This window comes from Mesorhizobium sp. WSM4842 (genome assembly GCF_055901575.1).
Genome location: NZ_CM148372.1, coordinates 4878099 through 4934897, shown reverse-complemented (window position 1 = coordinate 4934897; position 56799 = coordinate 4878099). Strand labels below are relative to the sequence as shown.

Genomic DNA, 56799 nt, shown 5'->3' with positions numbered 1-56799 from the left:
GCGCCGGGAGGAATTCATTCGACTTGCGGGACGCATCCCGCCGCGTGGTGTGCTCGGGTCGATGTATACGATAAGCCTTCAGGCGCTGAGCGCCCAGGGTGTCGTGCTTCTTGGGCGTCTCACCGGCATCGAGGATGGCGGCAGCCTCTCGTTTGCCGACGATCTCGAAGCGAATGCCCGCTTTGCGGATGAAGCCTCCGAAAATGTCAAACGCCATGTCGACGACTATATCAGCCGCATGGGGATCGATGCACCCGTTGCGGAGCCCGACCCGGCGGAGACGGTCGCGATGCGTCAGCCGAACCCGACGATCGGTTCGCTCGATCTCTCCCGCTCCGGCGTAACGAGCGTGGTGTGGTGCACGGGCTTTAAGGGCGATTTCAGTTGGATGAGGCTTCCCGGTGCGCTCGACAGCGCGGGACAGCCTGTTCACGCGGATGGCGTGGCCGCCCTGCCGGGCCTTTACTTCGCAGGGCTGGACTTCGCCTCCACACGCAAGTCAGGCATCATCTTGGTGATCGCCGAGGAAGCACCTCGCCTTGTCGAACATATCGCAGGGCATTCGTGACCGCCTTTGGCATAGTCAAGAAACTCCTGACAGTCAGGGCCGTGATCAGTGTCAGAGGCCGGCAGATCGTCAGCCACCGCCTTGCGCCGCGGGCAAAGGCCTCCAACGATCAGCCAATAACTTCGCTCCCGCACGACCGAATGCTTCAGGTGAAGCCGCCGCCGATCAGCCGGCTCCACTGCTCGCCCGCAAGCCCGTTCAGGAAGGCTTGAGAGTTCTTCATGGCATCCAGAAGCTCTGGATCGCGGGAATGCACCACGGTCGAGGCAACGGTCAGGAAAGCGATGCGTCGCCCAAGCATTGCCTCCAGAAGTGCGGGTTGAATGCGCCCGCGCAGGCCGCTGACGCCGCGTACGGCGGCATGATCGATCAGGCAGTCGATCACCGAACCCGCCTGACCGGGAAGGGCGAGGATCTGCAGCACGCGACCGATTTCACCCGCCCGTGCGTAATAGGCGAATGCGCCGACATTGCTGCCGACCGGCGATGTCACGGAAACGTAGATAAGCTCGCCGAGCTCCGGCTTTTGTGCCGCATCGATCAGGATATGAGCAAGTTGGCTTTCCGCCCACGCCGGGCGCAGGGCGAACTGGGCGGTCAACGGTTCGACGAGCTTGGCAAATGTGTCGCTGTCGATTTCGGATGTCCGAAAGGCGCCATGGCCTGCCCCGTCCGCCGCCACACCGGACCAGCGTCGTTCGCTGGACTTCATTCGCCTGCAATAAAATCGGTCGAGGGCATGCGCAAACGGATTAAGCATTCTGGCAAGCTTCATGCGACTGGCGGAAAGGCCGAGCACAAAGCTTGACGGCCGCATCACGCGTACCCAATCGAGACTGTATTGCGGCAGGACCACGCCGCGCAGCCGTGTCCACAACCTTGCAGAGATGTCGTTGGCCGTCTCGCTGAAGGAGATGTCTTGCGGACCATCCAGGTAAGCTTTCAACAAGCGGGCTCCGGCCATCGGGTCGCGCTCATGATCCTCGACCATGAGCGAGCTGCAGATGGCGGCTCGTAATTGCCGGCCGTTGAACTGCATCGGCAATGCGTGAACGCCGACAAATCCGGAGACGCGGCCGGCTGCGTTGACGTGGACAAGCGACCGCAGATCGCCTCCGCAACCCGGCGCCTCCAGATAAAACCGTCTCATATAGTCGATGAGCGCTGGCGTCGCTTCGGTCCGCTCTTTGCGCAGCACGCGTTGAAACATGCCTGCGACTGCCGGAAGATCGGCACCTTCCAAGGCGCGAATGACGCTCAAGCCCGGCTCCCGGCACCGGAGTCCCCGCGTTTCCAGACCATGGCAAGGCAAGGCTTCCCATCGGCCATCGCGGCGACCGTCGGGTGTTCGTAGCGGTGCAATCTCGACCAGTTGCAATCGCTCCGGTGGCCGAAAGCAGAGCTGTAATGCTGCGGCAAGGTAGGCCCTTTGCTTGATCATGAAAACGAGCGTCGTTGCTGTTACCAACTTCGGGTAAACCGATGTTGAAGTATTGGTAGCGAATCGAGTTTTATCGGACGCAGCCTTGTTTCGTCGGTGCCGCCGCACGTCCGGCGAAGGCTCAGCCTGCAACTTCCGGTGCGAAGCCAAGTCGCTTGGCTACTATCCTTGCCCGCGTCGCCGGTCTTGAGACGAACCATGGCAAGTGCTGCCATGATCTGCCGCTGTTGCCTGGTGCAGGAAAAAAACCGGCGCCAAAATCGACGATCATGGCGGAAGCAGCCGGAAATCCTTGCCTTCGGGCAGCAGCTGCCCGCCGTCGACGATGATGGTCGTGCCGGTGATGTAGCTGGCGTCGTCCGAGGCCAGGAACAGGAAAGCATTGGCCACGTCGCGCGGGCTGCCGAGGCGGCCGAGCGGTATGGAGTCCTCCATGTTCTTTATATAGGCGGCGCCGCGATGCAGCTGGATTGCTTCGGTGAGGATATTGCCGGGTTCGACGCCGTTGACGGTGATGCCATAGGCAGAGAATTCGAGAGCGGCCGAACGGATCAGGCCGTTGATGCCGGCCTTGGTCGCCGAATAGTGGCCGTGACCAGGGCTGGTGACGTGCGGGCCGGTGATGGAGGAGGTGAACAGCATGCGGCCAAAGTGCTGCGCCTTCATCGGAACGAGCGCGACCCGGGCTGCATTGAAGCTGCCGCGCAAATTGACCGCCATGACACGGTCCCAGTCCTCCGGACTGGTGTTTTCCAGCAACTGCCACGGATAGATGCCGGCATTCTGGACCATGATTTCGAGACGGCCGTGATGGTCGAGCGCCAGTGCAACGGCGGCCTCCGCATCGGCCATCTGCGAGATGTCGGTGCGAATGAAGGCAGCGCCGAGCTCATCCGCGGCCGCTTGCCCGGCCTCGACCTCGGTATCGGCCAGGACCAGTTTCGCGCCCTCTTCGGCAAAGCGCTGTGCGATGCCCTTGCCGATGCCGCGCGCACTGCCGACGATCAGCGCGATCTTGTCTTTGAGCCGCCCGGTCATGCCAGCCTCTGGCGAATGGTTTGCTTGAAAGCGTCGAGCAGCACGGCGGCAAGCACCAGCAGGCCATGGATCACCTCGGTGAAGTTGGCCGGAAGGCCCATGAGGTTGATCGCGGTGTTGATGGCCGACAGCAAAAGCACGCCGGCATAGACGCCGGGCAGTGTGCCGACGCCGCCCTTCAGGCTGACACCGCCGATGACGACGGCGGCGAACGCGTTGAACAGCAGGCCGACGCCGAGATTGGCGGTGGCGCCGGAGGTGCGGATCACCAGCAGCCAGCCGGCAAGGCCGGCGATGGCGCCAGCGAGAACGAAGGCGATGACGAGGTTGCGGTTGACGCGGATGCCGGCGCGGAAGGTTGCGGTCTCGTTGCCGCCGATCATGACGAGGTGCCTGCCGAAGGGGGTCTTGGCCATGATCAGCGAGAAGATCACGAAACACGAAATGGTAATCCAGGCGGTGAGCGGCAGGCCAAGGAGGCGCTGAATGCCGAACCAGCGGATTGCCGGCGCAAGATCCTGCGCGGAGCGGCCGCCAGAAATAACCAGCACGAGGCCGCGCACCCAGATGTAGGACGCCAGCGTGATGATGAAAGCACTCATCTTCACCTTCACAACCAGGTAGCCGTTGATGGCGCCGATGATGCCGCCGACAACGAGGGCAATAAGCAGCGAAACCGGAACCATCAGCCATTCCGGATGCAATTGGACGCCAAGGCCGATACCCGCCGAGCAAAACAGGATGCCGACCGCCATGGCGCCGAGCGCCGCCACGGATTCGACGGACAGGTCCATGTGGCCGGTGATGATGACCAGCGCCAGGCCGATCGACATGACGCCAAGCACGCTCGACGCCTCTATGATGTTGGCGAAGATGCCGAGCTGGAAATAGTTTGGAATGAAGATGGAGAAGACCACCAGCACGAAGACCAGCATGAACCAGACGAGGTTGTCGAGGGTGAACTCGAGGGCGTGGCGCGTGCGGGGATTCATGTGCTGATCCGACTGGCGCATGACCCCGAAAGCCGATTCGATTTTCGGGATTATGCGCGGATTGAAAATTGCTGCAGCGTGCCTGCGCGTTCGTTCTGACGTGCCGGGCTGCAGAGGTTGGGCTCCGGGCCGGCGTGGCCCGAAGCCCTAGGCGACTTTGCTATTCGACCGGCTTCACGGTGTCCGTGGGCGGCTTCATATTGCCCCAGAAGGCCGGGTTGTCGACGTTTTCCTTGGTGATCGCAGCGCCGGGGATCTTGATATTTGGCCCCCAGGCTTCCTTGGTCACGGTCGACTTGAGGCCGAGCACGTCGTACTCGCCCGGCTTGATCTCCTGCTTGTTGACGACCTTGTCCATGAACATGGCGGCGGCGGCGGCCTGAGCGTAGAGCGGCTGCTCGACTTCGACGTTGAGCCAACCCTTGCGGATCAGGTCGAGGCCGACCGGCGCACCGTTCGAGCTCATCAGCATGACGTCGCCCGGCTTCTTGCCGGCGGCCTCGAGCGAGGCGACGGCGGCGACCGAGAGGTGCGCCGCATGGCTGAAGATCAGGTCGATATCCGGGTTGGCAAGCATCTGGTCGGCAACGATAGTGCCGGCATTGCTGGCTTCCCATTGCATGGCAGGCACCGAGATGATCTTAACGTCCGGGAACGCCTTCATCTTCTCCTCGAAACCCTTCTGGATGTCGAGCGTGTAGGGGTCGCCAGGATCGCCGAGCACCTGGAGGATCTTGCCTTTCACCGATCCGTGCTTCGCCTTCAAGAGCTTCTCGGCCTGATCGGCGGCAATCTGGCCGATCTCGACCGTTCCCGCCACCGAAGTGAAGTCGGACGGTGTCGAGGTGATCTGGCGATCGAACTCGACCACCGGGATGCCGGCGGCGCGGGCGGCCTCGATAGACGGCTTCAACGCATTGAAATCGACGGCAGCGAGAATGATCGCCGACGGCTTGAGCGCGATGACGTCGTTCATTTGCGATTGCTGAGCGTCGGTCTTGTTATCGGCGTTCAGCGTCTTCATCTCGTAGCCGACCTGCTTCAGGAACATCTCCAGAGCGCTCACCGAGCCGGTCTGGAATTCGTCGAGCAATGTCGGCACCAGGTAGTAGACGGTGCCCTTGGACTGGGCAAATGCCGGCGTGAGCGTGGCAAAGGCCAGTGCCAGGATACCGAAGACAGCAAGAAGTATTTTCTTCATGTCGTTCGCTCCTTTTGCGCCGGACCCCTCATTTGTCCCTCAGCCTGCCGGTCCGGCACCGGCGAGCGTCTCTCCGGTGATCATGTTGACCACCGCGTCGGGACTTGTCTTGTTGCGCGCGACATCGCCCGCCACGACACCTTGCCGGATCACCACGATCCGGTCGGCGACCTGGAAGGCCTGCTGCATGATATGGGTGATGATGACGACGCCGATACCTTGGCTCGCCACCTGGCGGATCATGTCGAGACCGCGCCGCGTCTGCTCGACACCGAGTGCTGCGAACGGCTCGTCGAGAAGCACGAGCTTGCCGCCAAAATGCACGAATCGGTTGAGTTCGATGGCCTGCCGCTGGCCGCCCGAGAGGTGCTCGACATTGGTTCTGAGCGATGGGATACGCGTGCCTGCGCTGGCCAGCGCCTTTTCGACCACCTGCTCCATGGCGGGTTCGTCGAGCACGGGAACGCCAAGAAATTTCCTGGTGATCTCGCGGCCCATGAAGAAATTGGCCACCACGTCGACATTGGTGCAAAGCGAGAGATCCTGGTAGACGGTCTCGATCCCCGCCGCCTTGGCCTCGGCGGGAGATTTGGCGAGGAATTCCTTTCCTTCGAACAGCATGTGACCGGAGGTCGGCTCCAGCCCGCCGGCGATGATCTTGACCAGTGTCGATTTGCCGGCGCCATTGTCGCCCAAAAGCGCCACCACCTCGCCCTTGCCGATCGAGAAGCTGATGCCCTTGAGCGCTTCGATCGCGCCATAGTTCTTGGCGACGTTGTCGAGCACCAGCAGAGGTTCACTCATGCCGCGATCCCCTTGCCTTGCAGGATATCTCGCCCGCGTTCGCGCTCGGCGGTGAATATCTGGCCGAAGCGTGGCGAAAGCACCCCTGAGACGGCAAGCGCTGCGGCCCCGCGCAGCACCGCATGCTGGCCGCCGCGCGCGACGGTGACACGGGGCGCCGTGCGGTCCTTTCGCGCCGAGATCGAGTTGGGAAGGTTCGCAACCGAACCGGCCAGTCGTTCAAGCAAATCGGTGGACGCCAGCCCGCCGAGGATGATGGTTTCGGGATCGAACAGGTTCTCGATGATGGTGATGGCGTTGCGGAAGATCGGCCCGACTTCGCTGACCCACTCGGCGTCGCTGATGTTCCGGCGCCGCAGCGCCTCGAGCGAGAGGTACCGTTCGAGGCAGCCGCGATTGCCGCAGGGGCACGGCTCGCCACCAGGCGCGACAGGGATGTGACCGATTTCGCCGGCATTTCCCCAGGCGCCGCGCAACGCGCTTCCGTCATGCACCATGACGCCGCCAAGACCGACTCCGAAATAGAGATAGTAGTATTCGGAATACCCCGTCCCGAGGCCATACAGGCGCTCGCCCATTGCCGCGGCCGCCATGTCGGTCTCAAAAAACGCGGGCAGCCCGGTCGAGGCCTCCAGCCGTTCCCGAAGCGCCACGTCCTTCCAGCCGGTCATCGTCGTCGGGCCGATAAAGCTCATCGACTCCACCCCGAAAGGGCCGGGCAGCGCCATGCCGATGCCGAGAACGCGACCGCCAGGCCGCAGTCGGGTCAATTCAAGCACCATCGAGCCGATCAGGTCGAAGGCGTGGTCGGGCGTAGCGTTGGGGGCATCGCGGTAGGCGCTCTCGATCACGTCTCCGCTCAAATTGATCAGCGCTGCATTGATACCCAGCGGGGTGACATGGATGCCGACGGCATAGCCGCCCTCCGGGTTGATCCGCAGGGTCGCCGGGGGCAGCCCGCGCCCCCGCGGCTCTTCGCGCATGGACAGAACGTAGCCGTGTTCTTCCAACTCGCGAACGATGGTCGATACCGTTTGCACGGTGAGCCCGACCCGCCGGGCAATTTCGCCGCGGGCGATCGGACCGTGAAGGCGGATGGATTCGAGGACGATGCGCCTGTTGTAAGGCCTCCCGAATTCCTGATTGGTCCCCCGCAGTGCCATGTCTTGCGTCCCTAGGAGACATGAGGTTCGCACCGAATATTTATTCAGTCAAATGGAATTCAAAAAAGAATTTCAAGCGCGATCCCGGCTAAGTCGCATTCCTTCGCGCCCCCCTCTGTCCTGCCGGACATCTCCCCCACAAAGGGGGAGATTGACAGCTTCGACGCGGTGCTCATTCATGAGAGACTGGCGATTGACGAAAGCCGGGATAACGCCGATCTCCGCAATGGGCAGGGCTATCGCAGGTAGAAAGCCGAGGCTTTCGCTCTACGATGTACCCCACCCCTAGCCCCTCCCCACAAGGGGGAGGGAGACTTCCGCTGGCGCTGACCTCGGCAAATTGCCTGCCTTTCGGCGCCAAGGGGAAGTAAGGGCGCGCGGCAGCGTTCCCTCCCCCTTGTGGGGAGGGTTAGGATGGGGGTCCACCTTCGCAAAAATCCAAATACGATTGCCCTGCCGCAATGGGGGAGATGGTCGGCACGACAGGCTGCAACTATGCCAGGGAATTAGATCAGAGGTACTGCGCGACCTTCTTGCCGACCCTGAGGAAGCGCAGCGGGTCGATGGCTTCGCCGTTGTGGCGGATCTCGTAATGCAGATGCGGGCCGGTCGAGCGGCCGCTGCTGCCGGTCTTGCCGATGACGTCGCCGGCGTTGAGCCTCTCGCCGACGGTCACGTCGATTTTGCTGAGGTGCCCATAGCGGGTCGCAAAGCCGTTGCCATGGTCGACCTCGACCATGCGGCCATAGCCGCCGTTCCAGCCGGCCTTGACGACGATGCCGGGCGCCGTGACCTTGGCGGGCATTCCGGTCGGCGCCCTGAAATCCATCCCTGAATGCAGCGCGGCGGTGCCGAGCAGCGGGTCGGTGCGCACGCCGAACGGGCTGGTGACAGAGCGACCGGGGGCGGGATTGGCGAGCGGCAGCCGTCGCGCCTCCGTCTTCAGACGGTCGAGCGCGTCCAGCGCCTCGTCGAGTTCCCTTACCTTGCTGTCGAACGTCATCGAACTGTCGAGCGGTATCAGCGGACCGCCGGCATCGCTCTTGCCGAAATCGCTGTCGACCGGCAGGCCAGCCGCCTCGAGCGCCTGAGAGATCGCGTCGGCGTTTCTGTAGGCGTTGTCGGCAAGCGTGGTGATGCGGGTGAGCTGCTGGCTCTCTATGGCCTTGAGCGACTCGTTGATCGATACGAACAGTCTGTCGGCACGATCGGCCGCCGTGTCGCTCGGCAGCGGATCGGTGCGGGTCGACCACAGGGAGAACGGCCTGGTATCGCCGGCGCTAGGGTTGGCGCCGACGCTGGCAACCGAATAGGCCTGCGGCTGGGCGTCGGTCCCGTCGGCGCGTTTATCAGGCTTCGCGGACGCAGCAGTGCCCGCGGCAGCTGGCGTGCCGGCATCGCTCTCGCTGCGTTCGAGGAGCGGGCCGAGGCGGCCATGGCGCAGGCTGAGCTGGGTCTGTCGTTCCAGCAGTTCGCCAACCTTGGTTTCCATGAGCTGCTGGTCGAGAAGCTGACGGCTGGTGATCCGCTCGACCTGGGCGCGTAGTGCCGAGATGCGGTCCTCATAGGCCTGCTGCATGCGCGCCTGCCGTGCCGTGGTCGCGCCGATCAGGTCGTCGCGCAGCACGAGATAGGAGGTCGCCAGCAGATAGCCTATCGCCATCGCGGCCAGGGCGGAGCCGCAAAATGCGGCTGCCCATGGCCGTATGGTGAAATGCCTTATCTCGTTGCCCCGGGCGATAATGACCGTGTGGGGCTCCTTGCGCCTGCCGAAGACCGTTGACTGACTGGCTACGTTCACGGGACCAAGCTTTCGTTACGACACCAACGACAAGCCTGATTACACATCATTAAGGTTAACGGTCGGTTGCTAACGCCCAGATGCTTGCAGCCCATGGGTTGCAGCCGAATTGGCATCAGGGGCTGACGTGCAGGCTCCGGCGCCTGATGCCTCACATTCGGCTTCAGGCCACAGCCGGTGTTTACGTCAAAGCGCGCGCACCGCCTCCAGCACCGCCTCGGCATGGCCTTTGACGCGAACGTTTCGCCAGATCCGGGCGATCCGCCCGTCGCTGCCAATCAGGAACGTTGCACGCTCGACACCCATATAGCGGCGACCATAAAGCTTCTTCTCGACCCACAGGTGATAGGCTTCGATCACTTTGCGCTCCTCGTCGGCGACAAGGTCGATGGTCAGATCGTATTTTGATTTGAATTTGTCGTGTTTTCGGACGCTGTCCGGCGACAGGCCGATGACGGCGGCGCCGAGCTTTTCGAATTCGGGCTTCAGCTGCGAAAAGCCGATCGCCTCATTGGTACAGCCGGTGGTGTCGTCCTGCGGATAGATGTAAAGCACGACCGGCTTTCCGAGGAAGGCCGCGAGGCTGAGCGATCCGCCGCCGTCGCGGGGAAGATCGAATTGCGGCGCCAGATCGCCGACGTCGAGATCAGCCATATCGATGCCCTTGTTTGTGGTTACGCGCCAAGCCGCATCGATATAATGTGAAACTGGGATTCGTCCACCGGTCGAGTTCGTTCAACGGAAAATTGCGTGGATCAGGAGCAGCCGCAGCACGAGAAGATCAGATTCAGGCGTGATGAGATCACCGACCTGGGTGCCTTCCCGTCCGCGTGCCGCGTACCGCCGCTCGGCCAGGCGTCGATCGGCCGCGGCGTTCGTATTCTTGCGCGGCTGTTTGCCGGCCTTATGGCCCTTGTGCTGCTGGCCGCTGTCGCTGTGTATGCGATCGGCATGTCCGGTTTCGGCGCCGAGCGGCTGCGGGCCGAAGCGGAAACGGCCATCGAGAAATTGGCCGGCGTCGACGTCGATGTTGCGGTTGGGCCGGCCCGTCTGACGCTCGACGGGTCGAGCTTCATCGCGCTGCAGGTCAGCGACGTCAGCCTCAAAGCCGCCGACGGCAAGCCAATGGCCGACGCCGGGCGTGTCCGCTTCGGCATAAGGCTGATACCGCTGCTTTCGGGCGAGGTGCGGCTCACCAGCGCCAGGATTTCCGATGCACGCATCGTGATGGCGGCGCTGCCGTCGGGCGGCGACTGGACGGCGGCGCTGCGCAATGAAGATGGCCTCGTCGACCCGGAAAGACTGTCCGATGCGGTCTTTGCCAACATCAACCACGCGCTCGATGCGGTGCGCGAGGATTCGATGCGCCAGATCGACCTCCGCAATGTCGACCTCGTTCTGCCCGAGGCGGGGTCGGTCAAACTGGTCAGGATCACAGATGCCGCCGTTGCGCAGTCGGGGCCGGGCGGCATGGAGTTTTCATCCGACGCGGATATCGACGGCAGGGCGCTCACCATCGCTGCCTCAGCCACCCGGGATACGACGACACAGCGCGTGACGGCGTTGGATGCCAGCGTCGAGATAGCGCAGACCGGCGAGGCTGCGGCCGCGCCGGGCGGGACGCTGGGTGCGATTGCCTTGAAGCTGGCGGGGTCGGAAGGATCCGGCGAGAACGCGTCGCGGCTGACGGCCTCGTTGTCGTTCGCCGGTTCCGTGCTCGATTTTGGCTCGCGTGGCTCGCTTACAGCAGACGCCGATCTGGATGCGACACTTGTCGCCGGGTCGAACAAGATCCAGGTCGACAAGCTGCTGTTGAAAACCGATCGCTCGATCTTCAATTTCGCTGGTTCGATCGGGCCGAAGCCTGCGACCGGGACAGCGGGCGAGGAGCCATCCTATCGCTACGACCTGACCAGCGACGGCTCGACGCTGGCGCCTTCGGAATCCTCCGAACCTGCGCTCAATTTCATCGCCCGCGTCGCCGGCGTCTACCAGACCAGGAGCCACAAGCTCGTGGCCGAGCAGATCGGGATCAGGTCCGGAACCGCCAGCGAGGCACTGGGCACGGCTTCGGTTGAGTTCGCTAGGGGAAAGGTGCCGGGCATATCTGTTGCCTTCAACGTCCACGACATGCCGGTCTCGCATGTCAAGCAGTTGTGGCCCTGGTTTTCCGCGCGAAAGGTTCGCCTTTGGGTGCTGAAGAACCTGTTCGGCGGCCGCGTCGTCGATGCGAGCCTGCAATTCCAGGTTGCGCCAGGGCGTCTCGGCAACGGGATCCCGCTTTCATCAGATGAAGTGTTCGGCCGTTTCCAGATCGAGGGATCGCGTTTCGATACGGCCGGCCACATCCCGCCGATACGCGATGCCGCGGGCGTCGCCGAATTCCACGGCAACGACGTCGACATCGCCTTGTCCTCGGGCAACGTCTATATGGGCAGCGGCCGCACGGTGGCGGCAAGCAACGGCACGATGACGATCAAGGCGGCGAACCGCCCGCCGGTGATCGGCGCGCTCGATATCGACGTCGCCGGGGAAGCGTCCGCAATCGCCGAACTCGCCTCTTATGATCCGATCAATGCCATGCGCCATGTCGGCCTGCTGCCGGAAGATCTGTCGGGCACGGTGACCGGCCACGTCAAGGCGGACATTCCGCTACAGTCCGGCGTCGACAGGTCGAAACTCGATTGGCTGGTGACGCTCGATTACAAGGACCTGTCGCTGGGCAAGCCGTTCGAAGGCCAGACGGTGACCGACGCCGACGGTTCGATCAGTGTGGAGCCTGAGAAGGCCGTGATCTCCGCCAAGGCGCTGCTCAACGGCATTCCAGCCGAACTCGACCTGATCGAACCGCTCAGGGATGGCGGACCGCCACGCAGCCGGAAAGTGGCGCTGGTGCTCGACGACAAGGTGCGTGCCGCCGCCATGCCTGGCCTGTCGGAGCTGCTTTCGGGAACCGTCAAGGTTGAGATCGACAAGAGCGGCACGGGCAACGAGACTGTTTCGGCGGACCTGACCAATGCCAGGCTGGACATTCCCTGGGCAGGCTGGAGCAAGGGACCCGGCATTCCAGCCGATGTCACCTTCGCCATGGCCAAGTCAGGCGACACCACGACGCTGTCCGACTTCGACCTGAATGGAAAGACTTTTTCGATCGACGGCGGCGTGGTGCTGGTCAACGGCGCCCTGTCCTCGGCGCGGTTCAGCAACGTCAAGTTGAACCGGGGAGACGACGTTGCCGTGTCGGTGAAACGATCGGGCAAGGGCTACGCGATCGACATCAGCGGCAGCGCGCTGGACGCGCGCTCGCTGATCAAGCAATTCACGTCCGATGTCGACACCGCCACCAAGGCCACGGGTTCCGACGCGATTTCGGTGAGCGCCGATGTCAATTCCCTGACCGGCTTCCACAACGAGACACTGTCGAACCTGAAGCTCGACTACAGCGCCGCCGGCTCCAGGGTGAACGGCCTCAAGGTGAGCGCCACGGCAAGTTCGGGTGCTGCCATAAGCATCAGCAATACGACCGGCGCTGGCAGGCGTGCCCTCAATGTAACGTCGGCCGATGCCGGCGCCATACTGCGGTTCCTCAACATCTACGAGCATATGGAGGGCGGTTCGATCACGCTGGCGCTCGCCGGGGCGAGCGATGGGCCGATGAAGGGCCAGGTCGACTCGCATGATTTCTTCGTGGTCAACGAGCCGAAACTCGCCTCGCTCGTATCGACGACGCCGGCCGGTGACAGCCGCAGCCTCAACGAAGCCGTCAAAGCCAATATCGACACGTCGAGAGTGAAGTTCGAGCGCGGCTTTTCCGAGATCGAAAAGGGCGCCGGCTATCTGAAGCTGGCCAATGGCGTGCTGCGCGGCCCGCGGATCGGCACCACCTTCCAGGGCACGCTCTACGACCAGAACAACAACATGGACATGACCGGCACCTTCATGCCGGTCTACGGCATCAACCGCATTTTTGGCGAACTGCCGCTGTTCGGTGCGCTGCTCGGCAATGGCCGCGATCGCGGGCTGATCGGCGTGACCTACCGGCTCAGGGGCGATGCCAACAAGCCGAAACTGGACGTCAATCCGCTGTCGGTGATCGCGCCGGGAATTTTCAGGTCGATCTTCGAGTACCGGTAAGGTCAAAACCCAATCACTTCGAGCGACCGAGTCTTGGCCCTCAGTGGATCGCCCCGGCTGAATTCACGCCCATGACCCCTGGACGAAGCCGCTCGCGCGCCAGTGCCGCGCGAGCGGCTTCGTCCTTGGGTGGGGGGCCGGTCTTTTTTGCCTGTCCCCGATTGGATCTGGTTCGTAGTTACGGGCTGGCTAGGCAATACCGGCTTTCAGCAGTCCTTCGCGGACGTGCTGCACATCAGACTCCTGGGCATAGTGCAGGGTGGCGATAAATGAATCGAGGTCGAATTGGGGATCGAGCGTTCTGATCTTGCCTAGATGCGCCGCGGCCGCGATTTCGTCGCCGAGCCAGCCGTAGCAGGCAGCGGCGAAAGCGTGCTGAACCGAGTCCATGGTTGACAGATGCATGAAAGCTTCGATCGCCTCGCCATACTGGCGCGCGGCGAAATGCGCCTTTCCCAGATGGCTCCAGAACCTCTCCGGGTGGTGCGGGTTCAACTGCATTGCCTTGCGGATCCATTCAATTCCCTCTTCCGGCCTCCCCAGCCACGTCAATAACTCGCCTTGCTGCACCACCACGAGGTCGTAATTGGGATTGAGGGCGAGGGCGCGCTCTTGATGGTAGCGCGCTGTGGTCAGCTCATTGTTGTTCACGTTCACTGCGGCGAGGATGCGGTGGACATCGGCATCGTTGTCGTCCAGCGCCAGCGCCCTGTCCAGCGCTGCCATGATGTCGTTCCAGACGGCATCCCTGTCTTGGCACCAGTTATGGACCCAGGCCTGGCCAAGAATGCAGGCCCGCCAGGCATGGGCATGGGCATAATCGGGGTCGAGCGCGACGGCCCTGCCTATCAAGGTTTGCGCGCGTTCATTATCCGCAATCGTGCTTCGGTGATGCAGCACCTTGGCAGCAAGCACACATTCATACGCGGCCATGTTTGCAGGTTTCGCCCGCGCGAGCTGGTCCCGCTGAGCCGCCTCGACACGACCGGGCAGCGTGGCTGCGATCGCCGCGGTCACCTCATCCTGAATCGCGAATATGTCGTCCAGCTTCCGGTCATATTTGTCTGCCCAAATATGAGCGTCATTCGCCGTGTCGATGAGCTGAACCGTCACGCGCACCCTGTCGCCGATCTTGCGGACGCTTCCCTCCACCAGGTATTGGACGTCGAGTTTCTCGGCCACCTCGCGCACATTCACGGCGCGGTTCTTGTAGACGAAGCTGGAATTGCGCGAGATGACGAACAGCTCATGGTGGCGGGACAGTTCGGTGATGATGTCCTCGGTCAGTCCGTCCGCGAAAAATTCCTGCTCGGGGTCGCCGCTCATGTTGTTGAATGGCAGCACCACTATCGAAGGTTTCGAGATGGATCGCTTTGCCTCGACTTCTGGCAGGACATGACTGTCAAACCCAATGCGATAGAGGCGAACCGGGCGGCTGATGTTCTTTAACGTCTTCTCGCCCAGGTCCTCCATGGCAATTTCGAGACGGTCGGCAATTTGGGTCGCCACCGCTGCGGTCACGCAGATACCGCCGACGTCGGCGAGTTGCTCGATGCGCGAGGCAATATTGACGCCGTCGCCGAAAATGTCCTCATCGTCGAAAATGATGTCGCCGAGATTTATGCCGATCCTGAATTCGATACGCCGTTCTTGCGGCACATCCGAATTGCGCCGTTTCATGCGCTGTTGGATTTCCACGGCGCATTTCACGGCATCGGTCACGCTCTGGAACTCAACGAGCATGCCGTCTCCGGTGGTCTTGATGATCCGGCCCTTGTTCTTCGCGATGGCGGGATCGACCAGTTCTATGCGATGGGTCCGAAGGCGTGCGAGCGTGCCGGATTCGTCGGCCTCCATTAGCCGACTGTAGCCCGCCATATCGGCAGCCAGAATTGCGGCTAGTCTCTGTTCCATCGCTTGAACCAAAAACCAAGCCTATCCTTCCTGGGCTGCCAAATCCAGCAATTTGGGCTTATGGCTGAAACAAGAAGTCTTCCTACCGCAGCAGCAAGAAAGGGCGGATCAGAACCTTCCGCCTTCCGCCAGGTGGCTGCGAACTCGATCGCATCAATGGCGGGAGACGCCCCGATCCGCGCGGCGTCAGACCGGAAACGTCCGATATGAACACGAGTTGGGACCATAGTGGCTGCACTCGCTGACGTCTGCAAATGGCGTGCGCCGTGACAAGGCGGCGCTTTCCAGTGGGTGCAAGTCCCACCCGGCAAGATGCTCCAGCCGGAAGCAACCGGAGCAGGCATGGAGGAGACAAAATGTCTGAAGCCTTCGGATAGTGGTCACGTAGGTGACCGCGCGAGTGTGCAGGCCGCAACGTGAGTGAACGCTGAGCAAGCCTCGAAAAGGACGATGTGCAGGCCGACCCACCAGCCATTGTGGGGAAGGCTGACACGAAATGGGTGAGTGTGAGCGACGATTGAACCCACTTTCGCTGCACCGGGGTACTGGCGGCAGCATGTACACAAGGAAAGCGCACGCAACACGGGAAGCCCCAGGACGTGGTCAGGGATGATCAACCGGACGCCCGCGAGGGACAGGCCGGGCGCGCTGGGGTGGCGGAGAGGCGCGTAGTACCGGGGAAGCCGGGTAATGCCGGTGGAGGGAAGGGGCCTCAGTTCAAGACGAACGCAACAAGTGGAGAGGGACCGGAGATTGGGAAACCTATCAACTCCGAAAAGTGTCCAGAAACTGCAGATGGCGTTACACGCGAAAGCGAAGGCAGAAGCCGGTTATCGCTTCTACGCCCTGTACGACAAGATCAGCCGCGACGATATTCTTGCGCATGCCTTTGCCCAGTGCCGCTCCAACAAGGGCGCGCCGGGTGTGGATGGTCAGGATATCGACGCGTACGGGCTTGAGCGATGGCTCGGCGAACTGGCGCTTGCGCTCAGGCAGGAGACTTACCGACCGGAACCGATCAGACGCGTGTTTATACCGAAGGCCAACGGCAAACTCAGGCCGCTGGGCATCTCGACCGTGCGGGATCGGGTCTGCATGACAGCAGCGATGCTGGTGCTGGAGCCGATCTTTGATGCCGACCTTCCACCGGAAATCTATGCTTATCGTGCCGGGCGCAATGCCCAGCAGGCGGTGATCGAGGTGGAGGAGCTGCTGTTCCGTGGTCATCCGGAAGTGGTGGACGCCGACCTCGCGGACTACTTCGGGAGCATTCCCCATGCCGAACTGATGAAGTCAGTAGCGCGCCGGATCGTTGATCGGCGCGTGCTGCATCTCATCAAGATGTGGCTGGAATGCCCTGTCGAAGAAACCGATGATCGAGGACGGAAGACACGCACGACCGAGGCGCGGGACAACCGGCGCGGCATCCCGCAGGGCTCACCCATCTCACCATTGCTGGCAAATCTGTACATGCGCCGGTTCGTGTTGGGATGGAAGAAGCGCGGCCTTGAGCAAAGCCTCGTCACCTATGCCGACGACCTTGTGATCCTGTGCAGGAGGGGTAACGCCGAAGCGGCGCTGCATCAACTGCGCGCGATCATGGGCAAGCTGAAGCTGACGGTGAACGAGGACAAAACACGAATCTGCAAGGTTCCGGAAGGCGAGTTCGACTTTCTGGGCTACTCGTTTGGACGGATGTACTCTCCGACAACTGGCAAAGCCGTCTGGGCTACCGGCCGTCGAAGAAAAGCATCAGGCGGGCTGTGGAGAATATCCACGCGCTCACCGAACGCCGAACGACATGGCAAGAGACCACAAAGCTGGTGGCTAAGGTGAACCGGGCATTGCGTGGGTGGGCCAACTACTTCTCTGTAGGGACCACCAGCAGAGCATACCGAGCGCTCGACAGCTACACAGCGGTGCGGTTGCGTCGGTGGTTGCGCCTCAAGCACAAGACCAGACGACGCAAGGGCGGGGCTTATCCAGACTCGCACCTTTACGAGCATATTGGGCTCGTACGTCTGACACGGCTTGGGCGCGATGTGCCGTGGGCGAAGGCGTGAGATCTTGTCCGAGAGCCGGATGCGGGAGATCTGCATGTCCGGTTCGATGAGCGGGGTGTGGAAATGGAGCCATGGTCGAACCAGTGAGGCACCGCCAGACGAAAGAGGCGGCAAACAGATATGTTCAACCTACCGCCACCGCGCCACATCTCGACTCTACGCCCTGTGCCGTTTCGGAACCGGGTGGACCTTGGGCAGGATCGCAATCAACCTAGGGTCAAAGTCGCATAAGATTGCAGTGCGGAACTCGTCAGCGATCGTCTACCTTGCAGCCTACCCGAATGTGAAACTATGACCCAACGGCGACATTTGTCTGGACCGTCGGTAGGTCTCGTCAGGGTGGAAACCGGAGTTCGACGCGAACCTAACAGAGCTCGCCGGCTGTTCACGGCTGCTCTACGCGCTCGGTCCTCGGACAAGCCGGCCAGAGAACTATCCTTCCAGAAGCGACGCGGGATCAACGGACGTCGCCTGGCCGGACGTGACGCGCAGGAGAGGGCATCTTTGCAACCGCGACGATCACTCCGGCACGCCGGAGATGCCCAGCGCCTCGACGTAACGCTCGGCGAACACCTTGTCCCGCCACGGGTTGATCTGTCTCTGCAGGGTGAGCGTGTAGGTCGGGAACGCCTCCATCAGCCGCCGCGCCGCCGCCTGCGCCTCGTCCAGCCGGTTGAGTTTGACCAGCGCCATGATCACCACCCGGTGCGAGGAGCCGTAGTTCGGCATCTCGTGCAGCGCGCGTTCTCCCCATGCCAGCGCTTCTTCGTAGCGCTCGAGCATCAGGTAGCTCATCCCGATGCCGGAGAGCGCGATGCCCTTCTCGGGGTCGACCGGGCTCAGCCGCATCGCCCTGTGAAAGTGCTCGATCGCGACGAGCGGGCGGCTGGAATGTGCGTTCACCCAGCCGCTGCCCGTATGGCCCTGCGCCGAATTGGGGTTGAGCAGCAGGGATCGTTCGATCGTGCCCAGCGCCATCTCGTAGTCCTTCGCGCTGTAGGCGATCACCTGCGCGGCGAAGCGTAGGCTGGTGGGGTCGTCGCGCGCTTCCGCCAGTACCTCGCGCGCCATGCGCGCGGCGACTCGGGTATCGTCGGGCTCGTGCCAGCACTGGCTCACGGATAGGCTGCGGATATAGGCGCCGAGTGCCTTCGCCAAGTTGAAGCTAGGGTCGATGCTGAGCGCCTCGTTGGTGAGCCGGCGCACGTCGGCAAAGCCTTCGCGCGTCATGCTGTAGAAGCGCGGCAGCGCGCGAAGGTAGAGGTCGTAGGCGCTGATGTAGTCGGTCGGCTTCATGCGCGCCTGCTTGATCTCCTCCAGCCGGATGCTCGGCTCGACGGCGCCGACGACGCTCTCGGTCACCTTGTCCTGCAGGTCGAAGATGTCGCTCACGTCGCCCTCGAAGCGGTCGGCCCAGACATGGTGTCCGCTGATCGCGTCCACCAACTGCCCGCTGATGCGCACCCGCGATCCTGCTCTGCGGATGCTGCCTTCGAGCACGTAGCGGACGCCCAGCTCGCGCCCGACCTGGCGCAGGTCCACCGCCCGGCCCTTATAGGTGAAGGACGAGTTGCGGGCGATCACGAAGAAGGAGTTCACTCGGCTCAATCCCGTGATGATGTCCTCCACCAGCCCGTCGGCGAAGTATTCCTGGTCGGGATCGCGGCTCATGTTGGTGAAAGGCAGAACCGCGATCGAGGGTTTCTCGGGCAGGGGAGGCAGTGCAGTCACCGAGGCGCTGGCGTCGGTCTCGACGCGGTAGGCGCGCACAGGCCGCTCGATGTTCTTGAGGCGCAGGTCGCCGAGCGGCGTGAAGCCGCAGTCGAGCTTGCCCTGAAGGTGGTCGTAGGCGGTGCCCGAGACGACCACGGTGCCGGGATCAGCGATGCTTTCGAGGCGGGCGGCGATGTTGACCCCGTCGCCGTAGAGGTCGCCGTCCTCCTCGCAGACCACGTCGCCGAGATTGACGCCGATGCGGAAGCGAATCCGCTCTTCCTCGGGCGTCTCCGCCTCGTGTTCTGCCAGGGCCTGCTGGATCGCCATCGCCGAGGTCACCGCGTTAACGACGCTCGCGAACTCGCACAGCATGCCGTCGCCGGTGAGCTTGACGATCCGACCCTGGTGCTCGGAGACCAGTGGTTCGAGGAGGTCCTTGCGGTAGATCTTCAGCCGCTCGAGCGTGCCGCGCTCGTCGCGCTCCGTCAGGCGCGAATAGCCGACCACGTCGCAAGCCAGGATCGCTGCGATGCGGCGCTGCGTGGTCATTGCACCGCTCAGCCAGGCGCCTGCACGCGGGCCGCCCCGCGTCCATGTCCTGCCAACTTCCGGACGCCCTACGTGCATGGTATCCATCTCTCCCAGTCGCCGCCCGTCGCCGATACAGAACGGAGAACGCAGCTTGACCTTGCCTTCACGAGACTTCGCTATCCCGCTTGCGAGCGTTCCAGTCGCCGCGCTAACAGCCAACCCGACGACACGCCCACGCAGCCTCTGGGGACGCTGACCACTCCCAGAAGGCCGGAGATATTTCCTGCTCTGTGTAACCGGTTGACGCCACCGTGGCGGTGCTTTTGTCACCGCGATGTAACAGCGAGATGCCCTACGAACGCCCGCATCGGGCATCACACCAGACGTTCGCGCTTAGAGGTGCTGAGGTCGGCAAGTGGCGCATCCTTCAGCAAACCGTAAAGATTGACCCTTACGGCCACATCGATCAGATCAAGCTCAAGACGCGGGGTTTCAGGTAGGGTGGAGAACCACCGCAGCACTCCCGCTGCTCCGCCGCAATAGCGCCTTGCCGGCTTCACACAACTTTACATTCGCCCGCAACGGCCGAAACATTGCGCTCCTAGTCTGGCCCAGTCGCGGCAGAGATGCCGCATTAGCGAAAGGACCAGCATCATGGAAACGAACTATCAGGAACCGGCCGGCCTCTCCGGCACCCCGCAGAAGAAGAGCTGGGGCAAGCGCATCGCCATAGGCGGCATTGCGATAGCGGCGCTTGCCGGCGTCGGCGTCGCCGGCGCGCTCAGCCAGGATTACGGGCGCATGCAGCGCTTCAGCATGGGCGAGAGCGACGGCGGTCCCGGCATGCACATGCAGGCCAATTTCCGCCACGGCATGGGGTTTGGCGGCCCGGGTTTCGGCGGCCATCACTTTGAGCGCATGCTCGATGAGGTCGACGCCACACCCGAGCAGGAAGACAAGCTGGAGGCGATCATGGACAAGCTCCACGACGATGTCCGCCCGATCATGCGAGGCTTCCGCGACACGCGAGACGATGTCGCCAAGCTGCTCGGCGCCGCAACCATCGACCGCGAGGCAGCGGAGAAGCTGCGAGCCGAGCGCATCGCGGCGGTCGACGAGGCCTCGCGCAAGCTGACGACGGCGCTGCTCGACGCCGCCGAGGTGCTGACGGCCGAGCAACGGGCGGAGCTGGTCGAACATTTCGAGGATCGCGGCTGGCACCGCCGCTGGTAAGCTCTGTACCGGCACAGTTTCGAATCGGAGCAAACAAACGAGCATGGCGGACCAGGTTCTCATCGTCGACGACGACAGGCGCCTGTCCGCCATGCTCGCGGAATATCTGACGGACAACGGCTTTCGTGTGCGAGCGGCGGAGACGGCCGGCGCAGGCATTGCCGAGATCGCGCGGCTGTCGCCCGATGCCGTGATACTCGACGTCATGCTGCCTGACATGGACGGCTTCGAGGCGCTCAAGCGCATCCGCGCGAACTTCGATGTGCCGGTTCTGATGCTGACGGCGCGAGGCGACGAGACCGACCGCATCGTGGGGTTGGAAATAGGCGCCGACGATTATCTGCCGAAGCCGTTCAATCCGCGCGAGTTGCTGGCGCGGCTGAAGGCAATCCTGCGCCGCCGCAACGCCGGCGCGAACGCCTCCCCCCGCATCCTCCGCTTCGGACGGCTGGAGATCGACCCTTCCTCGCGCTCGGCCCGCGTCGACGGGCGCGACTGCCCGATGACCAGCTACCAGTTCGACCTGCTGGTGGCGCTCGCCGAAAATGCCGGGCGCACGCTGTCGCGCGAGCAGCTCATGGACATGGTCAAGGGCGAAGAACTGGAAGCGTTCGACCGGTCGATCGACGTGCATGTCTCGCGCATCCGCGCCGCGATCGAGACCGATCCGAGACATCCTCGCCGCATCCTTACGGTACGCGGCGCGGGCTATGTCTTTGCCCGTTTCCAGGACGGTGACAGATAAGCCATGCGCAGCAGCCTTTTCGTCAAGATCTATCTCACCGTGCTCGTCAGCCTCGCCGTAGTGGCGATCGCCAGCGCGATCTTCGTACGCATGGGCCAGGAACGCGAACATGCCGGCTGGAGTGGCCGGCGCGACGCCTTCATCGAGGCGATGCTGCCGGCAGACTCCGACCCCGCCTTGCTGCAGGCGACGGTCGAGCGGCTTTCGGCGGCCTTCGATGCCGACATCTCCGTCTACGGACCGCAGGGTCGGCTGCTTGCAGCGGCCGGTCGGCCGATCCCCCCGCAAGAGATCGGATCGCGGCGCAAGATGCGTCCCGGCGGGCATCACCTGCTGATCAGCCGGCAGCCGGACGGAAGGGTGATCGCGGCGCGGCTGAGAGTGCCGTTCGGCCCGGCCGGCCGCAGCCCACTTGCCTTTCTCGCGCTGATCGCGGCGGTGATAGGGCTTGCCGCCTTTCCGGTCGTGCGTCATCTTACACGCCGCCTTGAAGCATTGCGCCAGGGCGTGGATCGCTGGGGCAAAGGCGCCCTCGACACGCGCGTCGCAGTGAGGGGCAAAGATGAGGTTGCGGCGGTGGCGGCGAGCTTCAACCGCGCCGCCGAGCAGATCGAGCGGCTGCTTGTCGCGCACCGCTCGCTCCTTGCCAATGCCAGTCACGAGTTGCGCTCGCCGCTTGCGCGCCTGCGCATGGCGATCGACCTCAACGCCGACGGACAGAGCGGCCCGATGCGCGACGAGATCGTGCGTGACCTCGCCGAACTCGATGCGCTGGTGGAGGAAATCCTGCTTGCCAGCAGGCTCGACCATATCGAGAAGCTGGAACGGGTGGAGCCGGTGGATCTGCTGGCGCTTACGGCCGAGGAAGGCGCGCGCTCCGGCGTCGACGTGTCAGGCGAACCCGGCATCGTGTCGGGCGACCCGACACTGCTCACGCGGCTGGTTCGCAATCTCATGCAGAACGCGCAGAGACATGGCAGCCCGCCGGTCAGCGCGCATGTGGGAACCGAAGGCGGCTCTGTGGTGCTCAAGGTGCGCGATCACGGACCGGGCCTGCCGGAAGGTACCAGCGAGCGCGTCTTCGAGCCGTTCTTCCGACCACAGGGCCGCAGCGAGATGGCCGGCGGCTGGGGCCTCGGACTGTCGCTGGTGCGCCAAATCGCCTTGCACCACGGCGCAACTGTGCACCACAAATCGCCGTCCGGCGGCGGCGCCTGCTTCGTCGTCACGTTTCCGGCAATATCCTAATACGGCGGGCGCATACCCTTGTGAAAGCAGCCCCCTCGGCGGGGCGGAAGGAAGGTATGATTAACGCACGAATTCCCGACGGCGAGATCATCGACGGAAGAGCCAGGGTTTCGCGCATCTGAGCGGTAACTCGCGAGGCCCTCCTTATGCGGTCGCTAGAGCGCCGGGTCCTTCGCCTACACAATATACGCGAAGCGTATGCGTCCGCGCACTTGCTCGCGAACATGCAAGTTTCCACCGCGTAAAAAGTTGGGGCCTATGGCCTATCACGTCGGCTCTTGCCCCCCTTCCACGACACCTGACCATCATCACAGGCTCAAAGGCGGCTTTCCACTCGATGGCGGCCGTTCGTGCGCCAACTGAATGTCTTGGAGGGTCAGGGTTTGACGGTGCTCTTGCCTAGGCCGTGATCCCGAACCGAAGGTCAGCGCAGCAAGAAGTGAAACCGGTTTCGGAAAAGGGCTAATGGAGCCCCATCCCGATTCCATCGGGATCGATCAGGCGCTGGTCAGACTGGCCGCACCAGAACGTGTTTTTTCTTGCCGAGCGACAGTTTTACGACTTGTTCCGGGCCGAGATCCTGAAGTGTCACCAACCGGCGATCATCGGAAACGGACTGGTCGTTCAGCCGCACAGCGCCGCCTTGGATGTGTCGCCGCGCCTCGCCGTTGGACGCCGCCAGCCCGGCGGTAACGAACAGCGACAATATGCCGACGCCGCTTTCCAGGTCGGCCTTGCCGACCTCGACGGTCGGCAGCGTTTCGGCCAGCGCGCCTTCTTCGAACGTCTTGCGCGCGGTTTCCTCGGCTTGCTCGGCTGCCGCGCGGCCGTGCACGATGGCCGTCGTTTCTGTGGCCAGGACCTTCTTGGCCTCGTTGATCTCGGAGCCGCCAAGCGCGGCGAGCCGGGCGATCTCGGTGAGCGGCAGGCGGGTGAAAATCTTGAGGAAGCGCGTGACGTCGGCGTCCTCGGTGTTGCGCCAGTACTGCCAGAAATCATAGGGCGAGTAGAGGTCGCCGTTCAGCCAGACCGCGCCCTTCGCCGATTTGCCCATCTTGGCGCCGGACGACGTCGTCAGCAGCGGTGTGGTCAGGGCATAAAGCTGCGGCGTACCCATGCGGTGTCCGAGATCGACGCCGTTGATGATGTTGCCCCACTGGTCCGATCCGCCCATCTGCAGGCGGCAGCCATATCGCCGGCTGAGCTCGACGAAATCATAGCCCTGCAGGATCATGTAGTTGAATTCGAGGAACGACAGCGATTGTTCGCGCTCGAGCCTCAGCTTGACGCTGTCGAAGGTCAGCATGCGGTTGACCGAAAAATGCCGGCCGACATCGCGCAGGAATTCGACATAGTTGAGCTTCATCAGCCAGTCTGCATTGTTGACCATGATCGCGTCGTTCGGACCGTCGCCGAAACGCAGGATGCGGCCAAAGATGCGTTTGATGCCTTCGATGTTGGTGGCGATGGCCTCAGGCGTCAAAAGCTTGCGCTGGTCGTCGCGGAAGGACGGGTCGCCGATCATCGAGGTGCCGCCGCCCATCAGCGCGATCGGCCGGTGGCCGGTCTCCTGCAGCCAGTAGAGCATGGTCGCGGAAATCAGATTGCCGATATGCAGGCTGGTCGCCGTGGCGTCGTAGCCGACATAGGCGGTCACCGTTTCCTTGGCGAAAAGCTGGTCGAGGCCGGCATCATCCGAAATCTGGTGGATGAAACCGCGTTCGCTCATAATGCGCAGGAAATCGGATTTGAAGGCGGACATCTTTTCTTTCCCGAAAGCGCCCAACCGAAGCGGATCGGGCGTGGTATGCGTGAACGCGGGCGTTTAGCATCCAAGCGCGGTCAGCAAAAGGGGAATCCGGTTTTGCGTGCGGTCGCGTTCTACATGACCGGTTCGGTGCGAACGCAATCACGGGGTCGTGAAACGGCGCAAGCTCGCCTTCCGGCTGCATCCTTGCTTCATCGTTTGGGCTGGCGTAATGAGGCGCCGCGCCAGCGGGTTCTCGCCGCACCTGACCCGCTGGAACGGCACCGCCCGGCATCGAATCGAATGCCAATATCCTGTGACAGAGCCCGACGCGAAATGCCGGAGATATCCATCGTCATTCCTTGCCGGAACGAGGCGGCGAACCTGCCGCTTCTGCTTGATGAGATCGGGGCGGCGATGGCCGGGCGCGACTTCGAGGTGATCGTCGTCAATGACGGTTCGACCGATGAGACCACCTCGGTGCTTGCCGCCCAGGCAGTGCTTCGCCCGTTTCCGCTTCGCCACCTCCGGCATGAAAAATCCGCCGGCCAGTCTCTCTCTGTGCGTTCGGGCGCATGGGCGGCCCGCGGCGATATCGTCGCCACGATCGATGGCGACGGCCAGAACGATCCCAAATACATTCCGGTGCTGGTCGATGCGCTGCGGCAGGCCGGTCCCGGTTTCGGCGTTGCGCAAGGGCAGCGCCTGAAACGTCGCGACAGCAAGATCAAGCAACTGGCGTCGCGTTTTGCCAACTGGCTGAGAAAGGCCGTCCTGCATGACGAGACCCGCGACACGGGCTGCGGCCTGAAGGCGATCCATACCGACATCCTCAGGAAATTGCCGTTCTTCGACGGCACGCACCGCTTTGTTCCGGCCCTCGTCATCCAGGAGGGGTATCGCGTCGTGCATTGCGACGTGGTCGACCGCTCTCGCCGCCACGGCAAGTCGAATTACGGAATTTTCGACCGCGGCCTGCAAGGGGTGGTTGATCTCGCCGGTGTCTGGTGGCTGCGCCGCCGGCGCCGCAGGATGCCAAAAACAGAGGAAATCCGGCATGGCTAACGTGCTTCAGGAGCTGGCGACCTGGCTTCACGACGTCTTCGTCAAGCAGTTCGATACGTGGATTCTGCTCGGCTTTGTCGCCCAGTTCTTTTTCAGCATGCGCTTCGTCGTGCAGTGGGTCGCATCGGAAAAAGCCAAGCGCAGCGTCGTGCCGATCGCTTTCTGGTTCTTTTCGCTGTTCGGCGGCAGCCTGCTGCTGATCTACGCCATCCAGCGGCAGGATCCGGTGTTCATCGCCGGCCAGGCCCTGGGCCTGTTCATCTACATCCGCAACCTGTGGTTGATCGCCAACGAGCGCAAGGCGGCGATGACGAAGGTCGATTGAGCGACTGCCTCTCAGCGCGACGTGGCGCAAGCCGGTAAGGTCGACACCGATGCCTTACTGGCCGCAGCAAATCCCTGGGAGTCTCCAGGCTGCGACCTTGCACAAGGTCGGTCCTATCTGTCGTCCAGTCCGCCGTAGGATCGTACAAGCCGGACCATGTCGGGCGAGTTCGGGTCCTCGCTCTCGAGCCCCTCGGCGACACCGCTACGGTCGGCGATGGGCCGGTTCTGGCTGACCTTCCACCTGCCTTGCATATCCGTGATCTCGATTTCCAGCCCGACAATGCCCTTGATCTGCGACTGGATGAAGCTGGCTGGTGCGTCGGTCACAGCCCAGGGTGCTTCGCGAGCGGCTTCCTGTGATACCGTCAGATCGGAAATCTGCTGGGCCAGCCAATCCTGGTCCTCGATCACCCTGACGGCACCGCGCACCTGGACAATGGCGTAGTTCCAGGTCGGCACGACCTTCCCGGTTTCGCGCTTGGTTTCGTACCAGGACGGCGTCACATAGGCGTCGGTGCCCTGAAAGACGACCAGCACGGGCGATGCCTTGCTGTCGGCCAGCAGGCGCCATTGCGGATTGGCTCTCGCCAGGTGGGCGCGCAGCCTGCCGTTTGGTGGCACTTCGGCGTCGAGCAGGAACGGGATCGCGTTCGCGACCGGCCCCTCGGCCCCATTTGAAATCAGCAGCCCAAGCGGATGCGCCCGGATCAGCTCGTGCAGGACGTCCTGTCGCGTTTCCTGGAAATGCGGGGGCTGGTACATCGCTGTTTGCCGACTATCTCAACCGTTTCGGCCGCGGGTCGGACAATTCACCGGCCAGCCGGCGATCGAGATAGTCCGCGCATTCCTGGAGCAGGAGGTCCGCGTCGTTGGAGAAGAAATGGTTGGCGCCGGGCAAGGTCTTCTGGGTGATGGTGATGCCCTTTTGCGTGTGCAGCTTGTCGACCAACCCCTGCACGTCCTTTGGCGGCGCGACCTTGTCGGCGTCGCCATGGATGATGAGGCCTGACGACGGGCAGGGCGCCAGGAACGAGAAATCATAGGTGTTGGGCTGCGGCGCGATCGAGATGAAGCCTTCGATCTCCGGCCGGCGCATCAGAAGCTGCATGCCGATCCACGAGCCGAACGAATAGCCGGCGACCCAGCAGCTCTTGGAATCCGGATGCAGCGACTGCACCCAGTCAAGTGCCGCGGCCGCATCCGACAATTCGCCGGTGCCGTGGTCGAATTCGCCCTGACTGCGGCCGATGCCGCGGAAATTGAAGCGGAGCGTGGTGAAATCCCGCTTCTGGAACATGTAGAAGAGGTCGTAGACGATCTTGTTGTTCATCGTGCCGCCGAACTGGGGGTGCGGGTGCAGGATGATGGCAATCGGCGCGCTCTTTTCCTTGGAAGGCTGGTAGCGACCCTCCAGGCGGCCGGCCGGACCGGTGAAAATGACCTCAGGCATAAAATACTCCACATGGCATAAGAATGCGCGGCGCCCGGAACAACTCTTCCTCTGGCCTTGACGCAGGGCGAGCGTCTTTCTAGAAGCTAGTTTAGAATTGTTCAAAACTGAGTGGCCAAAACGCAATGGCTCGGCTACCCACGCCGCACGCCGCGTAAATAGGACGTCTTGCCTTGCAATTTCAAGGAAATAACGCGCAAACCTCGCGGAATGGCTCTTGAAGGGACCGATTGAAACGAAAATGGCCGGACCACGCGCCTATCTCGACTACAATGCCAGCGCGCCGCTGCTTGCCGCGGCGCGTACGGCAATGATTGCCGCGCTCGATGCCGCCGGCAACCCGTCGTCGGTCCATGCCGAGGGTCGAGCCGCACGGCGGCTGATCGAGAATGCAAGGCGCGATGTGGCGGCGCTGGTCGACGCCAGCGCCGAGCATGTCGTGTTCACCTCCGGTGCGACGGAAGCCGCCTCGACGCTGCTGACGCCGGATTGGCAGATGGGGCGCGGCACTGTCCGCATGAGCCGGCTTTATGTCTGCGAGGCCGATCATCCTTGTGTCCTGAACGGCGGGCGATTTCCGGCAGCCCTGGTGACACGCATCGGCGTCGATGCCGACGGCATAGTCAGGCTGGACACGTTGGCGGCGGCACTTGGCCGTCATGACAGGGCAGACGGCCTGCCGCTGGTGGCGATCCATGCCGCCAATAACGAGACCGGCGTCATCCAGCCGGTCGACCGCATCGCCGAAATCGTCAAGGCGGCGGGCGGCATCCTGGTCGTCGACGCGGTGCAGGCAGCCGGTCGCATTCCGCTCGATATGTCAGCGGGTTACGCCGATTACCTAATTTTGTCCTCGCACAAGATCGGTGGTCCCAAGGGCGTTGGCGCCATTATCGCCGCCTCGGACCTGATGATGCCTAGGCCCTTGATCGCCGGCGGCGGCCAGGAAAAGGGTCATCGTGGCGGCACCGAAAATCTGGCCGCGATCGCTGGTTTTGGCGCGGCGGCGCGGGAGGCCCTGATCGGATTGAAGAGCATCGATGCGGTCGGTAGCCGCCGCGACGAGATCGAGGCCATCGTGAAAACACTGGTGCCGGATGCGGAAGTCTTCGGAACCGGCGCGACGAGGCTTGCCAATACGACATTCTTCGCTATTGCGGGCATCAAGGCCGAGACGGCGCAGATCGCCTTCGATCTGGCGGGCGTGGCGCTGTCGGCCGGTTCCGCCTGTTCCTCGGGCAAGGTCGGCCCGAGCCATGTGCTGAAAGCGATGGGGCACAGTGACAGCCCTGGCGCTTTGCGTGTGTCCATCGGCCACGCAACCAGCGCCGAGGACATCGAACTGTTCCGCACTGCGCTGGCAGGTATCGCCTCACGCCGCGGGGGCAGGGAAGAAGCTGCCTGAGTGCGGCAGAATGATGCAGGCCTTCCGGCCTGGTAGAGCCGTGCGTTTCATGGTCGCCGGGTGAATTTCCGGCAAGGACGCACTATATGGAACTTACGCCGCCTTGGGTGCCTCACGGGTACTGGTTTCGCGGTGCCATAGTTTGAAAACTGCCGGGCCTTGACCCCGGCGTGGATGGAGAACGCTAATGCCTGCTGTGCAGGACACGATCGATCGGGTCCGAAAGATCGACGTCGACCAATACAAATACGGATTCCAGACCGAAATCGCGATGGACAAGGCCCCAAAGGGCCTGAGCGAAGCCATTATCCGCTTTATTTCGGCGAAGAAGGACGAACCGTCCTGGATGCTGGAATGGCGTCTGGAAGCGTATCGGCGCTGGGTGACGCTGGACGAGCCGAAGTGGGCGCGCGTCCATTATCCGAAGATCGATTTCCAGGACCTCCACTATTATGCGGCGCCCAAGAGCACGCCGGGACCGACATCGCTGAGCGACGTCGATCCCGAGCTGTTGAGGGTCTATGAAAAGCTCGGCATCCCGCTGAAGGAACAGGAAATTCTTGCCGGCGTGCAGAAGACCGATGCGTCGGAACTCGAGGAAGCCAGCGACAATGTCTATAAGTCGGGCCGCGTTGCCGTCGACGCCGTGTTCGATTCGGTTTCCGTCGTTACCACCTTCAAGAAGGAGTTGGCGCAGGCCGGCGTCATCTTCTGCTCGATCTCGGAAGCCATCCGCGAGCATCCGGAACTGGTGAAGAAATATCTCGGCTCGGTCGTGCCGACCTCCGACAATTTCTACGCCACGCTGAATTCCGCGGTGTTCACCGACGGCTCCTTCGTCTTCGTGCCCAGGGGCGTGCGATGCCCGATGGAACTGTCGACCTATTTCCGCATGAACGAGAAGAACACTGGCCAGTTCGAGCGCACGCTGATCATCGCCGAGGAAGGGGCTTACGTCTCCTATCTCGAAGGCTGCACGGCGCCGCAGCGCGACGAGAACCAGCTTCACGCAGCCGTGGTCGAACTGATCGCGCTCGACGATGCCGAGATCAAATATTCGACGGTGCAGAACTGGTACCCCGGCGACGCCGAGGGCAAGGGCGGCATCTACAATTTCGTCACCAAGCGCGGCGACTGCCGTGGCCACCGTTCGAAGATTTCGTGGACGCAGGTCGAGACCGGCTCGGCGATTACCTGGAAATATCCGAGCTGCATCCTGCGCGGAGACGATTCCAGCGGCGAGTTCTATTCGATCGCCGTGTCGAACGGCTACCAGCAGGTCGACAGCGGCACCAAGATGATCCATCTCGGCAAGAACACGTCGAGCCGAATCATTTCCAAGGGCATCGCCGCCGGCTTCTCGCAGAACACCTATCGCGGCCAAGTGTCGGCGCACCGCAAGGCGACCAATGCTCGTAACTTCACCAACTGTGACTCGCTGCTGATCGGCGACCAGTGCGGCGCGCACACCGTGCCCTACATGGAAGCCAAGAACGCAACGGCGCAGTTCGAGCATGAAGCGACCACCTCGAAAATCTCCGAGGACCAGAAGTTCTACGTCATGCAGCGCGGCATTCCGGAAGAAGAGGCGATCGCGCTGATCGTCAACGGCTTCGTCAAGGACGTCATCCAGCAACTGCCGATGGAATTCGCGGTCGAGGCGCAGAAGCTGATCGGCATCAGCCTTGAGGGAAGTGTGGGGTGACAAAGACGCCCAAACGCGAAACCGCAAAAAAACACATCTATCTACGGGATCGGATGGACGGTTGGTTTCCGGGTCTAGAACTGGCGTTGTGGTTGTGGGCGACGGGCGTTGCATTGCTCGTCGCGGCCTTTTCGCCGGATGGCTTTTGGCACGGGCTTTTGGAAGCCTTGAAGCAGTTGTTAAATCGAGTTTAGCCGGGCAGACGGCTACGGATAGGACGAATGGAAATGCTTGAAATCAGAAACCTGCATGCTCGCATCGTCGACGACGGCACCGAGATCATCCGCGGCCTGAACCTGACGGTGAAAGCCGGCGAGGTCGCCGCCATCATGGGCCCCAACGGCTCGGGAAAATCGACGCTGTCCTACATCCTCGCCGGTCGCGAGGACTATGAGGTGACCGAAGGCGATATCCTCTACAACGGCCAGTCGATCCTCGAAATGGACCCGGCCGAGCGCGCCACATCAGGCATCTTTCTCGCCTTCCAGTATCCGATGGAGATACCGGGCGTGGCGACGATGGAATTCCTGAAGGTGGCGATGAACGAGCAGCGCAAGGCGCGCGGCGAGGAGCCGCTGAAGATCCCCGAATTCCTGAAGCGCGTGAAGGACGCGGCCGCCTTGCTCGACATGGACATGGCGATGCTGAAGCGGCCGCTCAATGTCGGCTTCTCCGGCGGCGAGAAGAAGCGTGCCGAGATACTGCAGATGAAGCTTTTGGAGCCAAAACTGTGCGTGCTCGACGAGACTGATTCCGGCCTCGACATCGATGCGCTGAAGATCGTCTCGGAAGGCGTCAATGCGTTGCGCGCGCCAGACCGCGCCATCGTCATCATCACCCACTACCAGCGCCTGCTTCAGTATATCGTGCCGGATAGTGTGCACGTGCTGTACAGAGGCCAGGTGGTCAAGTCGGGCGACAAGTCGCTGGCGCTCGATCTAGAGGCCAATGGCTATGCCGGCGTGATCGGCCAAGCCGCGTGAGATGCCGGAAGGCGCAGAAGGCAAGCCAAACAAGGCGAAACTGATGAATATACACACGACACCCCAGCGAACGCCGGCCGAAACGGCGCTGATCGACGCCTTCAGCGACCGGCTGTCGCTGCTGCCCGGCGACGGCACGGTGATGCTGAAGCGCGACGACGCCATCGAAGCGATCAAAAGCGGCCTGCCGACGCGGCGCGTCGAATCCTGGCACTACACCGACCTGCGCCGCCTGCTGACTTCGGTTCCGGATTTCGATCCCGCAGCCGCCGCGAAAGCCATTGCGCCTGTAGTCGAAGGGTCAGCCGTCCTGCCCGTGCTGAACGGCGTGTCGAGCACGAAAATGCCTGAAATCGAGGGCATCGCCGTGCAGCGCCTGTCGGAGAAACTGACCGACGGCAGCATCGCACCTGGGCTCGATCCCTATGGCGCCGACGACGCCATCGGGGCGCTGAACACCGCCTTCGTTGCCGACGGCTATTTTGTCGACATCGCCGACGGCACCGAACTGGACAAGCCGATCGAACTGCAGAACCTGCAGGCCGGCGGCCAGACGCATGTTCGCCTGGCCGTCCGCGTCGGCGCCGGCGCCAAGGCTGTTGTCGTCGAGCGCCAGGCGGGCGAGGGCGCCGCACTGGTCAGCTCGGTCAGCCAGCTTCTGCTTGACGAAGGCGCCGACGTGACGTGGCTCATCGTGCAGGAGCAGCCGGATACGGCGACGCATCTTGCCCAGTTCAAGGCACATCTCGGCAAGGATTCCAAGCTGACGCTGTTCGTGATGAATGCCGGCGGCAAGCTGGTGCGCCAGGAGGTCGTGGTCAGAACGACCGGCGAAGGCGCCGATTTCACGCTGCGCGGCATCAACCTGCTTGCCGGCGACACGCATACCGACGTGACCATGGTGCTCGACCATGCCGTGCCGCACACGGCCTCGACGGAGGTGATCCGCAACGTGGTGACGGGAAGAGCGCGCGGCGCCTTTCAGGGGCGTATCAACGTCCACCAATATGCGCAGAAGACCAACGCCAAGATGGCCTGCAACACGCTGCTTCTGTCCGATGACGGCGAGTTCTCGACCAAGCCTGAGCTCGAAATCTTCGCCGACGACGTCGTCTGCGGCCATGGCGCGACCGTCACCGAGATCGACCACAGCCATCTGTTCTACCTGATGGCCCGCGGCATCGACGAGAAGACCGCGCGCGGGCTGCTGGTCAAGGCGTTCGTCGCCGAGGTGATCGAGGAACTGGACGACGAGGCGATTGTCGAGGCGCTGGAAACGAGGCTCGACGGCTGGTTCGCGGCGCACGGATAGCAGTGGGTGAGAGTCTGGCGCTTCGGCCAACACCCCTCATCCGACCGAGCTCCGCTCGGCCACCTTCTCCCACAAGGGGAGAAGGAAGAGCGCCAGACCTTCTCCCCTTGTGGGAGAAGGTGGATTGGCGCGAAAGCGCCAAGACGGATGAGGGGTGTTGGAACGAACGCGGCGTAGAGCGGCAAGGACTTCGAAATGGACCAGAAAGTCGAAAACATTCCCTACGACGTCGAGGCGATACGCCGCGACTTTCCGATCCTGTCGCGGGAAGTCTACGGCAAACCGCTGGTCTATCTCGACAATGGCGCCTCGGCGCAGAAGCCGCAGGCCGTGCTCGACGCCATCCAGCACACCTATTCCCAGGAATACGCCAACGTCCATCGTGGCCTGCATTTCCTGTCCAATGCGGCGACCGACGCCTTTGAGAACGCGCGCAAGATTGTGCAAAGATTTCTGAACGCGCCTGATACCGACAACATCGTCTTCACCTCGAACACGACCGCGGCGATCAACACCGTCGCCTATGGCTTCGGCATGCCCAATATCGGCGAGGGCGATGAAATCGTGCTGTCGATCATGGAGCACCATTCCAACATTGTGCCGTGGCATTTCATCCGCGAGCGGCAGGGCGCGAAACTGGTCTGGGTGCCGGTCGACGATCTCGGCATCTTCCACATCGAGGAGTTCGAGAAGCGGCTGACCGACCGCACCAAGCTCGTCGCCATCACGCACATGTCGAACGCGCTGGGCACGGTGACGCCGATCAAGGAGATCGTCCGCATCGCGCATGCGCGCGGCATTCCGGTGCTGGTCGACGGCAGCCAGAGCGCCGTGCATATGCCGATCGACGTGCAGGACCTCGACTGCGATTTCTTCGTCTTCACCGGCCACAAGGTCTATGGGCCCTCGGGCATCGGCGTGCTCTACGGCAAGAAGGACATGCTGGAGCGCATGCGACCGTTCATGGGCGGCGGCGAGATGATCGAGGAGGTGACGCAAGACTTCGTCACCTACAACGATCCGCCGCACCGCTTTGAGGCCGGAACGCCGCCGATCGTCCAGGCGATAGGGCTGGGTGCGGCGCTGGAATACATGGAAAAGATCGGCCGCGAGCGCATTGCCGCGCACGAAGCCGATCTGAAGGATTATGCGCATCAGCGGCTGCGTGCCATCAATTCGCTGCGCATCTTCGGCGACGCGCCTGATAAGGGCGCCATCATCTCCTTCGAATTGCAGGGCATTCATGCCCATGACGTGTCGATGGTCATCGACAGGCAGGGCGTTGCTGTCCGCGCCGGCACGCATTGCGCCCAGCCGCTGTTGAAACGTTTCGGCGTAACCTCCACATGCAGGGCATCGTTCGGCATGTATAATACCAGGGCCGAAGTCGACGCTTTGGCCGATGCGCTCGAAAAAGCGCGCAAGTTCTTCGGATGACGATCATGGATGATGCAGGCCGCACCGCTGAGACCACTTCGGAGACGACTGCCAACGGTCTGGTTTCCGCCTCGGCCATACCCGCCGACGAACTGGCGCGGCTGACCGACGACATCGTCTCGGCGCTGAAGACGGTCTACGACCCGGAAATCCCGGCCGACATTTACGAGCTTGGCCTGATCTACAAGATCGACATCGAGGACGACCGCTCGGTCAAGATCGACATGACGCTAACCGCGCCCGGCTGCCCGGTGGCCGGCGAAATGCCCGGCTGGGTGGAAAACGCCGTCGGCGCTGTCGAAGGCGTGTCCGGCGTCGAGGTCAACATGACCTTCGATCCGCCCTGGTCGCCCGACCGCATGTCGGAAGAGGCGCAGGTCGCGGTGGGCTGGTATTGATCCTTAATCGATGGTGCTGCCATGGGCCTTGGAGTAGGCAGCAACAAGTTGGAAAAAGTCCTCAAACTTCACGCTGAACTCCGCTGTAGGAATGCATAGCCCATCAATTCCGAAGGAGCGATTGGCAGTGCGGCTCCAACGCGCCAACAGCGTGAGAGGTAACTCACGCCATACTGCTTCTGATATTTTGACCACGAGCATCTTAGTGCGTTGATGGTCCCGCACGGACAGCTTTTGGACGTCGGCCCAAGGTATGAACGCTGCCGAGATTCGGCTATCTCGCAACCCTTCCGGTGAAAGCGTCAGAATTGGCAATCCAGTTTTAAAATATTGCCAAATCACGATCAGGACCGTGCCTGAGAACAACGGTCCGCCTATCCATCCCATGAGCTGTACAAAACTGCCCGGAGTTACGCCTACGGATGATGGCCAACCACCCATTGCAAAACCCAAGGCCGAGAAAGCTAGCGCCCCGATGACCAGTAAAAATAACCGAACGGGCGACGCCCGAAATTCTACCATCTGATTTGGGTCAACCGGCATTCTATCCTCGTCGTCAGCCGCAACCGACATCTAACTGCTAGCAACCTTCGATATACAACAGACGCCGCGCTGTTCAAATTGCGCGTCATACCGGGGTTGCGCCCGGCATGAAACTTCACCATTTTAGGGAAGACTCATTCCACGGGCCTTGAACCCGCGCGAAAGTGGAGAAAGAAAAGATGGGACGCTTCGCCGTCATCACGATGACCGAAAAGGCTGCCGACCGGGTTCGCGAGATCGTCGCAACCCGTGAGAATGCGCACGGCATTCGCCTTGGCATCAAGAAGGGCGGCTGCGCCGGTATGGAATATACGGTCGACCTGGTGACCGAGCCCAACACCAAGGACGATCATATCGAGCGCGACGGCGCCCATGTCTATGTCGCGCCTGAGGCAGCGCTTTTCCTGTTCGGCACCGAGATGGATTTCGAGCAGACAACGCTGCGCACCGGTTTCACTTTCCGCAACCCGAACCAGAGCTCGGCCTGCGGCTGCGGCGAATCGGTTGAGCTCAAGCCGGCCGATCTGAAGGCCCTGGCCGAGGCGCGCGGGTCGGCCTGATCTTCCCTTCTCCCCGTTTACGGGGAGAAGGTGGCCCGAAGGGTCGGATGAGGGGCAGAGCCGGCCTCTGTGATGCTTGCGCCGCCCCTCATCTGCCTGCCGGCATCTTCTCCCCGTAAACGGGGTGAAGGGACCTAATCCACCCACAATCCCGTCCGCTTGTGCCAATCTGCGATCGATTCCTCGGGATAGACATCGAAGACCTTGTCGCCCTTGCCGATCTCGGGCTCGACCCAGTTCGCCTTGTATTTCAGCATGAGGTGCACCTTTTCAGGTGGTTTTGGCAGGTCTGTGTCGATCGCCGAGGCGAAGGGGTGGACCAGCTCCGGCCAGTTCCGGTCATAGAGCCACAGTGCCGAACCACATTTTTTGCAGAAATTCCGCTCGCCTGACGAGATCTCGCATTGCGGATGCTCGTCGTCCTCGATCTCGGCCTGGTAGACGCCAAGACTGCGCTTGCCCTTGATTTTGAGCGTCTCGTAATCAGCGCCGAGATTGATGGCAAAGCCACCGCCGCCCTGCTGCTTGCGGCAGATCGAGCAGTAGCACAGCATGAACGGCACCGGCGTGTGGCTCTCCACCTCGAAGCGGACGGCATTGCACCGGCAGGACCCTTTGAGCAGAAGCGGCATGAAAAACTCCGACGAATTGGTTTTCAACTTGTCAGGATGGTGTCTCTTACGGCGATGACAAGCCTAAATCCGGGTGACATGATCGCGGCATGGACAATGAACGCATTGCCGAACTTTTCGAAGGCCTCGGCCCGGTCAGCATTCGCAAGATGTTCGGTGGCAAGGGCATCTATTTTGACGGCGTTATCGTCGCCATCGTGGTGCGTGGCGAATTGATGCTGAAGGCCGACGCGGAAAGCGCGCCCGAATTCGAGGCGGCCGGCTGTCGGCAATGGACCTATACGGGGTCCCGGCACGGCAAGCTGGTGTCGATGCCGTACTGGAGCGTTCCCGACAGCGCGTTCGACGATCCGGATGAGATGGCGGTCTGGGCACGCCGGGCCTATGAAGCGGGGCTGCGTGCCGGCAAATAGGCTGCCTCTCCACTGGTCATCAGCTCATGCCAATTTTCTGCGGCTCGGGCACAAGGGCCAGCGCGTCGGCAAAGTCTGCCGCCGTTAAGACCGGCACAAGCCCGGCACTTTCGATCGCGAGCATTGCCGCGGCAACGCCGTCGCGCAGCGCCGCGCGCAGCGTCAGGCCGCGCAGCAGGGCGGCGACCATTGCGCCCGCCAGCGCATCGGCGGCGCCGTCCGCGACTTTTTTCGGCGGCAGGATGGAGAAGGCGCCGGCTTCGTCGAAACCCAGCACCGGACCGTCATCCGCCGTCACCACGCCGCCTTTGAGGCCGGCGCGCCTCAGGCGGTCGATGATATCACGCTCCGCCGTGTCGATACCGACATCGGCGAGTGCGATGGCCTCGCGCCGGTCCATGAAGACCATCGCCAGGCTGCCAAGCACCGGCGCGAGCCGCACCGCCTTGTCTGGTGAGACGGCGAGGCCGAAGACCGGCTTGCCGGCGGCAAGCGCCACCAGCCGCTCCAGTGCCGTCGACGGCAGGTTGGCGTCGCACAGGACCGCATCGGCGGTGCTGATCGCCTCGCGCACCTTGGCACGGCGGATCTGCTTGGGAAGTGCCAGATCATAGAGCGCCATGTCGGCGAGGCCGATGATCAGCGCGCCGTCGCCGTCGATCAGCATTGTGTTGCTCGGCGTCGTGCGATCGAGGAACACCACGGAAAGATCGGCAATACCGGCCGCAGCGATGGCGCGCGAGACCGTATCGGCCAGAACATCGCCGCCGCGCACCGAAAGCAGCGAGCCGGAGACACCGCGGCGTACGGCGCTGCGCAGCGCATTGAAGACGGCGCCGCCGACAGCCTCGCGCATCGTGCCGGGATTCGACGCCGCCGGCACGAAAGTGCCCGAAACCTGGCCGCGCCGATCTATATAGGCGCCGCCTACGGCCAGGATTGTCGGCGACTTCATCATGCCGGCGAGATGACCTTTGCTGTTGCCGGGCGGAGACTAGGTCGTCCGGCGGAACCGGGCAACCGGAGGTGCGATTCGGGAGATGCCAGCACGATCCCACGGAGGAAGCGGGATACATCTTGGGGCGAAAACACGAAACAAAAAAAGAACAAATCCGGATATCCTTTGTTTTTCAATCGCTTGTCTCCCCTTGCCAGATGAGAACAAAAAAGGTACAAATTAATAAGGATTACGGATTGTCCGGCCTTCATTGACGACCAAGGGGTGATGTATCATGGCTCAGAATTCTTTGCGGCTTGTAGAGGACAAAGCAGTGGACAAATCAAAGGCTCTGGATGCGGCGCTGTCGCAAATCGAGCGTGCCTTCGGCAAGGGCTCGATCATGCGGCTCGGCGCAAACGAGCAGGTCGTCGAGATCGAAACGGTGCCGACCGGTTCGCTTGGCCTCGACATCGCGCTTGGCGTCGGCGGCCTGCCGCGCGGCCGCATCGTCGAGATCTACGGGCCGGAAAGCTCGGGCAAGACGACGCTGGCGCTGCACACGGTGGCCGAAGCCCAGAAGAAGGGCGGCATCTGTGCCTTCGTCGATGCTGAGCACGCGCTCGATCCGGTCTATGCCCGCAAGCTCGGTGTCGATCTCGAAAACCTGCTGATTTCGCAGCCCGACACCGGCGAGCAGGCGCTGGAGATCTGCGACACGCTGGTGCGTTCCGGCGCCATCGACGTGCTGGTGGTCGATTCGGTCGCGGCGCTGACGCCGCGCGCCGAAATCGAGGGCGAAATGGGCGATTCGCTGCCGGGCCTGCAGGCCCGCCTGATGAGCCAGGCGCTGCGCAAGCTGACCGCCTCGATCTCGCGCTCCAACACCATGGTCATCTTCATCAACCAGATCCGCATGAAGATCGGTGTCATGTTCGGTTCGCCTGAGACCACGACCGGCGGCAACGCGCTGAAATTCTACGCTTCGGTGCGCCTCGACATTCGCCGCATTGGCTCGGTCAAGGACCGCGACGAGGTCGTCGGCAACCAGACCCGCGTCAAGGTGGTCAAGAACAAGCTGGCACCGCCCTTCAAGGTGGTCGAATTCGACATCATGTACGGCGAGGGCGTGTCCAAGACCGGCGAGCTGGTCGACCTCGGCGTCAAGGCCGGCGTGGTCGAGAAGTCGGGCGCCTGGTTCTCCTACAATTCGCAGCGTCTCGGCCAGGGCCGTGAGAACGCAAAACTGTTCCTGCGCGACAATCCCGACACGGCGCGCGAGATCGAGCTGGCGCTGAGGCAGAATGCCGGACTGATCGCCGAGAAATTCCTCGAGAATGGTGGTTCCGAAGGCGGAGACGATGGTTTCGAGGACGAAGCGGGCGCGATGTAGGATGCAGGCTGTGCCGGCCAGAATACCCGTTTGAGTTCGCGTATTCCGAATTGAGTTGGTGTATCGATGTGTTCCATGCCGCCGGCCTTGGGCCGGCGGTTTGCGTTTTTGGCGGTGGCTCTGGCCATTCCGAACAGCCGGCCAAGGCTACGATTTGGAGCAATTCCGTGTTTCTGGACAGGGTGCGGTGCGACCGCTAAAAGGCCATGTCTGTTTTCCGCCGGCAATCGGCGGTTCTCTCGAAAAGGCAGTATTCATGAGTGGCGTCAACGAGATCAGGTCGGCATTTCTCGACTATTTCCGCAAAGAGGGTCACGAGGTCGTGGCGTCGAGCCCGCTGGTGCCGCGCAACGACCCGACGCTGATGTTCACCAACGCCGGCATGGTGCAGTTTAAGAACGTCTTCACCGGGTTTGAAACACGTCCCTATTCGCGCGCCACGACTTCGCAGAAATGCGTGCGCGCCGGCGGCAAGCACAACGATCTCGACAATGTCGGCTACACTGCCCGTCACCACACTTTCTTCGAGATGCTCGGCAATTTCTCCTTCGGCGATTATTTCAAGGAGCGCGCCATTGAGCTCGCCTGGAACCTGATCACCCGCGAGTTCGGCATCGCCAAGGACAGGCTTCTGGTGACCGTCTACCATACCGACGACGCGGCCGCGGGCTTCTGGAAGAAGATCGCCGGGCTGCCGGAGGACAGGATCATCCGCATCGCCACCAGCGATAATTTCTGGGCGATGGGCGATACCGGTCCCTGCGGTCCGTGCTCGGAAATCTTCTACGACCATGGCGCCGACATTCCGGGCGGCCCGCCCGGCAGCCCGGATGAGGACGGCGACCGTTTCATCGAGATCTGGAACCTCGTCTTCATGCAGTTCGAGCAGGTGACGAAGGCGGAGCGGATCGAACTGCCGCGCCCGTCGATCGATACCGGCATGGGTTTGGAGCGCATCGCCGCCGTCCTGCAGGGCGAGCACGACAATTACGACATCGACCTGTTCAAGGCGCTGATCCGAGCCTCGGAAGAGGCGACCGGCGTCAAGGCGGAAGGCAAGAACCGGGCGAGCCACCGCGTCATTGCCGATCATCTGCGCGCCTCGAGCTTCCTCATCGCCGACGGGGTGCTGCCGTCGAACGAGGGCCGCGGCTACGTACTGCGTCGCATCATGCGCCGCGCCATGCGTCATGCGCAGCTTTTGGGCGCCGGTGATCCGTTGATGTGGCGGCTGGTGCCGGCGCTGGTGCGGGAGATGGGCCAGGCCTATCCCGAACTGGTGCGCGGCCAGCCGCTGATCACTGAGACGCTGAAGCTCGAGGAAACGCGCTTCCGCAAGACGCTGGCGCGCGGCCTCGGCCTGCTTGCCGATGCAACCGAGACGCTGGGCAGAGGCGACCGGCTCGACGGCGAGACGGCGTTCAAGCTCTACGACACCTACGGCTTCCCGCTCGATCTCACCCAGGACGCCTTGCGCCCGCGCGGCGTTTCGGTCGATCTCGACGGCTTCAATGCTGCGATGGAGCGGCAGAAGGCAGAGGCGCGCAAGAGCTGGGCCGGCTCCGGCGACGCGGCCACCGAGACCGTCTGGTTCGCGGTGCGCGAGAAGGCGGGCGCGACCGAGTTCCTGGGCTACGACACCGAGCAAGCGGAAGGCATTGTTCAGGCGCTGGTCAGGGATGGCGTCGCGGTGGAGAGCGCGGTTGCCGGCGAAACCGTCGGCGTCGTCGTCAACCAGACGCCGTTCTATGGTGAGTCCGGCGGTCAGATGGGCGACACCGGCGTGATTTCGGGCGAAGGCTTTGCCATCGAGGTCACCGACACGCAGAAGAAGGGTGACGGCCTGTTCGTGCATTTCGGCAAGGTCACCAAGGGCACCGTCAGGACGGGTGAAGCGGTCGAGCTAAAGGTCGACCATGTCAGGCGCACGCGGCTGCGCTCCAACCATTCGGCGACCCACCTTGTCCACGAGGCGCTGCGCGAGGTTCTCGGCACCCATGTCGCGCAGAAGGGTTCGCTGGTTGCGCCGGAACGGCTGCGCTTCGACTTTTCCCACCCGAAGCCGATCTCGGCCGAGGAATTGGAACGCGTCGAGGCGATGGCCAACGAGATCGTCGTGCAGAACAGCTCGGTGACGACGCGGCTGATGAGCGTCGACGACGCCATCGCCGAGGGCGCCATGGCGCTGTTCGGCGAGAAATATGGCGACGAGGTCCGCGTCGTCTCGATGGGCACCGGGGTCACCGGCGACAAGGCAGGCAAGCCCTATTCGGTCGAACTGTGCGGCGGCACCCATGTCGGCGCCACCGGCGATATTGGCCTGGTCCGGCTGGTGTCGGAGGGCGCCGTCGCCGCCGGCGTGCGCCGCATCGAGGCGCTGACCGGAGAGGCGGCCAGAAAGCATCTCGACGAGCAGGACAAGCGGCTGAAAGCGGTCGCCGCCACGCTCAAGATTTCGCCGGCCGACGTGCCGGCTCGCGTCGAGGCGCTGCTCGACGAGCGCAAGAAGCTTGAAAAGGAGCTGACCGAGGCGCGCAAGAAGCTGGCGCTGGGCGACCGCTCGCCAGCCGGTGCGCCGGCCGAAAATGAGACCATTGCCGGTGTCGGTTTTCTCGGCAAGGCGGTATCGGGCGTCTCGCCAAAGGACTTGAAGCCGTTGGCCGATGCCGGCAAGAAGTCGCTCGGCTCCGGCGTCGTCGTCTTCGTTGGCGCCGGCGAGGACAACAAGGCGAGCGTCGTGGTCGGCGTCACCGACGACCTGACTGGTCGCTTCAGCGCCGTCGATCTGGTCCGCGTAGCGTCCGCGGCATTGGGCGGGCAGGGCGGCGGCGGTCGGCCTGACATGGCCCAGGCCGGTGGCCCGGATGCCTCGAAAGCCGAAAATGCGATCGCTGCGGTGAAGGCGGCACTGGAGGCCGCATAGCGCCCGTCAGGCATGCTTTGCTGCCTTCAGGGCGCGCGTCATTCGGGTGGAATCCCCCCAGGTGGACAGCCAGATCAGGCAGTCGGTGGTGGCGGAGATCGCTGCGCGCAGGAGGTTCAGCAACGGTCCGGGCGATTTCAGCTGCTCTTCGGCGTGACGGAGATGGGCAAGCTCTTCTTCGCGGATGGACAGGATGATGCCGTGCAACTCGCGGTCGCGTCCGGCAAGAAAGAATAGCTGATCGTCGAGATGACGGTGCACCGCCGCTTCGACCGCTGCGGTGCAGGCCCAGATTCCTTGCGGGCCGAGCAGGGCAGTGAGGAAACCCAGCAGCCAACCGCCCCAGCTCCAGAATTGCATCACGCGGCACGGCCGCGAATGTCGCGACGGCATGGCTGCACGGAAAGCAGCGCAATGACTGCGCTCATGCCCAAGCATCTCTGACAAAGACGGCACGCAACGCGGCCAGAAACGCTTCGAGACAAGAATCTGCGCCGAATAGATTCTGATCGCGCCGAACTCGCCAGCGTGGTTGACCCTGACTATTCTGGCCACCGTCAGCGCGTCCTGGTGAGAGTGTTCAACCATGGAGCGCCCCGGGGTGCTAGGTCAGATTGTTGGCAACGCTCGCACGCCCTGCGATGCGCGTCCACCAATCCTGAATGTCGGCAAACTCCGCCAGCAGGTTTTGCCCCTCAATGACCTTGACGAAATAGCCGACGATTGGTGCTGCATGAAGGTCGGCCAGCGTCAGTTCCGCTCCCAACAGCCATGGCCCTTCGGCTTTCAGCGATGAGAGCGCCTGTAGTGTCGTTCTCGCCTGCCGAAGCCCGCTGCCGATCAAAGCCTCGTCGGGCGGCTCTTTCTCCAGCCGCTCGACGGCGACATCCCACACCATGGCCCGATAGGCATAGGCGTCGAGCATGCCGATGATCTGGTTCATGGTTGCGCGGGGCCGAGCATCAGCCGGTTGCAGCGCCGGCCCGTCGAAAGCCTCGTCGACATAGCGGGTGATCGCACTGGCCTCGTAGAGGCGAAAGCCGTCGTGCTCGAAGGCAGGAATCCGGCCGAACGGGTGATGGTCGAAATACCAGCCTGGAATGCCGTCCGCCGCAAAGATGTCGACCGGCACCAGATCGTAGTCGATGCCTTTTTCCTCGAGCACGAGGCGGACGATGCGCACGTAGACGCTGTAGTCCGCCCCGTAGACGACGGGTTTGCTCATGACGTTCGTCTGGTCAGGCCATCGCCTTCTGCAGATTTTCGTCGATCTTGTCGAGGAAGCCGGTGGTCGAAAGCCATGGCTGGTCGGGACCGATCAGCAGCGACAGATCCTTGGTCATGAAGCCGGCCTCGACGGTCTGAATGCAAACTTTTTCCAGCGTCTCGGCAAAGCGCTTCAGCTCGGCATTGTCGTCGAGCTTGGCGCGATGGGTGAGGCCCCGGGTCCAGGCGAAGATCGAGGCGATCGAATTGGTCGAGGTTTCCTCGCCCTTCTGATGCTGGCGATAGTGGCGGGTGACGGTGCCGTGCGCGGCCTCCGCCTCCACCGTCTTGCCGTCCGGCGTCATCAGCACCGAGGTCATCAGGCCGAGCGACCCAAAACCTTGCGCCACCGTGTCCGACTGCACGTCGCCATCATAATTCTTGCAGGCCCAGACATAGCCGCCCGACCATTTCAGGCTGGAGGCGACCATGTCGTCGATCAGCCGGTGCTCGTACCAGATCTTTTTCGCCTTGAATTCGGCTTCGAACTCAGCCTCGTAGACTTCCTGGAAAATGTCCTTGAAGCGGCCGTCATAGGCCTTGAGGATAGTGTTCTTGGTCGAGAGGTAGACCGGGTAATTGCGCAGCAGGCCGTAATTCAGCGAGGCGCGGGCGAATTCGCGGATTGACTCGTCGAGATTGTACATGGCCATGGCGACGCCGGCGGCCGGCGCATCGAACACGTCATGCTCGATCGCCGTGCCGTCCTCGCCGACGAACTTGATCGTCAGCTTGCCCTTGCCGGGAAAGCGGAAGTCGGTGGCCCGGTACTGGTCGCCGAAGGCATGACGGCCTACGATGATCGGCTTGGTCCAGCCGGGCACCAGCCGCGGCACGTTCTTCATGATGATCGGCTCGCGAAAGATGGTGCCGCCGAGGATGTTGCGGATGGTGCCGTTCGGCGACTTCCACATCTTCTTCAGCTTGAATTCCTCGACGCGCTGCTCGTCGGGCGTGATCGTCGCGCATTTCACGCCGACGCCATGTTTCTTGATGGCGTTGGCAGAATCGATGGTCACCTGATCGTTGGTGGCGTCGCGGTGCTCGACGCTGAGGTCGTAATATTCAAGCTTGAGGTCGAGATAGGGGTGGATCAGCTTGTCCTTGATGAATTGCCAGATGATGCGGGTCATCTCGTCGCCGTCGAGTTCGACGACCGGGTTCGCCACCTTGATCTTCGCCATGGAAAGAATGCCTCATTGTTGGGGATCGGGACGGCCTTGCCCGCATGGCTTTGGCCGGGGATGCGGCCCGTATATCAAAGCATTTTTGGCCGCGCAAACGGCGATCCGCGCTGGCGGGCTCGACTGTGGCATCGGGCGTTCCTTGCGAAAGCTTCATTTTCGCGGCCGGATGTGGCAGGGGACGCTGAAATGCCGCAAACAGCAGTTCATTGACATCATGCAAGCCAGCAACGACATCCCTCCTGCGACAGGCCCGGCGATCATCCTGGTCGAACCGCAGCTCGGCGAGAACATCGGCATGGTCGCGCGTGCCATGGCGAATTTCGGTCTGTCGGAGCTGCGCCTCGTCAATCCGCGCGACGGCTGGCCGAGCGACAAGGCGCGCGCCGCCGCGAGCCGCGCCGACCATGTCATCGATGCCGCTAGAGTATTCGACGATCTGGCCTCGGCGGTCGCCGACCTGAATTTCGTCTTCGCCACCACGGCGCGCGCGCGCGATAATTTCAAGCCAGTGCGCGGACCGGTCGAGGCGGGCAGGGCGCTGAGAGCGCGCCAGCGATCCGGACAGCGCACCGGCATCCTGTTCGGCCGCGAGCGGTTCGGGCTCTACAATGACGAGGTCGGCCTGGCCGACGAGATCGTCACCTTCCCGGTCGATCCCGCCTTCTCTTCGCTCAACATCGCCCAGGCGGCCCTGCTGATGTCTTATGAATGGATGAAGTCGGGCTTGGAAGATGAGACGAAAACCAATTTTTCCAGCCCCGACATGATGCCGGCGACCAAGGAACAATTGCACGGCCTGTTCGCGTACCTGGAAGGCGCGCTCGAAGCGCGCGGCTATTTCCGCCCGGCGCCGAAGAAGCCGAAGATGGTCGACAATCTGCGGGCGGTGCTGACGCGCGCCGGCTTCGCCGAGCCGGAGCTCAAGGTGCTGCGCGGCATAATATCATCGCTGGACAGGTTCTCGCCGGCCATGCCGCGCGGCGACGGATCGCCGGGCGATGATCCAAGACGGCTTCCGGCAGCGGCGGCACGCGCCCGCAAGGTGACAGACAAAGAATAGAACCGATCGTGAGAACGGCTGCTTCACCAGTAACTGAATTTTATTCGATATGATCCATCGTCCGGCGAAGGGTGGATCCTCGGATGTTTAACTCAAATATCGGTCGTCTTCGCTTTTTCTTCTATTCCGCGGCCCTGCTGGTTGCGGAAATTGTGACATTTGTGCTTTGCGTCGTATCGATCATCGGCATCGAGGGATTGGCCAATTCGAAACCTGGTCCTTCCAGGGAAGGGCTGGCCGCGGCCGTTCTCGTCGCTTCGCTGGTGATCGTGCTGTTCCGCGCGAATTTCGCCCGGCGTCGAAGCCGCGACGCGCAAGGACCCAAATGGATCCTTTGGTCGTACATTGTGTTCTCGACCCTGTTTGCGATTCTGCAGGCCGGCACTGTTCTTGTCGTGAGATTCGACGGCGAAGATTCGCATTCCGGCCTTAACCTGCTGGGACTCGCTCTCGTCGGGCTCTGGGCGGTCATCTTGGCGGCCAAGCCGGCGGGGGGCAGCTTTGCGGATATGGCGTCTTCCCTAAGTTTCGATGATCTCGACCCTCCCAGGCCGTTGCGCGGCGGCCGGGCGCCCCATTCAGAGTCGGCCGCCGGCGTGACGGCCCAGGCTCCGGCCTACGCCATGCGCGCCGCACCGGCGCCGTCGAACCATCCTGCATCTCAACCTGCGTCTCTGCCAAACAGCCGGCCGCGGTCCGGCGGCTTCGGCAAGCGGGGCCTTGTGTGATCATCTCGCCGCATCAAGGCCATGATGGTTGCAGATAGAACCGTGCCAGGTAAACGCATCATTGGCCTAAGCCTAGGCCAGCCTTCTCTCCCCAGCTCCCTTTCCTGAATGACAATGACCGATCTCTCAAACGCCCGCCCGATCCTGATGTTCGATTCCGGCATCGGCGGCCTGACGGTGCTGCGCGAAGCGCGCGTGCTGATGCCCGACCGCCGATTCGTCTATGTCGCCGACGACGCGGCTTTCCCCTATGGCGCCTGGGAGGAGCCGGCACTGAGGGCGCATATACTGGAACTGTTCGGCAAGCTGCTCGACCGTTTTTCGCCGGCCATTTCGGTCGTCGCCTGCAATACCGCCTCGACGCTGGTCATCGATGCGTTGCGCGAAAGATTTCCCGGCCATCCTTTCGTCGGCACGGTGCCGGCGATCAAGCCGGCGGCGGAACGCACGCGCTCCGGGCTGGTTTCGGTGCTGGCGACGCCCGGCACCGTCAAGCGCCAGTATACGCGCGACCTGATCGGCAAATGGGCGCAGAAATGCCATGTCCGGCTCGTTGGCAGCGACAATCTGGCGGGACTGGCCGAGGTCTATATGCGCGAAGGCTTTGTCGATGAAGAGGCTGTGCGTGCCGAGATCGCGCCGTGCTTCGTCGAACATGATGTGCTGCGGACCGACATCGTCGTGCTTGCCTGCACCCACTACCCCTTTCTGGCCAACCGCATGCGCAAGACAGCACCTTGGCCGGTCGATTGGCTCGATCCCGCCGAGGCGATCGCACGGCGGGCGCTCTCGCTGCTCGCGGACACCGAGGCCAGGAATGGCGGCGAGGCGTTGCCGGAAGGTGCCGACCTTGCTGTTTTCACCTCGAAGAGAGTTGATTTCCCGACTCGCCGCCTGATGCAGGGGTTTGGGCTGGCGATTTCCTGATATCTGGGAACATCACCCGGACCGGTGCGTTTTCCCTCATTGCAAGACGGGAGAAACGATCATGCCAGCCACATCAAAGGCCCAGCAGAAAGCCGCCGGCGCGGCATTGTCCGCCAAGCGTGGCGAAACCAAAAAGAGCGAACTCAAAGGCCCTTCGAAGGGAATGTACAAATCCATGAGCGAAAAGCAGCTCGAGGAATTCGCCGAGACCAAGCGTAAGGACCTGCCCGAGAAGAAATCGAAACACTAGCCCGCCGCGTGTCCGACTGGACGCACCCCCCAATGGGCGGTCGTTTCCGGGTCCACGTTTGACCAACCAGCGGTCAAACACAAAGCCGGTGCTACCAGGCCCGGTGGCCGCGCCGTACCTTGTAGCGGATGACCTTGCGATGACCACGATGCGGCATAACTTGTGATGTTTGTGTCCGCGCCAATGCCTGGCCTGCGCCGGCTCCGGCGCAAATGCCATCGAGCACTGCATTCAACGTCGAGGACCGCCTGCCATCACCAACGCCAGCCGCTGCAAGCTTGACACCAGTTAAATCTCCGTCTAATCAGCCCACCAACACCGGGCCTCAGCGTCCGGTGGCTTCTTTTTATGTGCGCAAGGCGTTTGGAAAGCCGCTCTATTCTTTCCGGAGTCTTGTCTAGAATGACGTGTCCCGTGGGTCTTCCGCCGCGTTGCGTGGGAAAACCCTGTCAGGTCTCGAAAACGGGGGCCAGAGGAGGGCGCGTTTCCTTCACCCGGACCATGAGGTTCCGGGTCTGTTGTTTTGAAAGGGAATGCGATGAGCAAGCGCGAATCCGCGAAATACAAGATCGACCGCCGTCTCGGCGAAAACATCTGGGGCCGCCCGAAATCCCCGGTCAACAAGCGCGAATACGGTCCCGGCCAGCACGGCCAGCGCCGCAAGGGCAAGCTTTCCGATTTCGGCCTGCAGCTGCGTGCCAAGCAGAAGCTGAAGGGTCACTACGGCGACGTTTCGGAAAAGCAGTTCCGCAAGGTCTATGAAGAGGCGGACCGCCGCAAGGGCGACACCTCGGAGAACCTGATCGGCCTGCTCGAATCGCGTCTCGACGCGGTCGTCTACCGCGCCAAGTTCGTGCCGACCATTTTTGCCGCTCGCCAGTTCGTCAATCACGGCCACATCAATGTCAACGGCAAGCGCGTCAACATCGGCTCATACCGCTGCAAGCCGGGCGACGTCATCGAAGTGCGCGAAAAGTCGAAGCAGCTGGTGATCGTCCTGGAATCGGTAGGCTTGGCCGAGCGCGACGTGCCTGATTACATCGAGGTCGATCATAACAAGATGACCGCGACCTTCGGGCGCATCCCCGGCCTGTCAGATGTTCCCTTCGCCGTGCAGATGGAACCGAACCTGGTCGTGGAATTCTATTCGCGCTGATCGATTTTCTTCATCTGCGACATCATCGAAGGCCGCCCTCGAGGCGGCCTTTTCTTTGGAGTTCTGAAAATCGATTTCGATTTTCGGGCCGATGCGCTACTCCGGGCAGCAACAAGGACTTTTGGGGCCGCCGCGCCATGAACATGCTGCCAGAAACAATCGAACCGATCGCTGATGCCGCAGGCGGCTTTCATCCGCTGTTTGCCGATGTGCCGTCCTCCGTCGAATTCAACAAGCTGCGCAAGCGGCTGCTGCGTCACGCCCGTCAGGCGATCGACGATTTTTCGATGGTCAGGCCCGGCGATCGCTGGCTGGTCGCCTTGTCTGGCGGCAAGGATTCCTACGGCCTGCTCGCTGTGCTGCTCGACCTCAAATGGCGCGGGCTGCTGCCGGTCGACCTGTTGGCCTGCAATCTCGACCAGGGCCAGCCGAACTTTCCGAAACACATTCTGCCCGATTATCTCAACGCATACGCCATTGCGCACCGCATCGAATATCAGGACACCTATTCGGTGGTGACCGACAAGCTTCCCCAGGGCAGCACCTACTGTTCGCTGTGCTCGCGGCTCAGGCGCGGCCATCTCTACCGCATCGCACGGGAGGAGGGCTGCTCGGCTTTGGTGCTCGGCCACCACCGCGAAGACATTCTCGAAACCTTTTTCATGAACCTGTTCCATGGCGGGCGCCTCGCCGCCATGCCGCCAAAACTGCTCAACGACGACGGCGACGTCATGGTGCTACGGCCGCTCGCCTATTGCGCCGAGGCCGATCTCGAAAAATTCGCCGGCGCCATGAAGTTCCCGATCATCCCGTGCGATCTGTGCGGCAGCCAGGACGGCCTGCAGCGCAATGCGATGAAGGCGATGCTCGACGACTTGGAAAAGCGCATGCCCGGCCGCAAGGACACGATGATCCACGCCATGACCAACGTGCGGCCCTCGCATCTGCTCGATCGCAAACTCTTCGATTTCGCCGCACTCAATGAAACCCTGACACGGCAAGACATCCCCAATGACATTTGACGATACCGCGATCGACTGGCTCGCCAAGCTTCTATCCGACGCCGCCATTGCCGAGATCATGCCGCGCTTTCGCCGGCTGGATGAGGGCGACATCCGCCAGAAGACCTCGGCAGCCGATCTGGTGACGGAGGCCGATGTGAGTGCCGAGCGGCTCATCACCGTCAGGCTGCGTGAGCGCTACCCCCAGGCGATGATCGTCGGCGAGGAAGCCTGCTCCGACGACCCGGCGCTCCTCCAGGGCCTCGGCGAAGCCGATCTCGCCTTCGTCATCGATCCCGTCGACGGCACTTTCAATTTCGCCTCAGGCGTGCCGCTGTTCGGCGTCATGCTGGGCGTCGTGGTGAAGGGCGAGACCGTCGCCGGCATCATTCACGATCCCATCGGCAAGGACTGGCTGATCGGCGCCAGGGGTGCTGGCAGCCACATACGGCATGCGCATGGCACTTTGGAGAAGGTGCATGTCGCCGAGCCTGCGCCGATCTCGCAAATGACCGGCGCGGTTTCCTGGCAATATATGCCCGAGCCGGAACGGTCACGGCTGGCGCGCAACCAGACGAAGTCCTTGTCGCAATTCGGCTATCGCTGCGCGGCACACGAATACCGCCTGCTGGCGAGCGGCCACGCCCACTTTGTCGTCTACAACAAGCTGATGCCGTGGGATCATCTGGCTGGTGTGCTGATCCATGCCGAGGCAGGTGGTTACGCGGCGCGTTTCGACGGCAGCACCTATCGGCCTTCGCATGTCGGCGGTGGCCTTCTTGTCGCACCGGACGAAGCAAGCTGGCGCGAACTGCGCCGGGAACTCTGGGCGGAATAGGCCGTGCGGGATAGATCCGGTCCCAAGCGCAAGCCGATCATGTTCACCATCGACGCGGCCTACACGCAGAAGAGCCTTGAAACGTCGTGCTAGGCGGCCTTCAATTCGATGCGCAAGGTGAAGAAGCTCGCCGGCGCCGAGCTGATGTATTCGCACGACATGGATAACTTCAAACCTATCGGACCGGCACGCAATTCTACGGCTGACCGCCGCCAGTGCGGAGACAAAGACCATGCGCTATTTCGAACACGCCGAACCGGTCATCACGCTCACCGCCGGGCCGGTGAACGGCTATGCCGACGTGCTACGCGGCCTCGGCCGCACCGTGCTCTACGACTATGACCCGGCGTTCCAGCTCTTTTACGAGGCGGTGGTCGACAAGGCGCAGAAGGCAATGCGGCTGTCGAACAAGCCGGTCATTCTCCATGGCGAGCCGGTCCTTGGCCTGGAGGCCGCCGCAGCCTCGCTTATCACGCCCGACGACGTCGTGCTCAACCTTGTCTCGGGAGTCTATGGCAAGGGATTTGGCTATTGGGCGAAGCGCTATTCGCCGCATCTGCTCGAAATCGAGGTGCCCTATAATGAGGCGATCGACCCGCAGGCGGTTGCGGCAATGCTGGAAGCGCATCCGGAAATCACCATCGTTTCCGTCTGCCACCACGACACGCCGTCGGGCACCATCAACCCGATCGACGCCATCGGCGCGCTGGTTTCGGCGCATGGCGCCTATCTGATCGTCGACGCCGTTTCGTCCTTCGGCGGCATGAAAACGCATCCTGAGGACTGCAAGGCCGACATCTATGTCACCGGCCCGAACAAATGCCTCGGCGCACCTCCCGGCCTGACGATGATGGGCGTCAGCGAGCGCGCCTGGGCCAAGATGAAGGCAAATCCACTGGCGCCACGCGCGTCGATGCTCAGCATCGTCGACTGGGAGCATGCTTGGTCGAAGGACAAGCCGTTTCCATTCACGCCGTCCGTGGCGGAGATGAACGGGCTCGACGTCGCGCTCGACCTCTATCTCAACGAGGGCCCGGCGGCGGTGTGGGCGCGCCACGCGCTCACCGCCAAGGCCATGCGCGCCGGCGTCGCCGGCATGGGTCTGTCGATCTGGGCCGCCAGCGACAATATCGCATCGCCGATCACGACCGCCGTCCGGACGCCCGAAGGCATCGATGAGACGGCGGTTCGCCAGGCCGCGCGCGCCCGCTACGGCGTGATGTTTTCGTCGGGCCGCGGCGGAACATTGGGCAAGCTGACACGCATCGGCCATATGGGCCCGACCGCCCAGCCGATCTATGCGATCGCGGCGCTGACGGCACTTGGCGGCGCGATGAATACTTTGGGCCAGGAACTCACGGTCGGCAAGGGCATCGACGCGGCGCTCGCCGTTATCGACGCTGACGTCTGAAGGGATTCATGCGACGCGCTGATACTCGATGAAGGCTTTCGTCGAAAATTCGATTACATTTGTCCGCGCGAAACCGGAGACCCGAGATGAAATCTCGGTTCGCAATTGTCGCACTGGTCCTTGCCCTTGCCTTGGTTGCCGGTCCGAACGCGGCAAGATCGCAGGAACGCGCATGTCGCAGTCCCGATCCCGTCGACACCATAGATGAGATGTTCTCCGCGATCTTCGCCTGTTGGGAGCCGCCGCCCGGAACCGCGGGCATGACCCTGACGCTGCAGTTCTCAATTCGCCGAAACGGCACACTTATCGGCAAGCCTCGCGCCACCTTCTCCCGTTTAGGGAATGATGACACCCTCAACCGGGCCTTCGTGGCTTCCGTCCTCGATGCTCTCGATAAGGCCCTGCCACTGCCCGTTTCGGACAGCATGGGGGGAGCGATCGCAGGGCGTACGCTGTTCCCTCGCTTCACAGCAGCGAGTGGGGGTGCATCCTAAAGCGTGTCCGGCAATGTGCATTAAACCGGCGGGTTTTGCGGCTGGAAGAACCTGCCGCGCTCGGCGATCAGCACCATCACCAATGCGCCAAGCGACACGCTGCAGAATCCGGCGGCCAACGGTGTCACCGTGCCGTTGAAGGCTTGGCCGATCAGAGTGCCGAGCAGGCCACCGAGGAAGGTCTGCATGAAACCCAGAATGGACGATGCCGTGCCGGCCAACTGGCCGAGCGGCTCCATGGCGAGCGCGTTGAAATTCGCGCCGAGTGCGCCAAACGGGACCATCGCGCAGGCAAAGAAGGTGATGAAAAGCCAGAGCGGCATCTTCATTTGGATGGAAACGATCAGCCAGGCGAGGCTGATGGCCAGAAACAAGAGCAGCGCGCTCTGCGACAGGCGGCGCATGCCGATGCGGCCGACAAGGCGCGAATTCAGATAGTTCGAAAAGGCGAGCACGCCGGCGATCCCTGCAAAAATCACCGGGAACATCTCGCCGACGCCGAAGACGCCGACATAGATCTGCTGCGCCGAGTTGATGAAGCCGAACATTGCGCCGAAGGCAAAAGTGCTGGCGAAGGCATAGCAAAGTGCGATGCGATTGGTCAGCACGATGCGGAAGCCGCCGATGATGGATTCGGCCGTCAGCGGCCTGCGATATTCGGGACGCAGCGTCTCCGGCAAGCGCAGCAGCGCCCACGCCGACACGATCAGGGCGCCGGCCGCCATGGTGATGAAAATCACGTGCCAGGTCGCGAACAGCATGATGAACTGGCCGATGCCGGGAGCAACGACCGGAATTGCCATGAAGACCATGAAGATCAGCGACATGACTTCGGCCATGCGCCGGCCGTCAAACGTGTCGCGCACGATCGAGACGGCGATGACGCGTGTGGCTGCGGCGCCGATGCCTTGCACCACCCTGCACAGGATAATGGTGGTGAATGTCGGGGCGATTGCCGCCGCACTCGCTGCCGCGACATAGATCACCAGCCCGACAACGAGCGGAGCACGGCGTCCGAAGCGGTCCGAAATCGGTCCGAAGAAGAGCTGCCCGCCGCCAAAGCCCAGAATGTAGGCGGCAATCACATACTGGCGGTGGTTTTCATTTTCCACGCCCAGCGAGGCGCCGATCTGCTGCAGCGCGGGCAGCATGATGTCGATGGCCAGCGAGTTGAGCGCCATCAACGCCGCACACAGGGCGATGAATTCCCAGCGCGGAATAGGCAAGGCGCTTGCCCGTTGCGGCGCTTGTGCATGCTGATCCACGGCAAAGTCCGATCTTCCAACGAAAAAGCGCCGGCGCACCGGCGCATCCATTCGTCTTGTACCCCGATACCGGGGAGCTAATTAGTCTGCCGAGGTGAGGGCTGGCCCTGCGTTTACCGCATGACCCCGAAATCGGAATTGATTTCGCTGGGGATCATGCGCAAACAAAATTCAGGCGGCGCCTTTGACGCTCACGCCCTTTTCGACGAGGAACGTCTGAAGTTCGCCTGCCTGGAACATCTCGCGGATGATGTCGCAGCCGCCAACGAATTCACCCTTGACGTAGAGCTGAGGGATCGTCGGCCAGTTGGAATATTCCTTGATACCTTGCCGCAGCTCGGCCGAGGTCAGCACGTCGACGCCCTTGTAGTCGGCCCCGATGTAGTCGAGGATCTGCACGACCTGACCGGAAAACCCGCATTGCGGGAAACCGGGCGTGCCCTTCATGAAAAGGACGACGTCGTTGCCCTTAACTTCGCTGTCGATGTAGTCGTTGATACCGCTCATAGAGAATCCTTTCATGCCCGCGGGAGTCGGGCTCGAAACATACCCTTTCAAATAAACCCATAGGTTGCCTGAAACAAGACGTTTGCCGCATCGTCACGCAAATGGCGCAAAAGATGGCTTGATATTGGGCCAAGAGCATCGGCCAGCTGTTTTCCCAAGGAAGCGATAACAGGGCGAGATGGCGCGGCAATCCTGATTGGTATTGTGCTCGTTACGTTGGCCTTGATCTGGTGGCTCAGGCAATCGCGATCTGGTGCTCGCAAGTCAGTCTCGGCAGCTTTGCGCGCCTGTTCGGTGATGCGCTGCATTGCCCCAACGCGCTTTTCTTCGACGGAGTGGTCTCGGCGCTGTCGAATGGCGAGAGGATGATGGCCGGCGGAAACTATCCGGCAGGGCCGATCATCGCCGTCTCGGCGAAAAGGTGACGAAGGGATCGGATGTGCAAGCTCAGTCCGGCACACTGGTCTGCAGGGCGAGCGCGTGCAGCACGCCGCCCATATTGCCCTTCAGCGCGTCATAGACCATCTGATGCTGCTGGACGCGGCTTTTGCCGCGAAAGCTTTCGGCCACCACCTCGGCCGCATAATGGTCGCCGTCGCCGGCCAGGTCGCGAATCGTCACCTTGGCGTCCGGAATGCCTTCCTTGATCAGCCGTTCGATGTCGTGCGCGTCCATTGCCATGCGAGGATTCCTTGTTCAGGTCGTGATCTCATAGATATGGTCGAAATGGCGGATGAACCACACCCAAACGATCCCACTCGATCATTTCATGGGTCCACGACCTCATTTGCCATGAAGCGAGGAAACCAGGATTCATGGGCAGCGGTCAATTCGCCGATAGGGATCGCCCGTGCCTCGCCGAGTTTCAGGTTACTACCGCCGGTCGAGCCGATCCACGGCGCAAAAATACCGAGCTTGCTCTGCTGTTCGCGAATGGCGTCCCATTCCTTGCTCTGCGGATCGATCGACAGCGTCAAGAGATAGCGGCCCTGATCCTCGCCGAACCAGACCGGGATCGGATCGGTCCCGACCAGGCCGGGGACGGTTGCGCCGATGCCGGACGCCATCGCCATCTCGGCCAGCGCGACAGCAATGCCACCATCGGAAACGTCGTGCGCCGCGGTAACGATGCCGGAGTCGATCAGGGTGCGCACATGGTCGCCGACGCGCTTTTCATGGTCGAGGTCGACCGGCGGTGGCGGGCCGTCGGTGCGGCCATGAATGTCGCGCATGTAGGCTGACTGGGCGAGATGCGTTCCCCCCATGGATGGCGCGCCGACCAGCAGGATCATCTGGCCCTCGGCGGCAAAGCCGATCCGCGCCATCTTGGACCAGTCGGCGATCAGTCCGACGCCGCCGATGGTCGGCGTCGGCAAAATGCCTCGTCCGTTGGTTTCGTTGTAGAGCGAGACATTGCCGGAAACGATCGGGAAGCCGAGCGCGCGGCAGGCGTCGCCAATGCCTTTCACGGCGCCGACCAGCTGGCCCATGATCTCGGGCCGTTCCGGGTTGCCGAAATTGAGATTGTCGGTGGCGGCGAGCGGCAGGGCGCCGGTGGCGGTAAGATTACGCCAGCACTCGGCCACCGCCTGCTTGCCGCCCTCGTAAGGATCGGCCTCGCAATAGCGCGGCGTCACGTCGGAGGAGAAGGCGAGCGCTTTGGTCGGATGACCTTCGACGCGCACCACGCCGGCATCGCCGCCCGGAAGCTGCAGCGAATTGCCCTGGATCAGCGTGTCGTACTGCTCCCATACCCAGCGGCGCGATGACAGGTCGGGTCCGCCGAGCAGTTTCAGCAGCGCCTCGGCGACGTCGGCTTGTGGTGCATCGCTGGCAGCCAGGGGCACCGGCTTCTTCGGTTCGGCCCAGGGACGGTCATATTCCGGCGCCTGGTCGCCAAGGTCCTTGATCGGCAGGTTGGCGACCTCGTCGCCCTGGTGCAGCACGCGAAAGCGCAGATCGTCGGTGGTCTTGCCGACAATGGCGAAGTCGAGGCCCCATTTGTGGAAGATCGCCTCGGCTTCCTTTTCCTTTTCGGGGCGCAGCACCATCAGCATGCGCTCCTGGCTCTCCGACAGCATCATCTCATAGGCGCTCATGCGCTCCTCGCGCACCGGCACCTTGTCGAGGTCGAGCTCGATGCCGAGGTCGCCCTTGGCGCCCATCTCGACCGCCGAGCAGGTGAGACCAGCAGCACCCATGTCCTGGATGGCGATGACGGCACCGGACGCCATCAGTTCGAGGCAGGCTTCGAGCAGGCATTTTTCGGTGAAGGGATCGCCGACCTGAACGGTGGGCCGCTTCTCGTCGATCTTGTCGTCGAACTCGGCCGAGGCCATGGTGGCGCCGCCGACACCGTCGCGGCCGGTCTTGGCGCCGAGATAGACGACCGGCAGGCCGACGCCCTTGGCTTCCGACAGGAAGATGGCATCGGTCTTGGCAAGCCCCGCCGCGAAGGCGTTGACCAGGATGTTGCCATTGTAGCGCGCGTCGAAATTGACCTCACCGCCGACCGTCGGCACGCCGAAGGAATTGCCGTAGCCGCCAACGCCGGCAACCACGCCGGCGACGAGGTGCCTGGTCTTGGGATGATCCGGCGCACCGAAGCGCAGCGCATTCATCGCCGCGATCGGCCGCGCGCCCATGGTGAAGACATCGCGCAGGATGCCGCCAACGCCGGTCGCCGCACCCTGATAGGGCTCGATGTAGGAGGGGTGGTTGTGGCTCTCCATCTTGAAAATGACGCAGTCGCCGTCGCCGATATCGACCACGCCGGCATTCTCGCCCGGCCCCTGGATGACCTGCGGCCCGGTGGTCGGCAGCGTGCGCAGCCACTTTTTCGAGGATTTGTAGGAGCAGTGCTCGTTCCACATCGCCGAAAAGATGC

The 56799-nt window shown here is 62.5% G+C and carries 54 protein-coding genes (2 of these 54 running past the window's edge); 30 read left to right on the top strand and 24 right to left on the bottom strand.

All coding sequences use genetic code 11. The features are described from left to right. Positions 1-568, top strand: partial view of a flavin-containing monooxygenase gene (locus AC0NIE_RS24025; RefSeq protein ID WP_473488899.1) — the end only. Its footprint begins 689 nt before the window's first position; 568 of the gene's 1257 nt are visible here — the last part of the coding sequence; its start codon lies off the left edge, out of view; its stop codon occupies positions 566-568. Positions 569-713: 145 nt separating this feature from the next. On the opposite strand, the gene AC0NIE_RS24020 is transcribed toward AC0NIE_RS24025, so the two are convergent. The 8 genes from AC0NIE_RS24020 to AC0NIE_RS23985 form a co-directional block, all read right to left on the bottom strand. Next, entirely contained in the window at positions 714-1829 is a 1116-nt protein-coding gene (locus AC0NIE_RS24020) for a hypothetical protein (protein WP_473488911.1), read from the bottom strand. A 447-nt stretch (positions 1830-2276) separates the two neighbouring features. Further along, positions 2277-3047 carry an SDR family oxidoreductase gene (locus tag AC0NIE_RS24015; protein ID WP_473488900.1) on the bottom strand — a complete coding sequence of 257 codons (771 nt, stop codon included), beginning with the start codon at positions 3045-3047 and terminating at the stop codon, positions 2277-2279. After that, positions 3044-4039 carry an ABC transporter permease gene (locus tag AC0NIE_RS24010; RefSeq protein ID WP_473488901.1) on the bottom strand — a complete coding sequence of 332 codons (996 nt, stop codon included), beginning with the start codon at positions 4037-4039 and terminating at the stop codon, positions 3044-3046. Before AC0NIE_RS24010 ends, AC0NIE_RS24015 begins: the two co-directional genes overlap by 4 nt. A 160-nt stretch (positions 4040-4199) precedes the next feature. Next, on the bottom strand, positions 4200-5240 hold the full coding sequence (locus tag AC0NIE_RS24005; RefSeq protein ID WP_473488902.1) for a sugar ABC transporter substrate-binding protein: 1041 nt from the start codon (positions 5238-5240) through the stop codon (positions 4200-4202). A 39-nt stretch (positions 5241-5279) separates the two neighbouring features. After that, positions 5280-6044, bottom strand: coding sequence for an ATP-binding cassette domain-containing protein (locus AC0NIE_RS24000; RefSeq protein WP_473488903.1), 765 nt, complete (start codon positions 6042-6044; stop codon positions 5280-5282). Beyond that, positions 6041-7207 (bottom strand): ROK family transcriptional regulator, encoded by a 1167-nt coding sequence (locus AC0NIE_RS23995; protein ID WP_473488904.1) that lies wholly within the window; start codon positions 7205-7207, stop codon positions 6041-6043. The genes AC0NIE_RS24000 and AC0NIE_RS23995 overlap by 4 nt, the downstream gene beginning before the upstream one ends. Positions 7208-7718: 511 nt before the next feature. Next, positions 7719-9008 carry a M23 family metallopeptidase gene (locus AC0NIE_RS23990; protein WP_473488905.1) on the bottom strand — a complete coding sequence of 430 codons (1290 nt, stop codon included), beginning with the start codon at positions 9006-9008 and terminating at the stop codon, positions 7719-7721. 186 nt (positions 9009-9194) lie between these two features. Beyond that, entirely contained in the window at positions 9195-9662 is a 468-nt protein-coding gene (locus tag AC0NIE_RS23985) for a peroxiredoxin (RefSeq protein ID WP_473488906.1), read from the bottom strand. A 96-nt stretch (positions 9663-9758) separates the two neighbouring features. Here AC0NIE_RS23985 and AC0NIE_RS23980 point away from each other — a divergent pair, with 96 nt between their 5' ends. Then, entirely contained in the window at positions 9759-13142 is a 3384-nt protein-coding gene (locus tag AC0NIE_RS23980; protein WP_473488907.1) for a hypothetical protein, read from the top strand. 189 nt (positions 13143-13331) lie between these two features. On the opposite strand, the gene AC0NIE_RS23975 is transcribed toward AC0NIE_RS23980, so the two are convergent. After that, entirely contained in the window at positions 13332-15056 is a 1725-nt protein-coding gene (locus tag AC0NIE_RS23975; protein WP_473488908.1) for an adenylate/guanylate cyclase domain-containing protein, read from the bottom strand. A 795-nt stretch (positions 15057-15851) separates the two neighbouring features. On the opposite strand from AC0NIE_RS23975, the gene AC0NIE_RS23970 reads away from it, so the two are divergent. Together AC0NIE_RS23970 and AC0NIE_RS23965 are read left to right on the top strand one after the other, a co-directional pair. Next, positions 15852-16892, top strand: a complete 1041-nt coding sequence (locus AC0NIE_RS23970) for a reverse transcriptase domain-containing protein (RefSeq protein WP_473487885.1) — start codon at positions 15852-15854, stop codon at positions 16890-16892. Beyond that, on the top strand, positions 16820-17119 hold the full coding sequence (locus AC0NIE_RS23965; protein WP_473487886.1) for a group II intron maturase-specific domain-containing protein: 300 nt from the start codon (positions 16820-16822) through the stop codon (positions 17117-17119). Before AC0NIE_RS23970 ends, AC0NIE_RS23965 begins: the two co-directional genes overlap by 73 nt. A 519-nt stretch (positions 17120-17638) precedes the next feature. Here AC0NIE_RS23965 and AC0NIE_RS23960 read toward each other — a convergent pair. Together AC0NIE_RS23960 and AC0NIE_RS23955 are read right to left on the bottom strand one after the other, a co-directional pair. Beyond that, complete coding sequence (locus AC0NIE_RS23960) at positions 17639-19384, bottom strand: adenylate/guanylate cyclase domain-containing protein (RefSeq protein WP_473487887.1); 1746 nt, start codon at positions 19382-19384, stop codon at positions 17639-17641. 356 nt (positions 19385-19740) lie between these two features. Next, the gene (locus AC0NIE_RS23955) at positions 19741-19887 is read right to left on the bottom strand and encodes a hypothetical protein (RefSeq protein ID WP_473487888.1); all 147 of its coding nucleotides are present in this window, start codon (positions 19885-19887) and stop codon (positions 19741-19743) included. Positions 19888-20020: 133 nt separating this feature from the next. On the opposite strand from AC0NIE_RS23955, the gene AC0NIE_RS23950 reads away from it, so the two are divergent. The 3 genes from AC0NIE_RS23950 to AC0NIE_RS23940 are packed head-to-tail and all read left to right on the top strand — an operon-like array spanning position 20021 to position 22592. Continuing rightward, positions 20021-20599: a Spy/CpxP family protein refolding chaperone gene (locus tag AC0NIE_RS23950; protein ID WP_473487889.1), complete on the top strand. Its 579-nt coding sequence runs from the start codon at positions 20021-20023 to the stop codon at positions 20597-20599. A gap of 43 nt (positions 20600-20642) precedes the next feature. Then, the gene (locus AC0NIE_RS23945; protein ID WP_473487890.1) at positions 20643-21344 is read left to right on the top strand and encodes a response regulator; all 702 of its coding nucleotides are present in this window, start codon (positions 20643-20645) and stop codon (positions 21342-21344) included. Between the two features lie 3 nt (positions 21345-21347). After that, positions 21348-22592, top strand: a complete 1245-nt coding sequence (locus tag AC0NIE_RS23940; protein ID WP_473487891.1) for a sensor histidine kinase — start codon at positions 21348-21350, stop codon at positions 22590-22592. A 508-nt stretch (positions 22593-23100) separates the two neighbouring features. On the opposite strand, the gene tyrS is transcribed toward AC0NIE_RS23940, so the two are convergent. Beyond that, positions 23101-24354: a tyrosine--tRNA ligase gene (gene tyrS, locus AC0NIE_RS23935; RefSeq protein ID WP_473487892.1), complete on the bottom strand. Its 1254-nt coding sequence runs from the start codon at positions 24352-24354 to the stop codon at positions 23101-23103. A gap of 321 nt (positions 24355-24675) precedes the next feature. On the opposite strand from tyrS, the gene AC0NIE_RS23930 reads away from it, so the two are divergent. Together AC0NIE_RS23930 and AC0NIE_RS23925 are read left to right on the top strand one after the other, a co-directional pair. After that, positions 24676-25404: a glycosyltransferase family 2 protein gene (locus AC0NIE_RS23930; RefSeq protein WP_473487893.1), complete on the top strand. Its 729-nt coding sequence runs from the start codon at positions 24676-24678 to the stop codon at positions 25402-25404. Then, on the top strand, positions 25397-25729 hold the full coding sequence (locus AC0NIE_RS23925; protein ID WP_029353575.1) for a lipid-A-disaccharide synthase N-terminal domain-containing protein: 333 nt from the start codon (positions 25397-25399) through the stop codon (positions 25727-25729). The genes AC0NIE_RS23930 and AC0NIE_RS23925 overlap by 8 nt, the downstream gene beginning before the upstream one ends. 113 nt (positions 25730-25842) lie before the next feature. On the opposite strand, the gene AC0NIE_RS23920 is transcribed toward AC0NIE_RS23925, so the two are convergent. Then, positions 25843-26493 carry an FMN-binding negative transcriptional regulator gene (locus tag AC0NIE_RS23920; RefSeq protein ID WP_473487894.1) on the bottom strand — a complete coding sequence of 217 codons (651 nt, stop codon included), beginning with the start codon at positions 26491-26493 and terminating at the stop codon, positions 25843-25845. 13 nt (positions 26494-26506) lie between these two features. Then, positions 26507-27181, bottom strand: a complete 675-nt coding sequence (locus AC0NIE_RS23915; RefSeq protein WP_027154148.1) for an alpha/beta hydrolase — start codon at positions 27179-27181, stop codon at positions 26507-26509. 241 nt (positions 27182-27422) lie between these two features. Between AC0NIE_RS23915 and AC0NIE_RS23910 the strand changes: the two genes are divergently transcribed. The 7 genes from AC0NIE_RS23910 to AC0NIE_RS23880 all read left to right on the top strand — a co-directional run bounded on the left by AC0NIE_RS23910 (position 27423) and on the right by AC0NIE_RS23880 (position 34421). Continuing rightward, positions 27423-28586 (top strand): cysteine desulfurase family protein, encoded by a 1164-nt coding sequence (locus AC0NIE_RS23910; RefSeq protein ID WP_473487895.1) that lies wholly within the window; start codon positions 27423-27425, stop codon positions 28584-28586. A 187-nt stretch (positions 28587-28773) separates the two neighbouring features. Beyond that, positions 28774-30291, top strand: coding sequence for a Fe-S cluster assembly protein SufB (gene sufB, locus AC0NIE_RS23905; protein ID WP_473487896.1), 1518 nt, complete (start codon positions 28774-28776; stop codon positions 30289-30291). Further along, complete coding sequence (locus AC0NIE_RS23900) at positions 30288-30485, top strand: hypothetical protein (RefSeq protein WP_473487897.1); 198 nt, start codon at positions 30288-30290, stop codon at positions 30483-30485. Before sufB ends, AC0NIE_RS23900 begins: the two co-directional genes overlap by 4 nt. Before the next feature lie 33 nt (positions 30486-30518). Next, positions 30519-31274, top strand: a complete 756-nt coding sequence (gene sufC, locus AC0NIE_RS23895; protein ID WP_023798289.1) for a Fe-S cluster assembly ATPase SufC — start codon at positions 30519-30521, stop codon at positions 31272-31274. Between the two features lie 43 nt (positions 31275-31317). Continuing rightward, the gene (sufD, locus tag AC0NIE_RS23890; protein ID WP_473487898.1) at positions 31318-32586 is read left to right on the top strand and encodes a Fe-S cluster assembly protein SufD; all 1269 of its coding nucleotides are present in this window, start codon (positions 31318-31320) and stop codon (positions 32584-32586) included. 195 nt (positions 32587-32781) lie between these two features. Next, a complete protein-coding gene (locus tag AC0NIE_RS23885; RefSeq protein ID WP_473487899.1) occupies positions 32782-34023 on the top strand; it encodes a cysteine desulfurase in 1242 nt (413 codons plus the stop codon). A gap of 5 nt (positions 34024-34028) precedes the next feature. Further along, entirely contained in the window at positions 34029-34421 is a 393-nt protein-coding gene (locus AC0NIE_RS23880) for an SUF system Fe-S cluster assembly protein (RefSeq protein ID WP_095489690.1), read from the top strand. 3 nt (positions 34422-34424) lie between these two features. On the opposite strand, the gene AC0NIE_RS23875 is transcribed toward AC0NIE_RS23880, so the two are convergent. Continuing rightward, the gene (locus AC0NIE_RS23875; protein WP_473487900.1) at positions 34425-34964 is read right to left on the bottom strand and encodes an STM3941 family protein; all 540 of its coding nucleotides are present in this window, start codon (positions 34962-34964) and stop codon (positions 34425-34427) included. Between the two features lie 179 nt (positions 34965-35143). Here AC0NIE_RS23875 and sufA point away from each other — a divergent pair, with 179 nt between their 5' ends. Beyond that, positions 35144-35524 (top strand): Fe-S cluster assembly scaffold SufA, encoded by a 381-nt coding sequence (gene sufA, locus AC0NIE_RS23870; RefSeq protein WP_352642961.1) that lies wholly within the window; start codon positions 35144-35146, stop codon positions 35522-35524. A 134-nt stretch (positions 35525-35658) separates the two neighbouring features. On the opposite strand, the gene AC0NIE_RS23865 is transcribed toward sufA, so the two are convergent. Continuing rightward, positions 35659-36156 (bottom strand): GFA family protein, encoded by a 498-nt coding sequence (locus AC0NIE_RS23865; RefSeq protein ID WP_473487901.1) that lies wholly within the window; start codon positions 36154-36156, stop codon positions 35659-35661. 89 nt (positions 36157-36245) lie between these two features. Between AC0NIE_RS23865 and AC0NIE_RS23860 the strand changes: the two genes are divergently transcribed. After that, positions 36246-36569: a TfoX/Sxy family protein gene (locus tag AC0NIE_RS23860; protein ID WP_077371584.1), complete on the top strand. Its 324-nt coding sequence runs from the start codon at positions 36246-36248 to the stop codon at positions 36567-36569. A gap of 19 nt (positions 36570-36588) precedes the next feature. Here the strand turns inward: AC0NIE_RS23860 and AC0NIE_RS23855 are convergent, their stop codons facing one another. Further along, positions 36589-37527 (bottom strand): carbohydrate kinase family protein, encoded by a 939-nt coding sequence (locus AC0NIE_RS23855; RefSeq protein WP_473487902.1) that lies wholly within the window; start codon positions 37525-37527, stop codon positions 36589-36591. A 274-nt stretch (positions 37528-37801) separates the two neighbouring features. On the opposite strand from AC0NIE_RS23855, the gene recA reads away from it, so the two are divergent. Together recA and alaS are read left to right on the top strand one after the other, a co-directional pair. Continuing rightward, on the top strand, positions 37802-38899 hold the full coding sequence (gene recA, locus AC0NIE_RS23850) for a recombinase RecA (protein WP_008875470.1): 1098 nt from the start codon (positions 37802-37804) through the stop codon (positions 38897-38899). Between the two features lie 256 nt (positions 38900-39155). Then, positions 39156-41822, top strand: a complete 2667-nt coding sequence (alaS, locus tag AC0NIE_RS23845) for an alanine--tRNA ligase (RefSeq protein WP_473487903.1) — start codon at positions 39156-39158, stop codon at positions 41820-41822. 6 nt (positions 41823-41828) lie between these two features. On the opposite strand, the gene AC0NIE_RS23840 is transcribed toward alaS, so the two are convergent. The 3 genes from AC0NIE_RS23840 to AC0NIE_RS23830 are packed head-to-tail and all read right to left on the bottom strand — an operon-like array spanning position 41829 to position 44272. Beyond that, the gene (locus AC0NIE_RS23840; RefSeq protein WP_473487904.1) at positions 41829-42410 is read right to left on the bottom strand and encodes a demethoxyubiquinone hydroxylase family protein; all 582 of its coding nucleotides are present in this window, start codon (positions 42408-42410) and stop codon (positions 41829-41831) included. A gap of 16 nt (positions 42411-42426) precedes the next feature. After that, a complete protein-coding gene (locus AC0NIE_RS23835) occupies positions 42427-43047 on the bottom strand; it encodes a glutathione S-transferase family protein (RefSeq protein ID WP_473487905.1) in 621 nt (206 codons plus the stop codon). 13 nt (positions 43048-43060) lie between these two features. Next, positions 43061-44272 (bottom strand): NADP-dependent isocitrate dehydrogenase, encoded by a 1212-nt coding sequence (locus AC0NIE_RS23830; protein WP_473487906.1) that lies wholly within the window; start codon positions 44270-44272, stop codon positions 43061-43063. Positions 44273-44489: 217 nt separating this feature from the next. Between AC0NIE_RS23830 and AC0NIE_RS23825 the strand changes: the two genes are divergently transcribed. The 9 genes from AC0NIE_RS23825 to AC0NIE_RS23785 all read left to right on the top strand — a co-directional run bounded on the left by AC0NIE_RS23825 (position 44490) and on the right by AC0NIE_RS23785 (position 52140). Then, positions 44490-45335 carry an RNA methyltransferase gene (locus AC0NIE_RS23825; protein ID WP_473487907.1) on the top strand — a complete coding sequence of 282 codons (846 nt, stop codon included), beginning with the start codon at positions 44490-44492 and terminating at the stop codon, positions 45333-45335. A gap of 83 nt (positions 45336-45418) precedes the next feature. After that, a complete protein-coding gene (locus AC0NIE_RS23820) occupies positions 45419-46063 on the top strand; it encodes a hypothetical protein (RefSeq protein ID WP_473613697.1) in 645 nt (214 codons plus the stop codon). Positions 46064-46177: 114 nt separating this feature from the next. Further along, a complete protein-coding gene (murI, locus tag AC0NIE_RS23815; protein WP_473487909.1) occupies positions 46178-46990 on the top strand; it encodes a glutamate racemase in 813 nt (270 codons plus the stop codon). Between the two features lie 61 nt (positions 46991-47051). Continuing rightward, complete coding sequence (locus tag AC0NIE_RS23810; RefSeq protein ID WP_473487910.1) at positions 47052-47240, top strand: DUF3008 family protein; 189 nt, start codon at positions 47052-47054, stop codon at positions 47238-47240. A gap of 538 nt (positions 47241-47778) precedes the next feature. After that, on the top strand, positions 47779-48396 hold the full coding sequence (rpsD, locus tag AC0NIE_RS23805; RefSeq protein WP_029353615.1) for a 30S ribosomal protein S4: 618 nt from the start codon (positions 47779-47781) through the stop codon (positions 48394-48396). A 137-nt stretch (positions 48397-48533) separates the two neighbouring features. Continuing rightward, complete coding sequence (gene ttcA, locus AC0NIE_RS23800; RefSeq protein WP_473487911.1) at positions 48534-49418, top strand: tRNA 2-thiocytidine(32) synthetase TtcA; 885 nt, start codon at positions 48534-48536, stop codon at positions 49416-49418. Beyond that, the gene (locus tag AC0NIE_RS23795) at positions 49408-50235 is read left to right on the top strand and encodes an inositol monophosphatase family protein (RefSeq protein ID WP_077371560.1); all 828 of its coding nucleotides are present in this window, start codon (positions 49408-49410) and stop codon (positions 50233-50235) included. Before ttcA ends, AC0NIE_RS23795 begins: the two co-directional genes overlap by 11 nt. A gap of 232 nt (positions 50236-50467) precedes the next feature. Next, the gene (ppaT, locus tag AC0NIE_RS23790) at positions 50468-51646 is read left to right on the top strand and encodes a pyridoxamine--pyruvate transaminase (RefSeq protein WP_473487912.1); all 1179 of its coding nucleotides are present in this window, start codon (positions 50468-50470) and stop codon (positions 51644-51646) included. An 86-nt stretch (positions 51647-51732) separates the two neighbouring features. Next, on the top strand, positions 51733-52140 hold the full coding sequence (locus AC0NIE_RS23785) for an energy transducer TonB (RefSeq protein ID WP_123149989.1): 408 nt from the start codon (positions 51733-51735) through the stop codon (positions 52138-52140). A gap of 20 nt (positions 52141-52160) precedes the next feature. Here the strand turns inward: AC0NIE_RS23785 and AC0NIE_RS23780 are convergent, their stop codons facing one another. Together AC0NIE_RS23780 and grxD are read right to left on the bottom strand one after the other, a co-directional pair. Then, positions 52161-53405 carry a multidrug effflux MFS transporter gene (locus AC0NIE_RS23780; protein WP_473487913.1) on the bottom strand — a complete coding sequence of 415 codons (1245 nt, stop codon included), beginning with the start codon at positions 53403-53405 and terminating at the stop codon, positions 52161-52163. A gap of 171 nt (positions 53406-53576) precedes the next feature. Beyond that, positions 53577-53912, bottom strand: a complete 336-nt coding sequence (grxD, locus tag AC0NIE_RS23775; protein ID WP_029353656.1) for a Grx4 family monothiol glutaredoxin — start codon at positions 53910-53912, stop codon at positions 53577-53579. A gap of 230 nt (positions 53913-54142) precedes the next feature. On the opposite strand from grxD, the gene AC0NIE_RS23770 reads away from it, so the two are divergent. Next, positions 54143-54337 carry a hypothetical protein gene (locus AC0NIE_RS23770; RefSeq protein ID WP_473487914.1) on the top strand — a complete coding sequence of 65 codons (195 nt, stop codon included), beginning with the start codon at positions 54143-54145 and terminating at the stop codon, positions 54335-54337. A gap of 22 nt (positions 54338-54359) precedes the next feature. Here AC0NIE_RS23770 and AC0NIE_RS23765 read toward each other — a convergent pair whose 3' ends face one another. Together AC0NIE_RS23765 and purL are read right to left on the bottom strand one after the other, a co-directional pair. After that, positions 54360-54593, bottom strand: coding sequence for a BolA/IbaG family iron-sulfur metabolism protein (locus AC0NIE_RS23765; protein ID WP_023674714.1), 234 nt, complete (start codon positions 54591-54593; stop codon positions 54360-54362). 86 nt (positions 54594-54679) lie between these two features. Beyond that, positions 54680-56799, bottom strand: partial view of a phosphoribosylformylglycinamidine synthase subunit PurL gene (gene purL, locus AC0NIE_RS23760; protein ID WP_473487915.1) — the 3' portion only. The gene runs 121 nt beyond the window's last position; only the last 2120 of its 2241 coding nucleotides appear in the window; its start codon lies off the right edge, out of view — the gene reads right to left on this strand; its stop codon occupies positions 54680-54682.

Bases quoted from the DNA above. Each gene is read 5' to 3' on its own strand.
- AC0NIE_RS24015 (WP_473488900.1), bottom strand. From the start codon at position 3,047: ATGACCGGGCGGCTCAAAGACAAGATCGCGCTGATCGTCGGCAGTGCG.
- AC0NIE_RS24010 (WP_473488901.1), bottom strand. From the start codon at position 4,039: ATGAATCCCCGCACGCGCCACGCCCTCGAGTTCACCCTCGACAACCTC.
- AC0NIE_RS24005 (WP_473488902.1), bottom strand. From the start codon at position 5,240: ATGAAGAAAATACTTCTTGCTGTCTTCGGTATCCTGGCACTGGCCTTT.
- AC0NIE_RS24000 (WP_473488903.1), bottom strand. From the start codon at position 6,044: ATGAGTGAACCTCTGCTGGTGCTCGACAACGTCGCCAAGAACTATGGC.
- AC0NIE_RS23995 (WP_473488904.1), bottom strand. From the start codon at position 7,207: ATGGCACTGCGGGGGACCAATCAGGAATTCGGGAGGCCTTACAACAGG.
- AC0NIE_RS23985 (WP_473488906.1), bottom strand. From the start codon at position 9,662: ATGGCTGATCTCGACGTCGGCGATCTGGCGCCGCAATTCGATCTTCCC.
- AC0NIE_RS23975 (WP_473488908.1), bottom strand. From the start codon at position 15,056: ATGGAACAGAGACTAGCCGCAATTCTGGCTGCCGATATGGCGGGCTAC.
- AC0NIE_RS23970 (WP_473487885.1), top strand. From the start codon at position 15,852: ATGGCGTTACACGCGAAAGCGAAGGCAGAAGCCGGTTATCGCTTCTAC.
- AC0NIE_RS23960 (WP_473487887.1), bottom strand. From the start codon at position 19,384: ATGACCACGCAGCGCCGCATCGCAGCGATCCTGGCTTGCGACGTGGTC.
- AC0NIE_RS23950 (WP_473487889.1), top strand. From the start codon at position 20,021: ATGGAAACGAACTATCAGGAACCGGCCGGCCTCTCCGGCACCCCGCAG.
- AC0NIE_RS23945 (WP_473487890.1), top strand. From the start codon at position 20,643: ATGGCGGACCAGGTTCTCATCGTCGACGACGACAGGCGCCTGTCCGCC.
- AC0NIE_RS23940 (WP_473487891.1), top strand. From the start codon at position 21,348: ATGCGCAGCAGCCTTTTCGTCAAGATCTATCTCACCGTGCTCGTCAGC.
- tyrS (WP_473487892.1), bottom strand. From the start codon at position 24,354: ATGTCCGCCTTCAAATCCGATTTCCTGCGCATTATGAGCGAACGCGGT.
- AC0NIE_RS23930 (WP_473487893.1), top strand. From the start codon at position 24,676: ATGCCGGAGATATCCATCGTCATTCCTTGCCGGAACGAGGCGGCGAAC.
- AC0NIE_RS23925 (WP_029353575.1), top strand. From the start codon at position 25,397: ATGGCTAACGTGCTTCAGGAGCTGGCGACCTGGCTTCACGACGTCTTC.
- AC0NIE_RS23920 (WP_473487894.1), bottom strand. From the start codon at position 26,493: ATGTACCAGCCCCCGCATTTCCAGGAAACGCGACAGGACGTCCTGCAC.
- AC0NIE_RS23915 (WP_027154148.1), bottom strand. From the start codon at position 27,181: ATGCCTGAGGTCATTTTCACCGGTCCGGCCGGCCGCCTGGAGGGTCGC.
- AC0NIE_RS23910 (WP_473487895.1), top strand. From the start codon at position 27,423: ATGGCCGGACCACGCGCCTATCTCGACTACAATGCCAGCGCGCCGCTG.
- sufB (WP_473487896.1), top strand. From the start codon at position 28,774: ATGCCTGCTGTGCAGGACACGATCGATCGGGTCCGAAAGATCGACGTC.
- sufC (WP_023798289.1), top strand. From the start codon at position 30,519: ATGCTTGAAATCAGAAACCTGCATGCTCGCATCGTCGACGACGGCACC.
- sufD (WP_473487898.1), top strand. From the start codon at position 31,318: ATGAATATACACACGACACCCCAGCGAACGCCGGCCGAAACGGCGCTG.
- AC0NIE_RS23885 (WP_473487899.1), top strand. From the start codon at position 32,782: ATGGACCAGAAAGTCGAAAACATTCCCTACGACGTCGAGGCGATACGC.
- AC0NIE_RS23880 (WP_095489690.1), top strand. From the start codon at position 34,029: ATGGATGATGCAGGCCGCACCGCTGAGACCACTTCGGAGACGACTGCC.
- AC0NIE_RS23875 (WP_473487900.1), bottom strand. From the start codon at position 34,964: ATGCCGGTTGACCCAAATCAGATGGTAGAATTTCGGGCGTCGCCCGTT.
- sufA (WP_352642961.1), top strand. From the start codon at position 35,144: ATGGGACGCTTCGCCGTCATCACGATGACCGAAAAGGCTGCCGACCGG.
- AC0NIE_RS23865 (WP_473487901.1), bottom strand. From the start codon at position 36,156: ATGCCGCTTCTGCTCAAAGGGTCCTGCCGGTGCAATGCCGTCCGCTTC.
- AC0NIE_RS23860 (WP_077371584.1), top strand. From the start codon at position 36,246: ATGGACAATGAACGCATTGCCGAACTTTTCGAAGGCCTCGGCCCGGTC.
- AC0NIE_RS23855 (WP_473487902.1), bottom strand. From the start codon at position 37,527: ATGATGAAGTCGCCGACAATCCTGGCCGTAGGCGGCGCCTATATAGAT.
- recA (WP_008875470.1), top strand. From the start codon at position 37,802: ATGGCTCAGAATTCTTTGCGGCTTGTAGAGGACAAAGCAGTGGACAAA.
- alaS (WP_473487903.1), top strand. From the start codon at position 39,156: ATGAGTGGCGTCAACGAGATCAGGTCGGCATTTCTCGACTATTTCCGC.
- AC0NIE_RS23840 (WP_473487904.1), bottom strand. From the start codon at position 42,410: ATGGTTGAACACTCTCACCAGGACGCGCTGACGGTGGCCAGAATAGTC.
- AC0NIE_RS23835 (WP_473487905.1), bottom strand. From the start codon at position 43,047: ATGAGCAAACCCGTCGTCTACGGGGCGGACTACAGCGTCTACGTGCGC.
- AC0NIE_RS23830 (WP_473487906.1), bottom strand. From the start codon at position 44,272: ATGGCGAAGATCAAGGTGGCGAACCCGGTCGTCGAACTCGACGGCGAC.
- AC0NIE_RS23825 (WP_473487907.1), top strand. From the start codon at position 44,490: ATGCAAGCCAGCAACGACATCCCTCCTGCGACAGGCCCGGCGATCATC.
- AC0NIE_RS23820 (WP_473613697.1), top strand. From the start codon at position 45,419: ATGTTTAACTCAAATATCGGTCGTCTTCGCTTTTTCTTCTATTCCGCG.
- murI (WP_473487909.1), top strand. From the start codon at position 46,178: ATGACCGATCTCTCAAACGCCCGCCCGATCCTGATGTTCGATTCCGGC.
- AC0NIE_RS23810 (WP_473487910.1), top strand. From the start codon at position 47,052: ATGCCAGCCACATCAAAGGCCCAGCAGAAAGCCGCCGGCGCGGCATTG.
- rpsD (WP_029353615.1), top strand. From the start codon at position 47,779: ATGAGCAAGCGCGAATCCGCGAAATACAAGATCGACCGCCGTCTCGGC.
- ttcA (WP_473487911.1), top strand. From the start codon at position 48,534: ATGAACATGCTGCCAGAAACAATCGAACCGATCGCTGATGCCGCAGGC.
- AC0NIE_RS23795 (WP_077371560.1), top strand. From the start codon at position 49,408: ATGACATTTGACGATACCGCGATCGACTGGCTCGCCAAGCTTCTATCC.
- ppaT (WP_473487912.1), top strand. From the start codon at position 50,468: ATGCGCTATTTCGAACACGCCGAACCGGTCATCACGCTCACCGCCGGG.
- AC0NIE_RS23785 (WP_123149989.1), top strand. From the start codon at position 51,733: ATGAAATCTCGGTTCGCAATTGTCGCACTGGTCCTTGCCCTTGCCTTG.
- grxD (WP_029353656.1), bottom strand. From the start codon at position 53,912: ATGAGCGGTATCAACGACTACATCGACAGCGAAGTTAAGGGCAACGAC.
- AC0NIE_RS23765 (WP_023674714.1), bottom strand. From the start codon at position 54,593: ATGGCAATGGACGCGCACGACATCGAACGGCTGATCAAGGAAGGCATT.